Source organism: Mycobacterium arosiense ATCC BAA-1401 = DSM 45069, assembly GCF_002086125.1.
Taxonomy (GTDB): Bacteria; Actinomycetota; Actinomycetes; order Mycobacteriales; family Mycobacteriaceae; genus Mycobacterium; species Mycobacterium arosiense.
The window spans coordinates 1-43,835 of the sequence record NZ_MVHG01000037.1; the positions used below are offsets into that span (position 1 = coordinate 1).

Annotated in this window: 39 protein-coding genes and 2 tRNA genes; 26 read left to right on the forward strand and 15 right to left on the reverse strand. The window is 66.7% G+C overall.

Going from position 1 to position 43,835, the window contains the following annotated elements:
* Positions 1–318 (forward strand): transposase (locus BST14_RS15475; RefSeq protein ID WP_142279418.1); only part of this gene is annotated, 318 nt, incomplete at its 5' end.
* 13 nt (positions 319–331) lie between these two features.
* Here BST14_RS15475 and BST14_RS15480 read toward each other — a convergent pair.
* The 3 genes from BST14_RS15480 to BST14_RS15490 are packed head-to-tail and all read right to left on the reverse strand — an operon-like array spanning position 332 to position 3,129.
* The gene (locus BST14_RS15480; RefSeq protein ID WP_158085876.1) at positions 332–952 is read right to left on the reverse strand and encodes a TetR/AcrR family transcriptional regulator; all 621 of its coding nucleotides are present in this window, start codon (positions 950–952) and stop codon (positions 332–334) included.
* A gap of 13 nt (positions 953–965) precedes the next feature.
* A complete protein-coding gene (locus tag BST14_RS15485; protein ID WP_083065231.1) occupies positions 966–2,348 on the reverse strand; it encodes a glutamate--ammonia ligase in 1,383 nt (460 codons plus the stop codon).
* Positions 2,335–3,129, reverse strand: coding sequence for a creatininase family protein (locus tag BST14_RS15490; protein WP_083065232.1), 795 nt, complete (start codon positions 3,127–3,129; stop codon positions 2,335–2,337). Before BST14_RS15490 ends, BST14_RS15485 begins: the two co-directional genes overlap by 14 nt.
* Before the next feature lie 467 nt (positions 3,130–3,596).
* On the opposite strand from BST14_RS15490, the gene BST14_RS15495 reads away from it, so the two are divergent.
* Both BST14_RS15495 and BST14_RS15500 read left to right on the forward strand, forming a co-directional pair.
* Complete coding sequence (locus tag BST14_RS15495; RefSeq protein ID WP_142279420.1) at positions 3,597–4,763, forward strand: M24 family metallopeptidase; 1,167 nt, start codon at positions 3,597–3,599, stop codon at positions 4,761–4,763.
* Entirely contained in the window at positions 4,760–5,572 is an 813-nt protein-coding gene (locus BST14_RS15500) for a carbon-nitrogen hydrolase family protein (protein WP_083065234.1), read from the forward strand. The genes BST14_RS15495 and BST14_RS15500 overlap by 4 nt, the downstream gene beginning before the upstream one ends.
* On the opposite strand, the gene BST14_RS15505 is transcribed toward BST14_RS15500, so the two are convergent.
* From BST14_RS15505 to BST14_RS15525, 5 genes are all read right to left on the reverse strand, one after another.
* Positions 5,569–6,357 (reverse strand): LacI family DNA-binding transcriptional regulator, encoded by a 789-nt coding sequence (locus BST14_RS15505; protein ID WP_083065235.1) that lies wholly within the window; start codon positions 6,355–6,357, stop codon positions 5,569–5,571. The genes BST14_RS15500 and BST14_RS15505 overlap by 4 nt on opposite strands.
* Positions 6,291–6,569, reverse strand: a complete 279-nt coding sequence (locus tag BST14_RS31705) for a LacI family DNA-binding transcriptional regulator (RefSeq protein ID WP_083065236.1) — start codon at positions 6,567–6,569, stop codon at positions 6,291–6,293. The genes BST14_RS15505 and BST14_RS31705 overlap by 67 nt, the downstream gene beginning before the upstream one ends.
* A gap of 139 nt (positions 6,570–6,708) precedes the next feature.
* Positions 6,709–8,172: an amino acid permease gene (locus BST14_RS15515; RefSeq protein WP_245845417.1), complete on the reverse strand. Its 1,464-nt coding sequence runs from the start codon at positions 8,170–8,172 to the stop codon at positions 6,709–6,711.
* A gap of 114 nt (positions 8,173–8,286) precedes the next feature.
* Positions 8,287–9,306 carry an isopenicillin N synthase family dioxygenase gene (locus BST14_RS15520; RefSeq protein ID WP_083065237.1) on the reverse strand — a complete coding sequence of 340 codons (1,020 nt, stop codon included), beginning with the start codon at positions 9,304–9,306 and terminating at the stop codon, positions 8,287–8,289.
* A gap of 4 nt (positions 9,307–9,310) precedes the next feature.
* Positions 9,311–9,799: a hypothetical protein gene (locus tag BST14_RS15525; protein WP_142279421.1), complete on the reverse strand. Its 489-nt coding sequence runs from the start codon at positions 9,797–9,799 to the stop codon at positions 9,311–9,313.
* Positions 9,800–10,422: 623 nt separating this feature from the next.
* Between BST14_RS15525 and BST14_RS15530 the strand changes: the two genes are divergently transcribed.
* The 7 genes from BST14_RS15530 to BST14_RS15560 all read left to right on the forward strand — a co-directional run bounded on the left by BST14_RS15530 (position 10,423) and on the right by BST14_RS15560 (position 21,008).
* The gene (locus tag BST14_RS15530; RefSeq protein ID WP_169926095.1) at positions 10,423–10,575 is read left to right on the forward strand and encodes a lysophospholipid acyltransferase family protein; all 153 of its coding nucleotides are present in this window, start codon (positions 10,423–10,425) and stop codon (positions 10,573–10,575) included.
* Between the two features lie 29 nt (positions 10,576–10,604).
* Positions 10,605–12,665 (forward strand): bifunctional copper resistance protein CopD/cytochrome c oxidase assembly protein, encoded by a 2,061-nt coding sequence (locus tag BST14_RS15535; RefSeq protein WP_083065240.1) that lies wholly within the window; start codon positions 10,605–10,607, stop codon positions 12,663–12,665.
* A gap of 118 nt (positions 12,666–12,783) precedes the next feature.
* Positions 12,784–13,263 carry a single-stranded DNA-binding protein gene (locus BST14_RS15540; protein ID WP_083065241.1) on the forward strand — a complete coding sequence of 160 codons (480 nt, stop codon included), beginning with the start codon at positions 12,784–12,786 and terminating at the stop codon, positions 13,261–13,263.
* A 79-nt stretch (positions 13,264–13,342) separates the two neighbouring features.
* Positions 13,343–15,019, forward strand: a complete 1,677-nt coding sequence (gene ettA, locus BST14_RS15545; RefSeq protein ID WP_083065242.1) for an energy-dependent translational throttle protein EttA — start codon at positions 13,343–13,345, stop codon at positions 15,017–15,019.
* A gap of 78 nt (positions 15,020–15,097) precedes the next feature.
* On the forward strand, positions 15,098–19,939 hold the full coding sequence (locus BST14_RS15550) for an NAD-glutamate dehydrogenase (protein ID WP_083065243.1): 4,842 nt from the start codon (positions 15,098–15,100) through the stop codon (positions 19,937–19,939).
* Entirely contained in the window at positions 19,936–20,349 is a 414-nt protein-coding gene (locus tag BST14_RS15555) for an acyl-CoA thioesterase (protein ID WP_083065244.1), read from the forward strand. Before BST14_RS15550 ends, BST14_RS15555 begins: the two co-directional genes overlap by 4 nt.
* Entirely contained in the window at positions 20,337–21,008 is a 672-nt protein-coding gene (locus tag BST14_RS15560; RefSeq protein WP_083065245.1) for a DUF8185 domain-containing protein, read from the forward strand. The genes BST14_RS15555 and BST14_RS15560 overlap by 13 nt, the downstream gene beginning before the upstream one ends.
* A 72-nt stretch (positions 21,009–21,080) precedes the next feature.
* Here the strand turns inward: BST14_RS15560 and BST14_RS15565 are convergent, their stop codons facing one another.
* The 3 genes from BST14_RS15565 to BST14_RS15575 all read right to left on the reverse strand — a co-directional run bounded on the left by BST14_RS15565 (position 21,081) and on the right by BST14_RS15575 (position 24,186).
* Positions 21,081–22,097: an FAD/NAD(P)-binding protein gene (locus BST14_RS15565; RefSeq protein ID WP_083065263.1), complete on the reverse strand. Its 1,017-nt coding sequence runs from the start codon at positions 22,095–22,097 to the stop codon at positions 21,081–21,083.
* 88 nt (positions 22,098–22,185) lie between these two features.
* On the reverse strand, positions 22,186–23,751 hold the full coding sequence (locus BST14_RS15570; protein ID WP_083065246.1) for a glycoside hydrolase family 13 protein: 1,566 nt from the start codon (positions 23,749–23,751) through the stop codon (positions 22,186–22,188).
* Positions 23,752–23,790: 39 nt separating this feature from the next.
* Positions 23,791–24,186 (reverse strand): globin, encoded by a 396-nt coding sequence (locus tag BST14_RS15575; protein WP_083065247.1) that lies wholly within the window; start codon positions 24,184–24,186, stop codon positions 23,791–23,793.
* Positions 24,187–24,330: 144 nt separating this feature from the next.
* Here BST14_RS15575 and BST14_RS15580 point away from each other — a divergent pair, with 144 nt between their 5' ends.
* The 3 genes from BST14_RS15580 to BST14_RS15590 all read left to right on the forward strand — a co-directional run bounded on the left by BST14_RS15580 (position 24,331) and on the right by BST14_RS15590 (position 25,736).
* On the forward strand, positions 24,331–24,978 hold the full coding sequence (locus BST14_RS15580; RefSeq protein WP_083065248.1) for an HNH endonuclease: 648 nt from the start codon (positions 24,331–24,333) through the stop codon (positions 24,976–24,978).
* Positions 24,979–25,045: 67 nt separating this feature from the next.
* The gene (ctaJ, locus tag BST14_RS15585; RefSeq protein ID WP_083065249.1) at positions 25,046–25,282 is read left to right on the forward strand and encodes an aa3-type cytochrome oxidase subunit CtaJ; all 237 of its coding nucleotides are present in this window, start codon (positions 25,046–25,048) and stop codon (positions 25,280–25,282) included.
* Positions 25,269–25,736 (forward strand): DUF5130 domain-containing protein, encoded by a 468-nt coding sequence (locus BST14_RS15590; protein WP_083065250.1) that lies wholly within the window; start codon positions 25,269–25,271, stop codon positions 25,734–25,736. The genes ctaJ and BST14_RS15590 overlap by 14 nt, the downstream gene beginning before the upstream one ends.
* Positions 25,737–25,823: 87 nt before the next feature.
* Here the strand turns inward: BST14_RS15590 and pepN are convergent, their stop codons facing one another.
* Positions 25,824–28,409: an aminopeptidase N gene (pepN, locus tag BST14_RS15595; RefSeq protein ID WP_083065251.1), complete on the reverse strand. Its 2,586-nt coding sequence runs from the start codon at positions 28,407–28,409 to the stop codon at positions 25,824–25,826.
* 91 nt (positions 28,410–28,500) lie between these two features.
* Here pepN and BST14_RS15600 point away from each other — a divergent pair, with 91 nt between their 5' ends.
* The 4 genes from BST14_RS15600 to BST14_RS15615 all read left to right on the forward strand — a co-directional run bounded on the left by BST14_RS15600 (position 28,501) and on the right by BST14_RS15615 (position 30,922).
* Complete coding sequence (locus BST14_RS15600) at positions 28,501–29,124, forward strand: mycothiol-dependent nitroreductase Rv2466c family protein (protein WP_083065252.1); 624 nt, start codon at positions 28,501–28,503, stop codon at positions 29,122–29,124.
* Between the two features lie 49 nt (positions 29,125–29,173).
* A complete protein-coding gene (locus BST14_RS15605) occupies positions 29,174–29,653 on the forward strand; it encodes a ribose-5-phosphate isomerase (protein WP_083065253.1) in 480 nt (159 codons plus the stop codon).
* An 18-nt stretch (positions 29,654–29,671) separates the two neighbouring features.
* Positions 29,672–30,478 (forward strand): Fpg/Nei family DNA glycosylase, encoded by an 807-nt coding sequence (locus BST14_RS15610; protein WP_083065254.1) that lies wholly within the window; start codon positions 29,672–29,674, stop codon positions 30,476–30,478.
* Between the two features lie 138 nt (positions 30,479–30,616).
* Positions 30,617–30,922, forward strand: a complete 306-nt coding sequence (locus BST14_RS15615; RefSeq protein ID WP_083065264.1) for an Mtp family mycobacterial-type pilin — start codon at positions 30,617–30,619, stop codon at positions 30,920–30,922.
* A gap of 64 nt (positions 30,923–30,986) precedes the next feature.
* On the opposite strand, the gene BST14_RS15620 is transcribed toward BST14_RS15615, so the two are convergent.
* Together BST14_RS15620 and BST14_RS15625 are read right to left on the reverse strand one after the other, a co-directional pair.
* Positions 30,987–32,177: a serine hydrolase domain-containing protein gene (locus BST14_RS15620; protein ID WP_083065255.1), complete on the reverse strand. Its 1,191-nt coding sequence runs from the start codon at positions 32,175–32,177 to the stop codon at positions 30,987–30,989.
* A 33-nt stretch (positions 32,178–32,210) separates the two neighbouring features.
* A tRNA-Gly gene (locus BST14_RS15625) sits at positions 32,211–32,281 on the reverse strand.
* 149 nt (positions 32,282–32,430) lie between these two features.
* Between BST14_RS15625 and BST14_RS15630 the strand changes: the two genes are divergently transcribed.
* The 4 genes from BST14_RS15630 (at position 32,431) to clpP2 (ending at position 35,357) form a co-directional block, all read left to right on the forward strand.
* A tRNA-Pro gene (locus BST14_RS15630) sits at positions 32,431–32,507 on the forward strand.
* Between the two features lie 78 nt (positions 32,508–32,585).
* Positions 32,586–34,019, forward strand: coding sequence for a trigger factor (gene tig, locus BST14_RS15635; RefSeq protein ID WP_083065256.1), 1,434 nt, complete (start codon positions 32,586–32,588; stop codon positions 34,017–34,019).
* 115 nt (positions 34,020–34,134) lie between these two features.
* On the forward strand, positions 34,135–34,725 hold the full coding sequence (gene clpP1, locus BST14_RS15640) for an ATP-dependent CLP protease proteolytic subunit ClpP1 (RefSeq protein ID WP_083065257.1): 591 nt from the start codon (positions 34,135–34,137) through the stop codon (positions 34,723–34,725).
* Positions 34,722–35,357, forward strand: coding sequence for an ATP-dependent CLP protease proteolytic subunit ClpP2 (gene clpP2, locus BST14_RS15645; RefSeq protein ID WP_066860217.1), 636 nt, complete (start codon positions 34,722–34,724; stop codon positions 35,355–35,357). The genes clpP1 and clpP2 overlap by 4 nt, the downstream gene beginning before the upstream one ends.
* 60 nt (positions 35,358–35,417) lie before the next feature.
* On the opposite strand, the gene mmuM is transcribed toward clpP2, so the two are convergent.
* Positions 35,418–36,278, reverse strand: a complete 861-nt coding sequence (gene mmuM / locus BST14_RS15650; protein ID WP_083065258.1) for a homocysteine S-methyltransferase — start codon at positions 36,276–36,278, stop codon at positions 35,418–35,420.
* A gap of 380 nt (positions 36,279–36,658) precedes the next feature.
* Here mmuM and clpX point away from each other — a divergent pair, with 380 nt between their 5' ends.
* The 5 genes from clpX to BST14_RS15675 all read left to right on the forward strand — a co-directional run bounded on the left by clpX (position 36,659) and on the right by BST14_RS15675 (position 43,639).
* Positions 36,659–37,939 (forward strand): ATP-dependent Clp protease ATP-binding subunit ClpX, encoded by a 1,281-nt coding sequence (gene clpX / locus BST14_RS15655; RefSeq protein ID WP_064953001.1) that lies wholly within the window; start codon positions 36,659–36,661, stop codon positions 37,937–37,939.
* Between the two features lie 358 nt (positions 37,940–38,297).
* Positions 38,298–40,253, forward strand: coding sequence for a 2-oxoacid:acceptor oxidoreductase subunit alpha (locus BST14_RS15660; protein ID WP_142279424.1), 1,956 nt, complete (start codon positions 38,298–38,300; stop codon positions 40,251–40,253).
* Positions 40,254–40,343: 90 nt separating this feature from the next.
* The gene (locus tag BST14_RS15665) at positions 40,344–41,402 is read left to right on the forward strand and encodes a 2-oxoacid:ferredoxin oxidoreductase subunit beta (RefSeq protein ID WP_245845419.1); all 1,059 of its coding nucleotides are present in this window, start codon (positions 40,344–40,346) and stop codon (positions 41,400–41,402) included.
* A 1-nt stretch (position 41,403) separates the two neighbouring features.
* On the forward strand, positions 41,404–42,018 hold the full coding sequence (gene mobA, locus BST14_RS15670) for a molybdenum cofactor guanylyltransferase (protein ID WP_083065260.1): 615 nt from the start codon (positions 41,404–41,406) through the stop codon (positions 42,016–42,018).
* 1,111 nt (positions 42,019–43,129) lie between these two features.
* The gene (locus tag BST14_RS15675; RefSeq protein ID WP_083065261.1) at positions 43,130–43,639 is read left to right on the forward strand and encodes a transglycosylase family protein; all 510 of its coding nucleotides are present in this window, start codon (positions 43,130–43,132) and stop codon (positions 43,637–43,639) included.
* The last annotated feature ends 196 nt before the right edge of the window (positions 43,640–43,835 follow it).

Here is a 43,835-nt window from a genome sequence, read left to right on the forward strand (position 1 = left end):
GATCGCGTCCGCGGGGATCGGGCCTATTCCAGCCGCGCGACCCGCACTCGACTACGCCGACGTGGGATCGGCGCGGTGATTCCCGAACCGTCTGATCAGGTCGCCCACCGCAAGCGGCGAGGATCGCGCGGCGGACGACCACCGGCCTTCGACGCCGAGGACTACAAGGCCCGCAACGTCGTTGAACGCAACTTCAACGTCGTTAAGCAATGGCGTGGATTGGCCACCCGCTACGACAAACTCGCCGTCGTCTACCGCGGCGCAGCAGTCCTACGCGCCATCACCCTCTGGCTACCCCATTTGTCAGACACGCCCTAGCCGGCGTGGCGCGTCACGGTGCCGATGGCGCCGGCGCACACAGCCGCGGGATGGCGAACTCGAGCATCTCGATGGCCCGGGGCACGGGATTCTCGCCGGCCGCGAGTTCGTAAAGAACGGTGCCGTCGGCGACGGCGAGGACGGCACGGGCCACGTGCGGGCCGACGGACCGGCCGTTGCGGGCCAGCACCTGTGAAACCAGGCCGGCCAGGATTTCGTTGTAAGCGCCGACCAACGAGGTCAGCTCGGAGTGCTTCCCCGCCTGCAGGTAGCGCTCGTACACGCCCGAGATCGTTGCGCGGGTCAACGATCCGTCCTCGGCCGGGTGCACCGTCGCGACCTCGGTGATCAGACGAGCCGTTTCGCTGAGGTCGAGCTGGCAGGGCAGACGCCTGACGAAATCGTTGGCTTGTTCGATCCACCCGTTCAGCATGAATTTCAATCCGGCGGCCAGCAGGTCGTCACGCGACGCGTAGAAGGCCCGCACCGTCTGTTCCGGCAGGCCCCCTTCTTGGGCGACGGCCCGGCTGGTGACCGCGTCGAATCCGCGTCGCCGCAGCACGGCCACGGTGGACCGCAACACCGCCCGGCGGCGATGTTGGGAGCGCGTCGACAATCCGGAAGAGTGTGCCACGGTCCACCCCGTCTCAGAGCGAATACAGATAGCGGTCACGTTCCCAATCGGTGACCGTGCTGTGGTAGGAATCCCACTCCGCGTATTTCATGTCGACGTATTCGGAGACGAAGCGCTTGGGGAAGACGCGACCGGCGAGTTCGCTGCGGGCAAATGCCTCCGTGGCCTCAAGTAGGTTGCGCGGCAACCGGACCGCGTTGAGCGTGGGATTCGGCCGGGTGTCCGTCAACGCCACGTCCACCGGATCTCCGGGATCCCTCGCATGTTCCAGCCCGTCGAGGCCGGCCGCCAGCAGGAAGGCGGCCGCCAGGTAGGTGTTGGCCGCCGAGTCGACGGCGCGGTTTTCGATCGCTGGACGGTTTTTCGGTAGACGCAGCATGCACGACCGGTTCTGTACGCCGTATGCCGACCAGGCCGGTGCCCACGACGCCGTGCCGTCGGCCAGGCGGGGGTTCAGCCTCTTGTAGGAATTCACAGTGGGTGTCACGACCGCCGCGAGGGCATCCGCGTGGCACATCAGGCCCGCAATAAATCGGTATGTCGTTGGGCTCCAACCTAATCCACGCGGATCGGCGGCGTCGCACATCACATTTTTTCCCGTGCTGGACGACACGAGACTCATGTTGTAGTGGTGCCCCGATCCCCATGCCTCGGTGTATGGCTTGGGCATGAAGGTGGCGGCCAGCCCGTGCCGCTTGGCAATCTGCCGAATCATCAAGCGAAAGTAGGTGATCCGGTCGGCCATCTCGAGCGCGTCGTCGTAGGCGAAGTCGAACTCGTATTGGCCGTCACCACCTTCGTGGTCGAAGCTGAACACCCCGAAGTCGCTGTCTTGCAGGGCACTCACGAAGTCGTCGAGGAAGCCTGCGGCGTCCAGCGTGGCTTCGGCGTCGTAGGCGGGGCTGGGCTTCAATCCGCCGGTCCGGGCGAGCGGGTTCAGGTAACCGGTCCCGTCGCCGGGCCGCGCCGGGTCGAACACGAAGACTTCCGTCTCGACGCCCAGCTTGAAGTCGAAACCCAGATCTCGCGCTCGACCCAGTTGGGCTTTCAAGATATTGCGCGGACACTGGTCATGCGCCGTGGTGCCGCCCAGCATCAAATCGGCGGCCATCCACACGAACCGCTTGTCCCAGGAAAGCTGCCGCAGCGTCGCAAGGTCCGGCAGCGCCACGGACTCTTCTTCGTGCGGGTCCATTGCGCCGAAGCCGGTGATGCCTCGGGGAGTGAATCGCTCGGACCCGGCCAGCATCTCGGGGAGCCGCTCGATGGGCACCACCTTCGATTTGGGCCGGCCATGGACATCGATCCATGAGCTCAGGGCGTACTTCACCCCCTGGCGTCCCAGCGCCTCCGCGATCTCCCGGTGTGCGGGCTGCACGGCGTTAACCGTGTCCATCGGTTGCCTCCTCGAATCGAAGTGTGCACGGCGGGTGCGCCGGCCGTGGCAACGGCGGCTCTTCGGAGACTCCGGCCAGAACCTTGTGGACGACGACCTCCACGACAGCGTCGAAGAGACTGTTGCCCAGTGAGGCCGTGGCCCGCGATGGCTGACCGGTGACGCCGTTGCCCGACAGCACCTCGGCGGTGTAACGAAAGACCAACGCGCCGGTGCGGTCTGGGTCATCCGCATCGAGCATCGCCGGCCGGTCGACCAGGTCCGGGAACAAGTGCAACGCCAGCGAGGTTTCCGCACGATTGGCGTGGATGTCCGCACCATCGGCCATCACCTCGGCGGTGATCGCCGGGGTGGCATCCCACCAGTCGACCCACGTCGATCTGAGGTCGGGCCGCACGAATCGCAGCCGGTCGGTTGCCATCCCCAGCGCCGCAACGTTTCCCATGTGCGCGTTGACGAAGATCAGCTTCCGCAGACCGCTCAGCGCCGACCACTCGGCCATCCGGATCAGTAGCCTGGCCAGCTCCTCCGGAAACAGCGACAGGGTGCCGGGGAAGGCCGTGCCGTGGCCCAGGCTGCAGCCGATGCTTACCGGCGGCAACACGATCGTGGCAGCACAGCTGGCCGCGGCGGCATCACATATCGCCTGCGCGATCCGGGTATCGGTGTCGGTCGGCAGGTGCGGCCCGTGCTGTTCGGTCGCGCCCACCGGAACGAGGCCGACGCGGCCGTCCAGCTCGAGCCGTGCGATCCGCGTCGACGTGCATTCGCCCCATCTCATGAGACCGCAGACCGCCGGGGGTACCGACGAACGGGCGTTACCAGAGGCACTGGTGCCCTCCGATGATTCGGAGCGCAGGCTCCGCGATCCTTCCGGGCTTTTGTCCCCTGGTGTACCGCACGAGCGTGTGCGGGTGCCCCCTCGGTCCAGGCCTCTCGCGAGCGGAACCCTAGGCGCGGACCCCCGTCGGGGATCTGAGGTGGACGCTAGGCGGCACTCGTGTCGACGCCATTTCCGAGAAGTGTCCGCGATGTAACGGATGACTCCGGCGGAAGCCGAGTGCGGTGTGACCGCAGCAACACCAACGCATTTCGCAGATTTGCCCGCACGGCGACCACCGCCCGCGTTGCCGCGGTGGACATGCCGGAACGTTTCTGCAAGGATGGCGTCGAGCTCGCTATCTGTGACGAGTCTTGTTCAATCGCAAGTGTTCCCGCGATCCGCGGCCGCACCGGAAGGACACCACCATGTATGACTGGTCTGCCGTCGACGTCAATCGCTTGCGCAACGATCGCCGCGAAGCGGTCGCCGATCTGATGCGCCGACACGGGCTATCACACCTGCTGCTGACGGGGTTCGACCACATCCGCTACGCGACGGATTACCGCACGCAGATCATCGCCGAGGCGTTCGACTGGTTCGCCGCCGTCGTCGATCGCGACGGCGGGACCGAGATCTTTGCACCGTGGATCGACGAGACGCACGCCGCGCCCGTCGAAGACCTGCCCTGGATCCGCAAGATCCATCCGATGCCTTCGTGGTCGCCGATGGTCGGGCATCCCGAGACGTGGACTGCGGGTTTGACCGGAGCGTTGACGGGAGCCACAAAGGTGGGGATCGAATTGATCGATCCGGCTGTGCTGCAACGCCTCAAAGGCGCCCTTCCCGCGGCGGACTTCGTCCCGATCGGTCGCGAGCTCTACGACATTCGCATCCGTAAAACCCCGGAGGAGATCCGACTGCTCGAAGATGCCAGCATCGTCAATTCGCTGGGCGCAGAGGCCGGATTCAAGGCTGCCGAGGCCGGGATGACCGACCACGACGTGCTGGCGACGATCATGGCGAGCCTGCAAGCCAGCGGGCCGGAGTTCCTGAGTCATTCGTTGTGTAACCATGGCCGTGGCGACGGCGGGTGGTTCGCCGAGGGCACCGTGCTCGCCGAAGGCGATCCGTACTTCTTCGACATCGGCCTGTACGGCCGGTGCGGCTACGCCTCGGACATCGCGCGGACCGGCTTCGTGGGCGGCGACACGCGCGCCGAGATCAAAACGGCTTACGCCAAGCTACTCAAGGCGCACGAAATTGTCGCCGAGGCCGCCAAACCCGGTGTGCGCGTGTCACGCATCGATGAGGCGGTGAACAACTACTTGCGCTCCGAGGGCTTGCCCACCACGCCGTACGCGATCGGGCACGGGGTGGGCCTGCGCGCGTGTGAACTGCCGACGGTCTACCGCGGATCGCTGACCGATCGCGATCAAGTGCTGGTCGAGAACAGCGTTATCGCCCTGGAGCCGGAGACGGGCCTGGAGGTCGACGGGCGCTACATCCTGCTCAAGCTCGAAGACAACTACGTCGTCGAGCGCGGCGGCCTGCGAAGGCTCTCGCCGGCAGGCTACGGTCTCGACGGCCTGTGACGCGGGCCGGCCGCGACGGCTCGGGCCGGCTGCGCTTGCTGCTGGTACAGGAAAGCCCGGTCGCGCGTGACGTCGACGCAAATGTCCGGCGGATTCGGGCCTTGCTCAACAGGAATCCGGACAGCGACATTGCCGTATTCCCCGAATTGTTTGTCACGGGGTATCAAACCGATCGTCCCGCGGAGTTGGCGCTGGGCATCGACTCGACGTCGGTATCGGCGATCCGCCGAGCCTGTGCGGAATCCGAAACCGCGTTCGTCGGAGGTTATCTCGAGCGGGGCGCCGGCGGACGGGTTCACAACTCGATGCTGGTCGTCGGCGCCGGGGGAGAGATCGCGGGAAACTATCGAAAGACCCACCTTTTCGGTGTCGAGTCGAGCGCCTTCGATGCGGGTGGGGAGCTGGCGTGCATAGACGTAGCGTCGGCACGGCTGGCCCCGATGATCTGCTTCGACATGGAGATCGCCGAAGTGGCTCGTACCCTTGCCTTCCAACGCCCCGACGTCTTCATCGTGATCGCGGCGAACATGGCGCCGTTTTACGAGGATCATCTGGTGGCGTCGCGCGCACGCGCCCTCGACAATCGCATTCCGCTGGTATATGTGAACCGTACTGGCAGCGAATCGGGTTTCGATTTCACCGGTGGGTCACGAGTCGTCGACCCGAGCGGTCGTGTCGTGGCCGATCTGGGCTGCGGGCAACGGGTTCGCGCCGTCGACGTGACCCTGCGCCGCGACCCGCCCGCCCAGGTCGACTACCTGCGCCATCTCCGACCGGAGCTGTACCGGTCCCATAACCGGCCGTCCTAACGCTGCGAGCTTGCCCGCGGCAGCAGACGCCCCGGCACGATGCATTGCCGTGCCACGTCGCCACCGTTGATCCGTGCCACCAGCGAATCTATTGCCACCGCGCCCATTTCGGCGGGCATCAGGTCAACAGCGGTGATCGGCACCGGCAAGTGCTGGATCATCGTGCTGTCGCCCAGCGCGGCCACCAGAACGTCGTCGGGTATCGACAAGCCGAGTTCGCCGGCCGCCGCGGTGACGCCCAAAGCGAGCCGATCCAGCGTGGCCAGCATGGCGTCGGACCGGCCGCGACCCGACAGCAGCCGCTTCGCCGCAGCACGTCCGGACTCCTCGGTGCTGCCGCCGTCGACGTAGGAGATCCGGCTGGCACAGCGATGCGCTCGGCACCACCGGGTGTAGTGCTCAACGGTGTCACGTACATACGATGCTGTCGGATCGCCGGCCAGCAGTGCGGGTCTGCGCGCTCCGGAGGCGCGGAGGTGGTCCAGGACGGCGGGGATGACGGTGGGGTAGTCGTTGTCGACCCAGGGATGGTCTGCCGTCGTCCGGCCCACGGTGACCACCGGAAGGCCGGCGCGGGTGGCCCGCACCAGCAGGCTCTCGTCGTCGGCGGTGGGATCGACGACGATCGCGCCGTCGTAAGAAAGGTTGGGCGGCAACGATTCTGGTGACAACGCCAACGCGAACCCGTGCGTCGACGACCGAATGGCCGCGGCGGTCATCAGGTTGACGAAGAAGTCGATACTCCACAACGAGGCGGCCTCGGTTCCCGGTGCGCTGACCGACATGACCAGCAGCCCGGTGCGTGCACCGACCAGGCTGCGCGCGGCGGCACTGGGTCGGTAACCCAGTTGTCGGCCACCGCGCGCACCCGGCTGCGGGTCTTGGCCGTCAACCGGCCATTGCCCGATAGCGCATCGGAAACCGTTGTGACCGAGACGTTGGCGGCCCGCGCCACGTCTTTGATGGTCACCCTGCTGCGATCGGCTATCCGGGCCATGCACTGCCCGCGATGATAAGGCCCACCACACCCCGCCTCAGGAGAGACTGCCGAAACGATTCAGCCGTGAGGTTACACCAGGATTCGGGTGTCAGGGCCGCGCCGACCCGGCCGCCCGAGCCGTCAGGGCGGCCCGGGGTCACTCGGCGGCGGGGACCATCGCCCACTGCGTGCCGTGCACCTGCTGCGGCCCGCGGTGGACCGCGCTGTAAAGCACGGCACCGACGACGAGGGTGCCGGCGGTGAACACCAACGGGAAATATTGCAGATACCAGTGACCGCCCTGGGGGTCATAGATGGCTTGGCGCGGCCAGATGAGGTTGATGAACATCGCCGCCCCGTATCCCACCGCCAAGACGTTGACCCACAACCCGGCACGCCCCATGCTGAAGGCACGTTGCCCGTGATCATCGACGGCGCCGGCAATGAACACGGCCTCGCCACGCAGCCGGTTGAACAGCATTGCGCCGGTGACCATGAGGTAGGCCAGGTAAATGATGATGATGCACGTGGATTCCATTGCCACGAAAGCGGCTTGCGGCCCGAGGTTGAGCAGCAGTACCGCGATGGCGCCGAGCCCGATCGCGATGGCCGCGGCCGCGGGGGTTCCGGTCCGACGGGGTACGCGGGACAGCGCGGCATGGAACAGGGTGCGACGGTCGCGGGCCATCGAGAACAGCATGCGAGAGCCGGCCGTCTGAATCGCCAATGTTGCGACACAAATCGCAATCGCCACCATGATCAGCAGGATCTTTCCAGTCGCTCCGGACAATACGGTCGCCACCACGTATGCGGGTCCCTCGCCGGCGAGCCGGCCGTCGCTGAGGCTGGGCGCGGCCAGCACGGTCACGACGATGATTCCGAAGCCCAGGACGCCGGCCGCCGACAATGCGCGTAATATGGTGCGCGGCGCAATCCTTCGCGCATTGTGGGTCTCTTCGGACATCTCGCTGGCGCTGTCGAAGCCCACCAGCACATACGCGGCGGTGAACGAGGCGCACAGTAAAGCGCCGAAGTATCCGGCATGGTCGATGGTGCCGGTGCTCGCCAAAACCTCGCCCGAGCGGCGGCTATGCACGAGCAGCAGGATGATGATGGCGACGGCGCCGGTTATCTCCGACACGACGCCGCAGTTGTTGATGATGTACATCAGCTTGATGCCGATGACGTTGACGATGGTGGTCAGCGTCATCAATATGCCCGCCAACAGGATTGCGTTATGGGCACCGGAGCTGGATGTGGGTGACGGGTCGCCGCCTACCAGCTGGAAACCGGACCAGATCTCGGGTAACACCACTTGCAGGGCGACGGCGGCGCTGGTCATGACGACGATCTGGCCGATGATCATGATCCACCCGGCGAACCAGCCGAAGACGGGGTTGGCCAGCCGGCTAGCCCATTGATAGATCGCGCCCGAAAGCGGGTATCGGGCAGCGAGTTCGGCGAAGCACAGCGCGACCAGCAGCTGTCCGCCCAGCACCACCGGCCATGTCCACACGTAGGCGGGCCCGCCGAAACTGAAGCCCAGCCCGGCCAGCTGGAACACGGCGGTCAGCACGGAGATGAAGGAGAAGCCCGCCGCAAAGGACGCGAATCTTCCCATTTTCCGATGGAGCTGCTGTTGGTAGCCGAAGGAGGCCAGAGCGCGGCTCTCGCTGACGTCTTGTTCTTGTTCAATAAGGGTGTGTTCCATCATCTTTCCCTTCACGACTGGCCGTCAAGATTGTGGAGTGGGATGGCCGAATGACGATAAGGCCAGCGAGCCGGCCGGCAGGGCAAGCTCGCCCGCTTCGATGCGGTCTCGTAGGTAGACGAAACTCTGCGCGGTCTGCGCAAACAGGTGGTCGCCGGCTTTGAGCCGGCCGCGTGTCGGCTGGCCGGGGACGCAGAGTTTGGGCATCGGCTCGACGAGCGTGTCGTAGTCGACATTGAAAAACAGTGGGTAGGAGTATCTTTCGCTGACCACCTTGCGTACCCGGTGCGTGGTGGCGACGAACAGGCCGTTAGTCCAGAGCTCTAGCATGTCGCCGATATTGACCACGAAACATCCCGGCCTGGGGGGCACATCGATCCACTGCCCGGCGCCGTTGAGCACCTCGAGTCCCGGCTGGGTCGCCTTCAACAGGGTGATGCACTCGTAGTCCGTATGCGCCCCGATACCCGGGCTGTCGGTGGCCGTCTCGTCGACCGGATAATGGATCAACCGCAGCTGGCTCGGCGGATCGGTCAAAAACCGATCGAAATAGTCTTCGGGCTCCGACAAATACAGCGCAAACCCGCGCATGATCGCGCGGCCCGCGCCGAACACCGCCTCGTAATATTCGGTGACGGCCTCGGCAAAGCCCGGGAGCGCCGGCCATTGATTGGGGCCGCTCAGGGCGGTGCTGCCGGCGCGGTCGGGGCGGTGACGCGCGCAATCGTAGGCTTCCTTCATATCGGCGGTTCCACCGGCGAACACTTCGCCGCCCTGCGGCACGTAGCCGCGGTGGTTGGTCGAGTTGCCGATGTAGACCGACATTTTTGCGTCCATGGACTGGTCGAAGAAGCGCTGCGACGCGCTGTGCATGCGGTCAAAGACCTCATCCGGTACGCCGCTGCCGCTGACGTACATGAATCCCACCCGGTGGGCGGCCTCGCCGAGTTGTTGCGAGACTGCGGCTTTCACCGACGGATCCGCGGATGCCAACCCGGAGATGTCGATCTCGGGCACCGCATCGAACGACGTTGGAGCTGACATCTGGTTACACCTCACTCGTCTGAAGCAGGGCCGGGTCGCCGGTCAGCTCGCCGATCTGCCAGCGTCCGGCCAATAGGCAGGGGGAGGCAATGGGAGTGTCCGCGCTCATCCGCGCATGCGATGTGCCCACGTTGACCACGATCGAGAACTCAGCCGCATCGCTTCTGGTGGAGCTGCTTACGCACCAGCCCTTGTCATCGATCGTCCCGATCGCAACCTCACAGTCCGTGGGACCGCGGCCGGTTTGGCCGTCGGGGCCACGGCTCACCGCGTACCCGAAGACGCCGGCCGACCGCAGCAGCAGGGCAACCCGTCCGGTGTCGTTGTGGAGCAATGCGGTCGCCGAGTCTTCCGGCTCGTGGCGTTCGGCCCGGATCCACACCTCGCGATATGGCTCGAGAACGCCCTCCTCGACGAGAGTGTCGCCTTCCCACCTCAGTCGCCCGACGTCGGGGCGTCGGTTTGGCGACCAGTCGATCGTGTGGTGCCACATGAATTGCGTTCTGTCCAAGTAATGTTGGCAAAGGCGGCCGGCAAACGCGTCCATCCGCGGCGCGCATTCGCCACCCGGGGATGGGCTCACCGCCGGATCCACGGCGGGCCGGCGCAGGTCGACGAACCATTGCCGACCCTGTAACCAGGTCACCTGCGTGGTGGTGTCCGACCGCCCGTCTGGCCACTGGATCGAGCGGCGCGACCAGACTCCACACAGATCTTCGACCGTCGGAGCCGATGCACACATCCATTCACTCCTAATTTTCTATCGACTGACAGAAAGTTAGGGGCCATTTGAATCATGTTGATGAGCTCCGTGTTTCAAGCCTGTTTCGGGTCGCGCACACGTCGAGTGTCAAACACGCTGGGGCACAGCATCTTCGGGCTAGGTTGCGGTTGCCTGGGCGGGTTGCCGGTCTGGCTTCCTGTGCGGCGAACCGGTGCTTGTCGAGCCGTTTGCTGGGCGATGCGTGTGTGTGCGGGACAACGCGGTTTGCCTCGCAGCCGCCACTGGGCCGGGACGCATCCGCGCCGTCGCGGAGGTTGCCGACACGCGCCGCCGCGACGAACGGGCCGCGGCCGTCGCGGCATCGACGATGGTTTGCTGAAGCGCTCCAAGATTTGATCCCGCCCGCGCCCGACCTGGCCGGAAGGCGACGCGCCTTCCCGCACGAACTGCACGACTTCGACTACGCCGGACGGATCGCGCGCGATCAGTTCGTGGCCCGCGAGGTCAAGGCGCGTCAGCACCTTCTGGACAGCCAGACTCGGTAGCCGGTCGGGCCCGCCCATACCCTGAAGGTATGACCGTCGCCCCGCCGGCCGGCAAGGCCTCGACCGAGGCTTCCGCCCAGCGCCGCACGCCCGTGTGGCCGGTACTGGCCGGCGTCGCCGTGCTGGCGGGGTGTACCGCCGCCGGCATCGGAACCCTCTCGCTGGCCAGCGCGCTGACGGTGACGGGCCTGCCCGACCCGGGTCCGGTGACCACGTTGGGGCTGCCGTTCGTGCGGGCGGCGGGCGAGATCGGCGCGGTGCTCGCGGCCGGCTCGTTCCTGTTCGCCGCGTTCCTGGTGCCGCCGCAGCGCAGCGGCGTCCTGGACGCCGACGGCTACCGGGCGCTTCGGCTGGGGACGGTGGCTTCGGGGGTGTGGGCGGTGTGCGCCGCCCTGCTGGTCCCGTTGACCATCTCCGACGTGTCCGGCCATGCCGTCGCCGACATTCCCCCGGCGCGGATGTGGTCGTTGGCGGGCCTGATCACCAACGCCTCGGCCTGGCGCTGGACCGCGATCTTGGCCGCGGTGATCACGGTGGCGAGCCTATCGGTGCTGCGCTGGTCGTGGACACCGGTGCTGGTCGCCGCGTCGGTGACGACGCTGATTCCCCTTGGGCTGACCGGTCATTCGTCGGCCGGGGGTTCGCACGACCTGGCCACCAACGGCCTGCTGATCCACCTCATCGCAGCCAGCCTGTGGGCCGGTGGCATGCTCGCCTTGCTTGCCCACGCCCTCCGGGGCGGTGGTCACCTCGGGCTGGCCGCCCGGCGTTTCTCGATGATCGCGTTGTGGTGTTGGGTGGCGATGGCGGTGAGCGGGCTGGTCAACGCGCTGGTCCGCGTGCAGCCGTCCGACCTGCTGAGCACCGACTATGGGCGGGTGGTCACCGCGAAGTTCGTCGCGCTGTGCCTGCTGGGGGTGCTGGGCTGGCGCCAGCGACGCGTGAGTGTGGCTGCGCTGCAAGCGGATTCGGGCCCAGCCCGCGGGCGTGGTGCGCTGTTGCGGATGACGCTGATCGAGGCCGCCATTTTCGGCCTCACCTTCGGCATCGCCGTCGGGCTGGGCCGGACCCCGCCGCCGCCGCCCCCGGCCCGGTTGCCGTCGATCCCCGAAGCCGAGATCGGGTACGACTTCGACGGACCACCGACCGTGTCGCGCATCCTGTTCGACTGGCGCTTCGACCTGATCTTCGGTTCGGCGGCCATCGTCTTCGCCGCGCTGTATGTGGCCGCGTTAGTGCGGTTGCGCCGCCGCGGCGACCAGTGGCCGCCCGGCCGGACCTTTTCCTGGCTGCTGGGCTGCCTCGTGTTGCTGTTCACGACGTCGTCGGGTGTCGGCCGCTACATGCCGGCGATGTTCAGCATGCACATGGTGGTCCACATGTGCCTGTCGATGCTGATCCCGATCCTGCTGGTGCTCGGCGCGCCGGTCACCCTGGCGTTGCGGGCGCTGCCCGCGGTCGGCCGCGACGATCCGCCGGGCATGCGGGAATGGCTGTTGGCCGCGCTGCACAGCCGCTTCTCCCGGTTCCTCACCAACCCGGTGGTGGCCACCGTGCTGTTCGTCGCCGGGTTCTATGGCCTGTATCTGTCGAATCTCTTCGACGTCACCGCGAGCAGCCACGCCGGGCATCTGGCGATGAATCTGCACTTCCTGCTGAGCGGCTACCTGTTCTATTGGGTGGTGATCGGGGTCGACCCGACGCCGCGCCCGATCCCGCCGCTGGCCAAGGTGGCGGTGGTATTCGCCTCACTGCCGCTGCACGCCTTCTTCGGGGTGGTGCTGATGGGCACCAAGAAGGTGCTCGGTGCCGACTACTACCGTTCGCTCGATCTGAGCTGGCACACCGACCTGCTGGGGGATCAGCGCCTGGGCGGCGGCATCGCCTGGGCGGCGGGGGAGTTTCCCCTCGTAATCGTGATGCTCGCGCTGCTCATCCAGTGGGCGCGCAGCGATCGTCGCACCGCCAAGCGGTTGGACCGGGCCGCCGAACGTGACGACGACGCCGAGCTGGCGGCCTACAACGCCATGCTGGCGCAGCTGGCGCGGGGCGAGACGGCCGGGCGGACCGGCCCGACCGACCCCGACTGATCCACAGTCCCGGTTTCTTCCACAGCGACGGCCATCTCCGGTTGTTCCCCGCGGCGTTCGTCGGTGCCGCCGGGCCTACTGGCAGCCATAGCCAACGCAATCGAGAAGGGATCAGCCCATGTTCGAAACTTCGCTCACCGTCGTCGGTCACATCGTCAACAACCCCGAACGTCGACAGGTCGGCAACCAGGAGGTCATCAAGTTCCGCGTCGCCAGCAATTCCCGGCGGCGCACGGCGGACGGCGGCTGGGAGCCCGGCAATTCGCTGTTCATCAACGTCAACTGCTGGGGCAAGTTGGTCACCGGCGTGGGCGCCGCATTGGGCAAGGGCGCGCCGGTGATCGTGGTGGGCCACGTGTACACCAGCGAGTACGAGGACCGTGACGGCAACCGCCGGTCGTCGCTGGAGATGCGCGCCACCTCGGTCGGGCCCGACGTGTCCCGTGCGATCGTGCGCATCGAGCGCCCCGGCTACACCGGTCCGACGGCCACCGACGCCGCCACACCGCCCGCGGATGCCTCCGACGCCGCCGGTGAGGACGGCGACGCCGATGACGCCGAGTCCGCCGATACCGGCCCGCTGCCGCTGACCGCTTAGCGGCGGCGCTCCCGCCGCCGGGCGATGCCTAGGATGGTCCGCGAGATCACTTCGCAAACCAGAAAGGCACAACCGCGGCATGGCTGAGTTCATCTACACGATGAAAAAGGTCCGCAAGGCGCACGGCGACAAGGTGATCCTGGACGACGTCACACTGAGCTTCTATCCAGGCGCCAAGATCGGTGTCGTCGGACCCAACGGCGCCGGCAAGTCGAGCGTCTTGCGGATCATGGCGGGCCTGGACAAGCCGAACAACGGTGATGCCTTCCTGGCCAGCGACGCGACCGTCGGCATCCTGCTGCAGGAGCCACCGCTGAACGAGGAAAAGACCGTCCGCGGCAACGTCGAAGAAGGGTTGGGCGAGATCAAGGTCAAACTCGACCGCTTCAACGAGGTCGCCGAGTTGATGGCCACCGACTACTCCGATGAGTTGATGGAGGAGATGGGCCGGCTGCAGGAGGAGCTCGACCACGCCGACGCCTGGGACCTCGATTCCCAGCTCGAGCAGGCCATGGACGCGCTGCGCTGCCCGCCGCCGGACGCCCCGGTGACCAACCTGTCCGGCGGTGAGCGGCGCCGCGTCGCGCTGTGCAAGCTGCTGCTGTCCAAGCCCGACCTGCTGCTCCTCGACGAGCCGACCAACCACCTCGACGCCGAAAGTGTGCAGTGGCTCGAGCAGCACCTCGCGTCCTACGCGGGTGCGATTCTGGCGGTCACCCACGACCGGTACTTCCTGGACAACGTCGCCGAATGGATCCTCGAACTCGACCGCGGCCGCGCCTACCCGTACGAGGGCAACTACTCCACCTACCTGGAGAAGAAGGCCGACCGGATCGCCGTCCAGGGCCGCAAGGACGCCAAGCTGCAGAAGCGGTTGGCCGAGGAGCTGGCGTGGGTGCGCTCCGGGGCCAAGGCGCGTCAGGCCAAGAGCAAGGCCCGGCTGCAGCGCTACGAGGAGATGGCCGCCGAGGCCGAGAAGACGCGCAAGCTCGACTTCGAGGAGATCCAGATCCCGGTCGGTCCGCGGCTGGGCAACGTGGTGGTCGAGGTCGAGCACCTCGACAAGGGCTATGACGGCCGCACCCTGATCAAGGACCTGTCCTTCACGCTGCCGCGCAACGGCATCGTCGGCGTCATCGGCCCCAATGGGGTCGGTAAGACCACGCTGTTCAAGACCATCGTCGGCCTCGAGCAACCGGACAGCGGCACGGTCAAGGTCGGCGAGACCGTCAAGCTCAGCTACGTCGACCAGACCCGCGCCGGAATCGATCCGAAGAAGAACGTGTGGGAAGTCGTCTCCGACGGGCTCGACCACATCGTGGTCGGCCAGACCGAGGTGCCGTCGCGGGCCTACGTGTCGGCGTTCGGATTCAAGGGACCGGATCAGCAGAAGCCGGCCGGCGTGCTCTCCGGTGGCGAGCGCAACCGGCTCAACCTCGCGCTGACGCTCAAGCAGGGCGGCAACCTGATCCTGCTCGACGAGCCCACCAACGACCTCGACGTCGAAACCCTGAGTTCGCTGGAGAACGCCCTCGAGCAGTTCCCAGGCTGCGCGGTGGTGATTTCGCACGACCGGTGGTTCCTGGACCGCACCTGCACGCACATCCTGGCCTGGGAGGGTGACGGCGACAACGAGGCCAAGTGGTTCTGGTTCGAGGGCAACTTCGGGGCATACGAGGAGAACAAAATCGAACGGCTCGGTGCCGAAGCGGCACGGCCGCACAGGGTGACCCACCGCAAGCTGACGCGCGACTAGTGTCAGCTCTGCCCCGTACCGCCTCCGAATGGGGCGACCGAGCGCACTGACCACCGTCGCCAGTTGGGAGCTATCGCCATGACGATCGATCCCGGAGCTAGACAGGATCTCGATCCTTGGACGACCTTCACCCAGCAGCGGGACATTCCCGAGTGGATCTCGAGGGCCTACATCGAGAGCTATCGCGGTCCGCATAGCGACGAGTCGGGCGGCGCGGGAACCAGGCCCATCGAACTGACCGTTCCGGCGGCGGTCGTGACCCCGGCCATGCTGAGCGCCCACTATCGCCTCGGCCTGCACCGGCCCGCCGGCGAAAGCCGCGTCGCGGTCTATCCGGCCGAAGACCCCGCCGGGTTCGGGCCCGCGCTGCAGGTGGTCACCGACCACGGCGGCATGCTGATGGATTCGGTCACCGTGCTGCTGCACCGGCTCGGCGTGCCGTACACGGCGATCATGACGCCGGTGTTCGACGTGCGGCGCAGTCCCGAGGGCGACCTGCTGCGCGTGCAGGCGAAACCCGAAGGCGCATCGCCGTACGACGGTGAGGCGTGGATCCACGTGCAGCTGCTGCCTTCGGTCGACAGCAAGGGGCTCACCGAGGTCGAGCGGCTGCTGCCCAAGGTGCTCGCCGACGTGCAACAGGTCGCCAGCGACGCCACGGCCCTGATCGCCGCCTTGACCGACCTGGCCGCGCAGGTCGAGGCCAACGCCGACGACCACTTCTCGGCGCCCGACCGCGACGACGTCGCGGCACTGCTGCGCTGGCTGGGCAACGGCAACTTCTTGCTGCTGGGCTATCAGCGCTGCCACGCGCACGACGGCCGGGTCTCCGGCGACGGCACACCCGGTCTCGGCGTCCTGCGGACCCGCACCGGCTCGCGCCCCCGGCTGACCGACGAGCACAGGCTGCTGGTCCTGGCGCAATCCGTGGTGGGCAGCTACCTGCGCTACGGCGCCTACCCGTATGCCATCGCGGTCCGCGAATGCGTCGACGGCGCGGTGATCGAGCATCGCTTCGTCGGGCTGTTCACGGTGACCGCCATGAACGCCGACGTCCTGGAGATCCCGACGATTTCGCGCCGGGTCCGGGAGGCGCTGGCGATGGCCGACAACGACCCGATCCACCCGGGCCAGCTGCTGCTCGACGTCATCCAGACCGTCCCGCGCTCGGAGCTGTTCACGCTGAGCGCCGAACGGCTTCTGGCGATGGCCAAAGCGGTGGTGGACCTGGGCCCGCAACGAAACGCGTTGCTGTTCCTGCGTGCCGACCGCCTGCAGTACTTCGTGTCCTGCCTGGTGTATCTGCCGCGTGACCGCTACACCACGGCGGTGCGCCTGCAGATCGAGGACATCCTGGTGCACGAATTCGGCGGCACCCGGCTGGAATTCACCGCCCGGGTCAGCGAATCGCCCTGGGCCCTCATGCATTTCATGGTCCGGCTGCCGTCCGAAGGCCCCAACGCCGCTCCGGTCGACGTCTCCGAGGACAACCGGATCCGCATCCAGGCGCTGCTGAGCGAAGCCGCGCGGACCTGGGCCGACCGGCTCATCACCGCCGCCGCCGAAGGTTCGGTAGGTCATGCCGACGCCGAGTATTACGCGGCCGCCTTCTCCGAGGTCTACAAGCAGGCCGTCACCCCGGCCGACGCCATCGATCACATCGCCATCATCAATGCGCTGCAAGACAACTCGGTCAAGCTGGTGTTCACCGACAACGAGGACGGGTCCGCCCAGCTGACCTGGTTCCTGGGCGGACGCACCGCATCGCTGAGCCAGCTGCTGCCGATGCTGCAGAGCATGGGTGTGGTGGTCCTCGAGGAGCGACCGTTCACGGTCGAGCGGTCCGATGGCCTGCCGGTGTGGATCTATCAGTTCAAGATCTCACCGCACCCGACCGTCCAGCTGGCCACGACGCAAGCCGAGCGCGACGCGATGGCCGAGCGGTTCGCCGACGCGGTCACCGCTATCTGGCAGGGCCGCCTCGAGATCGACCGGTTCAACGAGCTGGTGATGCGGGCGGGCCTTCGCTGGCAGCAGGTCGTGTTGCTGCGGGCCTACGCAAAGTATCTGCGGCAGGCCAACTTTCCCTACAGCCAGTCCTATATCGAGTCGGTGCTCAACGAGCACCCCTCGACCGCGCGATCGCTGGTCGCGCTCTTCGAGGCGCTGTTCGACCCCCGCCCCGATCCATCGTCGAGCCGTGATGCGCAGGCGGCCGCCGCGGCGGTCGCCGCCGACATCGACGCGCTGGTGAGCCTGGACACCGACCGCATCCTGCGTGCCTTCGCATCGCTGGTGCAGGCCACGCTGCGCACGAATTACTTTGTGACACGCGAGGGTTCGGCCCGGGCGCGCAACGTGTTGGCGATCAAGCTGGACGCCCAGCTCGTCGACGAGCTACCGCTGCCGCGCCCGAAATACGAGATTTTCGTCTACTCGCCCCGGGTCGAGGGCGTGCACCTACGGTTCGGCCCGGTGGCCCGGGGCGGCCTGCGTTGGTCGGACCGTCGAGACGACTTCCGCACCGAAATTTTAGGCCTGGTCAAGGCGCAAGCCGTCAAGAACGCCGTCATCGTGCCCGTCGGCGCCAAGGGCGGGTTCGTCCTCAAGCGGCCACCGCTGCCCACCGGCGACGCCGCGACCGACCGCGACGCCAGCCGCGCCGAGGGCGTCGCCTGCTATCAGCTGTTCATCTCCGGCCTGCTGGACGTCACCGACAACGTCGACCACGCGACCGGAAAGGTCAACCCGCCACCGGAAGTCATCCGGCGCGACGGCGATGACGCCTACCTGGTGGTCGCGGCCGATAAGGGCACCGCCACCTTCTCCGACATCGCCAACGATGTGGCGAAGTCCTACGGGTTCTGGCTGGGGGACGCGTTCGCGTCCGGCGGATCGGTCGGTTACGACCACAAGGCGATGGGCATCACCGCCAAGGGCGCGTGGGAGGCCGTCAAGCGGCACTTCCGGGAGATGGACATCGACACGCAGGCCGAGGATTTCACCGTGGTGGGGATCGGTGACATGAGCGGCGACGTCTTCGGCAACGGCATGCTGCTGAGCAAGCACATCAGGCTGCTCGCCGCCTTCGACCACCGGCACATCTTCTTGGATCCCGATCCCGATGCCGCGGCTTCCTGGGAGGAACGCCAGCGCATGTTTAACCTGCCGCGCTCCAGCTGGGAGGATTACGACGCGTCGTTGATCAGCGCGGGCGGCGGCGTGTACAGCCGTGAGCACAAGGCGATCCCGGTCAGCCCGCAGGTTCGCGATGCGCTGGGCATCGACGGCGACGTCACCGAAATGACGCCACCCAGTCTGATCAAGGCGATTCTGCAGGCGCCGGTGGATCTGCTGTTCAACGGCGGCATCGGCACCTACATCAAGGCGGAGTCCGAGTCCGACGCCGATGTCGGTGACCGCGCCAACGATCCCGTGCGGGTGAACGCAAACCAGGTGCGCGCCAGAGTGATCGGCGAGGGCGGCAACCTCGGGGTGACGGCGTTGGGTCGCGTGGAGTTCGACCTGGCGGGTGGCCGGATCAACACCGATGCCATGGATAACTCGGCCGGCGTGGATTGCTCGGATCACGAGGTCAACATCAAGATCCTGATCGATGCCTTGGTGACCGCGGGCAAGGTCCAGCCGGAGGAGCGCAAGCCGCTGCTCGAATCGATGACGGACGAGGTCGCGCAGCTGGTGCTCACCGACAACGAAGAGCAGAACGACCTGATCGGTACCAGCCGCGCCAACGCGGCCAGCCTGCTTCCGGTGCACGCCAGGCAAATTCAGTACCTGGTGGATGAGCGCGGCGTCGACCGCGACCTGGAAGCGCTGCCCACGGAGAAGGAGATCGGGCGCCGCTCCGAGGCCGGGATCGGGCTCACCTCGCCGGAACTGTGCACCTTGATGGCGCACGTGAAACTGGGCCTCAAGGACGAGATGCTCCGAACCGAGCTGCCCGAACAGGACGTGTTCGCGTCGCGGCTGCCGCTGTACTTCCCAAAGCCGTTGCGGGACCGGTTTGCTCAGGAGATCCGCACGCACCAGCTGCGCCGCGAGATCGTCACCACCATGCTGATCAACGATCTGGTGGACGCGGCCGGGATCAGCTACGCGTTCCGGATCACCGAAGACGTCGGCGTGGGGTCGGTCGACGCGGTGCGCACCTACGTCGCCACCGACGCGATCTTCGGGGTGGGGGACATCTGGCGACGCATCCGCGCCGCGAATCTGCCGGTCGCACTGTCGGATCGGCTCACGCTGGACACCCGGCGGCTGATCGACCGCGCCGCGCGGTGGCTGCTCAACTACCGTCCGCAGCCGCTGGCGGTCGGGGCCGAGATCAACCGGTTCGCCGCCAAGGTCCAGGCGCTGACGCCGCGCATGTCGGAGTGGCTGCGCGGCGATGACAAGGCGATCGTGGAGTCCGAAGCCGCCGAATTCGCCTCCCAGGGCGCACCGGAGGACCTGGCCTACCTGGTGGCCGCCGGCCTCTACCGCTTCAGCCTGCTCGACATCATCGACATCGGAGACATCAACGACATCGACGCCGCCGAGGTCGCTGACACCTATTTCGCGCTCATGGATCGCCTCGGCACCGACGGGCTGTTGACGGCGGTATCCGAACTGCCCCGGCGAGACCGCTGGCATTCGTTGGCGCGGTTGGCGATTCGTGACGACATCTATGCTTCGTTGCGGTCGCTGTGCTTCGATGTGCTCGCGGTGGGGGAGCCGGACGAAAGTGGAGAAGAGAAGATCGCCGAGTGGGAACACCTGAGCGCGTCCAGGGTGGAGCGGGCCCGCCGAACACTCATCGAGATCCAAGAGAGCGGAGACAAGGATCTCGCGACGCTGTCCGTCGCCGCGCGACAAATTCGTCGCATGACCCGCACCAGTGGAAGAGGATCATCGAGTTGAGCGTCGGCTTCGTCGCGCCCGTGCCAGTGCGCTGGTCGGACATCGACATGTATCAGCACATCAACCACGCGACCATGGTCACCATTCTCGAGGAGGCGCGCGTCCAGTTCCTGCGCGAAGCGTTCGAGGTCGACATCATGACCATCGGTTTGCTCATCGCCGAGGTCAAGGTGACCTACAAGGGCCAGCTGCGGCTGATCGATTCACCGCTGCAGGTGACGATGTGGACCAAGCGGCTACGGGCGGTCGACTTCACGCTGGGCTATGAGGTGCGTTCGGTCTCCGCGGCTCCGGAGTCCAAGCCCGCCGTCGTCGCAGAGTCCCAACTGGCCGCCGTCCACATCGAGGAGGAGCGCCTGGTGCGACTCTCGCCACAACATCGGGAGTATCTACAACGGTGGATCAGGTAGCCGACCGCGGACTTTGGCTGGGTGCCGACGCCAGGGCCGCACACCGCGCGGATCTGGCCGCGTTCGTCGAACGCGCCCTGCGACTCGATGACGCCGCGATCATCCGATTCAGGACCCGGTCGCAGGGGCTGCTGACGGCCTGGGTCGCAACCGGTTTCGACGTGCTGGCCAGCCGGGTGGTGGTCGGCGAGGTGCGGCCCGGCGATTTGTCGGTGGGCGCCGACGCTCTGGCCCGTGGCCTGTCCGCGATGGATGAATCGGGGTACATCAATCCCGGCTTCGCCATGGATTCGGCGTGGCGGGGGGCGTTGCCGCCGGAATCCGGCTTCACCCACCTCGAGGACATCCCGGCCCGGGTGATGCTCGACCTCGCGCAACGAGGCGCTCAACTGGCCAAGGAGCACAGCAGTTCTCACGGCCCACCCGTTTCCTTGCTCGACCAGGAGGTCATTCAGGTCAGCTCGGCCGACGGTCAGGTCGGGCTGCCGATGCGCTGCGTGTTCGCGTTGACCGCGATGGGTTTCCTGCCGCAGTCACCCGCTGCGGTCGCCGCCGACGAATTGATCCGGGTGCGGATACTGCCGACGTGGTTGCGGCTCGACGCCCGGTTCGGTTCGGTGTATCGCCGCCGCGGCGATCCCGCGCTGCTGCTGGGCTGACGCGGCCGGCTGTCGACGATTTCCCGATCAGGCTGAGTGTAAAGCCGTCGCGGGCAGGACCGCTCCCGAAGATCAGGGGCCGTAGCGCAGCCACAGTGGCAGGACGGCGTCGAGATGGTCCATGAATTTCTTCAGACCCACCCGAAACTGCCCGTACCCGTAGGGGTCTTCGGCGTACTGGGGAAACGCGATGCCCACCCCGAACAGGCCGGGGGCAAGGATCCCGTTGGTCCGGTTGTAATCCAGCTGGCCCCATTGCGGGGTTTCGGGCAACTTCCTGCGCTCGAAACCCACGGTGTAGACGACGCGGTCGCACTGCGCCAATTTCTCGGCGAAAGCCGGGCTCGACACCTTGCACCTCTCCAGGCGGTCCGGAAGCACCCCGTCGATGTTCTCCCGTGCCCAAACGGCCGCCCGGCCCTTCAGCCCCGTGTCGTCGAACAAGATCCAATCATCAAAGTAGACAGCATATCTCAGTGGGCTTCGATAAAAATTGATGACCCGCTTGACGGGACGGCGCAGCAGGTTCGGCAGCACGATCATCGCCGTGTGCGACGAGCCGAACACGGCGACGGTCGAGCCCTCGAGTGGCTCCCGGGCGAGCTTCTCAGGGTCCAGGGCAACCTGGACTTCGATCTCCTCGAGATCGCCGTGGCAAAGTTTTTTGGGATCCGCGCCCACGGCCAGGATCACGTTCCTGGAGAAGATCTCCCGTTGTTCCGTGTGGACCCGCCACTGGCGGTCCTGCAAAAACAACGCGGTAGCGGTCGTCGCCAGGTCGTTGACCTGTTCACGCAGCTGCTCGGTGACCCACACCAACGGTTCGGCGACCAGACCGAGCGCACAGGTCTCTTGGGGATCGACCTCCTTGAGTGGCATGGGCGGCGCTTCGGAGAACCGAAACGCCTTGGAGCCGTTGAAGTATTCGAGAAAGAGCCCGACGTGGGTGTTGCTCGACACCGACCGCCACTTCTGGCCGATGTCTCCGGCGGCGAAGGCCGGATCGACCCAGGCGATCCGTTCGGCCGCGATCCCATGATCCAGCAGCCTTCCCACCGCGGCGATGCCCGCCGGACCGGCGCCGATCACTGTCCACTCGTAGGAAGCCATCCACCACATATAGAGCAGTCAGCCGGGAAATGCTCACCGTTGCTCCGCCGGCGCGACCCAAGGTTGGCTACGCCAGCCAGGCCGCGGAATCCGGCGGGAGCCTGCCCTTGCGCAGCGGCGCGCTCGCCAGGATCAGCTCGCCCGCCGGCAGCGGCACGGGCGACTCGCCGCTGTTGAGCACGCAGACCAGCCCGCCGGGGCGCCGGAAGATCACCGCATCGCCGGGCGCATCGAGCCATTCGACGCCGACACCGTCGAATTCCACGCGGCGCTTTCGCAATTGGATTGCGCGCTGGAAAAACGACAGCGTGGAGTTGGGATCGCCGCTCTGCGTCTCGACGGTCAGCGCCGACCAGTTCTTCGGCATCGGCAACCACGTCTCGGACGAGGACGAGAACCCGAACGGCGGCTCCTGACCCGACCAGGGGATGGGCACCCGGCATCTGTCCCGGCCACGCTCGGTGTGTCCGGAGCGCTCCCACGTCGGGTCCTGCAGCAGCTCGTCGGGCAGCTCGACATCGGGCAGCCCCAGTTCCTCGCCGTTGTAGATGAACACCGCGCCCGGCAGGGCGAGCATCACCAAGGCCATCGCGCGGGCGCGGCGCAACCCGACCTCGCCGTCGCCGTAGCGGGTGACCTCCCGGCCGACGTCGTGGTTGGACAGCGTCCAGGTTGGGACGGCGTCTTGCAGGGCGGTGGCGGCCAGCGAGTTCTGGATCGCGTCGCGAATCTCGGCGGCGTCGAAGTCGATCTTGGCCAGCCGGAAATTGAAGCCCAGGTGCAGTTCGTCGGGACGCAGATACTCGGCCCAGCGGACGTTGTCGGTGACCCAGACCTCACCGACCGTCACCGCCCCGGGATAGTCGTCGACCACCCTGCGGATGTCGCGGTGGATGTCATGCACGCTCGGGTGGTTGAAGCGCGGATCGTCGTCACTGTGGCTGAGCACCTTGGATTCGACGTCGGGGGAGTCGGGCAGGCCGGCAGGCTTGGCCATGCCGTGCGCCACGTCGATGCGGAAGCCGTCCACGCCGCGTTCCAGCCAGAACCGCAACGTCTTCTCGAAGTCGTCGAAGACGTCCGGGTGCTCCCAGTTCAGGTCGGGCTGTTCGGTGTCGAAGAGGTGCAGGTACCACTGGCCGGGGTTGCCGTCGGGCTCGACCACGCGCGTCCACGCCGATCCGCCGAACACCGAGGTCCAGTTATTCGGCGGCAGGTCGCCCACCTCGCCGCGGCCGTCGCGAAAGAAGTAGCGCTCCCGCGCGTCGGTGCCGGGCCCCGCGGCCAGGGCCGCCTGAAACCAGGGATGCGCCGAACTGGTGTGGTTGGGCACCACGTCCATGGTGATCTTCATGCCCCGCTGGTGAGCTGCGCCGATCAGCCGCTCGATGGCGGCCATCCCGCCGAACAGCGGGTCGATGTCGCGCGGATCGGCCACGTCATAGCCGTGGTCGGCCATCGGGGACACGGTGACCGGGTTCAGCCAGATCGCATCCACACCCAGTCGCTCCAGGTGGTTCAGGTGGGCCGTCACCCCGTCCAGATCGCCGACGCCGTCGCCGTCACTGTCGGCGAAAGACCTCGGGTACACCTGATAGAACACCGCGCTTGACCACCACGGCTTGGATTCCATTCCACCCCGCTTCGTTTCGTGGGCCGACAAGGTTCGCCCTTACAGGGGCGAGTTGACGAGTGAGTGGGCAGCCATTTCCAGATAGTCGAGCAGCTCGCGACGGTGTTCGTCGTCGAGTGTCCGCGAATCGATGGAGGCGACTGCGGTGTGCATGCACCGCAGCCACGCGTCACGCGCCAGGGGAGTGATCCGGAACGGCACGTGACGCATCCGCAGCCGGGGGTGTCCGCGCCGGTCGGAATAGGTGCGCGGGCCGCCCCAGTACTGCTCGAGGAACATCCGCAACCGTTCTTCGGCGCCCTCGAGGTCGTCCAGCGGATACAGCTCGCGCAGGATCTCGTCCTCCGGCACCTGAGCGTAAAAGCGGGACACGATCGCGTGGAAAGTCTCGGCGCCGCCGACCGCGTCGTAGAACGATTCTGCTACCTGATCCATCGCCGTCCATTGTGGTGCATCGCCGCGGTGTAGAGCCGAGGCAGCCCGACACCATGCCTGCTGTTCACCGGTTGGACACGGCGCTTCACCTGCAATAGGGGTGCGATTGGCGGCGAATCATGGTGGACTGTTCGCGGAGGATCTATGGCGCAGGGCAAGAGACGCCGCAGCCACCGCAGTCCGGTAGCCGCGGCAGGGTTAACCGACCCCCCGATCGCGTCGTCGCTGCATAGTGTTGAAATCCATCCACCCGGCCGCTCGGAGAGCGCGTCCATCTGGAGTCGCCGGCGGGTGCTGCTGCTGAATTCCACCTATGAGCCCTTGACCGCGCTGCCGATGCGCCGCGCGATCGTCATGGTGGTGTGCGGCAAGGCCGACGTGGTCCACCACGATCCGGCCGGCCCGGTCGTCCACTCGGCGAGCAGCTCGATCGTGGTGCCCTCGGTGATCCAGCTGCGGTCCTACGTCCGCGTGCCCTATCGGGCGCGCGTCCCGATGACCCGCGCCGCGCTGATGCACCGCGACAGGTTCTGCTGCGCCTACTGCGGGGCGAAGGCGGACACGGTCGACCACGTGCTGCCGCGCAGCCGCGGCGGTGACCATTCCTGGGAGAATTGCGTCGCCTGCTGCTCGACGTGCAATCACCGCAAGGGCGACAAGCTGCTTTCCGAGCTCGGCTGGACGCTGCGCCGGCCGCCGCTGCCGCCCACGGGGCAGCACTGGCGGCTGCTGTCGACGGTCAAGGAACTGGACCCGGCCTGGGCCCGCTATCTCGGCGAAGGCGCGGCCTGACCACCAAATCGGTGTCCGGTCGCGCCGGCAGATCGTTTCGTGGGATACGGTTTGCGTCGTGAGTCAGATGCATCTCCACCTGATCATCGTCGGAATACCGCTGTTGCTGGTGGCGGCGCTGTCGGTGCCTATCTGGTCCCGCAAGGGTCCGCACCCGGCGTCCTACAAGCTGGGCGAGAAATGGACGCATCCGCCGATCCTGTGGGCTGCCACCGACGAAGACGTCGGGCACCCGCATGGCGGACACGGTGGGCACGGCACGTCGGAATTCTCAGTTGGGGGTGGCGCCAGTGGCACGTGGTGAGGTAGCGACGCGAGAACCCGCCGAGCTGCCTTCCGGCTGGGTGATCACCACCAGCGGACGGATCTCCGGTGTCACCGAGCCCGGCGAACTGTCGGTGCAGTTCCCGTTCTCGACCAAAGACCTCGTCGCCGTGGATGACGCGCTGAAATTCGGCTCCCGGGCGTCCAAGACGCGGTTCGCGATCTATCTGGGCGACCTGGGCAGCGACACCGCCGCGCGGGCCCGCGAGATCCTGGCCCACGTGCCGACGCCGGACAATGCGGTGCTGCTGGCCGTCTCGCCCGACCAGAAGGCCATCGAGGTGGTCTACGGCACGCAGGTTCGTGGCCGCGGCGCCGAATCGGCCGCACCGCTGGGGGTGGCGGCCGCGTCCTCGGCGTTCGAGCGGGGCGACCTGGTCGACGGCCTTATTAGCGCGATCCGCGTGCTCAGCGCCGGGATCTCACCCGCCTAACTGGGTTCGCCCGGAACTAGCGAACGTGCGCAGAATGCCGGGCTTGCCGGCGTGTCGCCGTGCAAACACGCACGCTCGCGCGTCGCGTTAGCCGGCAGCGTCGAACTTCCGGGCTTTCAGCGAACGCTTCACCCCGGCCTGTCCTTCCAGCACCAGGCGCCGCAACGCCGCCGGCACCTCGGGGTCGGACAGGAACCTGTCCGCGGCGGCGATGCCGTCGTCGCTGATGTCCCAGTGCGGGTACAGGCCGACCACCACCGTCTGGGCCACCTCGCTGGACCGGCGCGCCCACACGCCTGAGATGGCGTCGAAATAGCGCGCGGTGAACGGCTTGAGCAATTCGGCCTGGCCCGCGGGGGCGATGCCCGCGATGATCGAGCGCGCGGTGATGTTCGCCAGGGTGTCGTCCTCGACCACCCTCGTCCAGGCGTCCTCCTTGACCCGCAGCTGAGGACGGGCCGTCGCGGCCTGGGCCCCGTGCCGCTTGCCGGCGGCGGTCGGGTCGCGTTCGATCTCGGCGTCGATGAACGGAGTGGCGGGCCCGTCGGCGTCGACCTTGCCGGCGGTGGCCAGCGCGGTCACGATCCGCCACCGCAGGTCCGTGTCGACCTCGAGGCCGGCCAGGCCCGACTCGGCGGGGTCGCGGTCGAGCAGGTCCGCCAGCGTCGCAACATGGCCGGCCGACAGCACCGACGAGCACAACGTGTTGACGAAGGCGAGCTGGTGGTCCGAGCCTGGCTGCGCGGCCCGCGCCAGCTCCAGCAGCCGGTCGGCGAATTGCGGCCAGCCCTGCTCGCGTGCCCAGCCCTGCTCGGCATAGGACGTCAGCGCCGTCTGCGCCTGCAGCAAAAGCCGCTGGGCCACCCCGACCTCGGATTCGGCCTGCACGCCGCCGGTGACCAGGGCCACGAAGTCGCGGGCCCGCAGTTCCGCCTCACGCGTCATCTCCCAGGCCGCCGACCACACCAGCGAGCGCGGCAGCGGCTCGACGATGTCGGCGATGCGCCCCAACGCGGTACGCAGCGACTCGGCGTCCAGCCGCAGGGAGCAATACGTCAGGTCATCGTCGTTGACCAGGACCAGCTGCCCCCGCGAAACACCAACCAGCGCAGGGACTTCGGTGACCGGCCCCTCGACGTCGAGTTCCTCGCGGTGAACCCGCACCAGCTTTCCGGTTCCGTCGTCGTCATAGATCCCGACCGCCAGCCGGTGCACCCGGGTCTCGCCGGCGCCCGGGGCCGCGCCGCTCTGGGTCACCGCGAACCGGGTGAACGCGCCGTTGGCGTCGACGTCGAACTCCGGCCGAAGTGTGTTCAGCCCGGTCGTTTTCAGCCACTGCCGACCCCAGTCGGACAGGTCACGTCCCGACGCCTGCTCGAGCGCGGCGACCAGATCATCGAACGTGGCGTTGCCAAAGGCGTGGGCACCGAAGTAATCCCGCAGCCCGGCCAGGAACTGTTCCAACCCGACGTAGGCGACGAGCTGCTTGAGCACCGATGCGCCCTTGGCGTAGGTGATGCCGTCGAAGTTGACCTCGACCGCTTCCAGGTCGGGGATGTCGGCGGCGATCGGATGCGTCGAGGGCAACTGGTCCTGCCGATACGCCCACGACTTCTCGACCGTGGCGAACGTCGTCCAGGCCTCGGTGAATTCGGTTGCCTGGCTTTGGCACAGCACCGATGCGAAGGTCGCGAACGATTCGTTCAGCCACAGGTCGTCCCACCACGCCATGGTGACCAGGTCCCCGAACCACATGTGCGCCATCTCGTGCAGCACGGTCTCGGCGCGCCGCTCATAGGAAGCCCGGGTGACCTTGCTGCGGAAGACGTAGTCCTCCAAGAAAGTCACCGCGCCCGCGTTTTCCATTGCGCCGGCGTTGAATTCGGGAACGAACAGCTGATCGTACTTCCCGAACGCGTAGGGCAGGCCAAAGTGCTTGTGGTAGAAGCCGAATCCCTGTTTGGTCTGGGTGAACAGCCGCTCGGCGTCCATATATCGGGCCAGCGAGGATCGGCAGTAGATGCCCAGCGGGATCTCGCCGTGCTCGTCAATGTAGGTGTCATTCCACTCGGCGTACGGGCCGGCGATCAACGCGACCAGATAGGTGCTCATCCGCGGCGTGGTGGCGAAGGTGTGCAGGCCGTCGTTCACCGACACCGGCGCGCCGTTAGAGATCACCTTCCAATGCGTGGGCGCGGCGACCCGCACGTCGAAGGTCGCCTTCATGTCGGGCTGGTCGAAGCACGCGAACATGCGCTTGGCGTCGGCGGTTTCGAATTGCGAGTACAGGTAGGTCTCGTCGTCGACCGGGTCGACGAATCGATGCAGACCCTCGCCGGTGTTGGAATAGCGGCAGTTCGCGTCGACCACGACGACGTTGCGGTCGGTCAACCCGCGCAGCGGGATGCCGGTCGACTCGTCGTACTCGGAGACATCCAGTTCGCGCCCGTTGAGGGTGGCGCTGCGGATGGTATCGGCGGCGATGTCGATGAACGAGTCGGCGCCGGCGAGCGCGTCGAACACCACGGTGGTGGTCGAGCGGAAGGTCCGTTCGCCGGGTGGGCCACCGGGACCGGAGCCGTCGGTGAGGTCGAGGTCGATCTGATAGCTGGCGACGGTGATCAGCGAAGCGCGTTCGACGGCTTGCTCGCGGGTGAGATTCGGAAGTGCCACGTGTCCAACTTACGGGTCGGGCAACTTGGGAACAGGATGCAGCGGCCTACGGTTGTGCGGATCGGACTTTCAACCTACGAGAGGATCAGCCATGCCTGACACCGCCGCCACGAAGAACAAAGCCGACTTCTGGTTCGATCCACTGTGTCCGTGGGCGTGGATCACCTCGCGCTGGATCCTCGAGGTGGAAAAGGTTCGCGACATCGAGGTGAACTTTCACGTGATGAGCCTGGCGGTGCTCAACGAAAACCGCGAGGGCCTGCCTGACGAATACCGCGAACGCCTGTCGAAGGCCTTCGGTCCGGTGCGGGTGGCGATCGCCGCCGAGCAGGCGCACGGCGCCGAGGTGCTCGCGCCGCTGTACACCGCGATGGGCACCCAGATCCACAACAAGGGCAACAAGGACCTCGACGACGTCATCAAGCAGTCGCTGGCGGAGGTGGGCTTGCCGTCGGAGTTGGCGGACACCGCGAACAGCGACGCCTATGACGAGGCGCTGCGCAAGAGTCACCACGCCGGCATGGACGCGGTGGGCGACGACGTCGGCACACCGACCATTCACGTCAACGATGTGGCGTTCTTCGGGCCGGTGCTTTCCAAGATCCCGCGCGGCGAGGAAGCGGGCAAGCTGTGGGACGCCTCGGTGGCCTTCGCGTCGTACCCGCACTTCTTCGAGCTCAAGCGCAGCCGCACCGAGAAGCCCGAATTCGACTGAACCGGTCGGGCGGCCGGCCGCGGCGCGCGGCTGTGTAAGGATTGCGGGCATGCGCGTCTACCTCGGCTCTGACCATGCCGGATTCGAGCTCAAGCAGCAGATCATCGAGCACCTGACCAAATCCGGACACGAGCCGATCGATTGCGGCGCCTTCAGCTACGACGCCGACGACGACTACCCGGCGTTCTGCATCGCCGCCGCGACGCGCACGGTGGCCGACCCGGGCAGCCTGGGCATCGTGCTGGGCGGGTCGGGCAACGGCGAGCAGATCGCGGCGAACAAGGTGCCCGGCGCCCGGTGCGCGCTGGCCTGGAGCGTGGAAACGGCGGCGTTGGCCCGCGAACACAACAACGCCCAACTGATCGGCATCGGCGGTCGCATGCACAGCGTCGCCGAGGCGCTGGCCATCGTCGACGCCTTCGTGACCACCCCCTGGTCGAAAGCGCAACGCCACCAACGGCGTATCGACATACTCGCCGAATACGAACGCACCCACCAGGCGCCGCCGATACCCGGCGCGGCGAGCTGACACCGGAAAGGTCTGCGCGTGCCCGAAGGGCATACCCTGCACCGGCTGGCCCGGCTGCACCAACGCCGTTACGGGGGCGCACCCGTCGCCGTTTCAAGCCCGCAGGGCCGCTTCGCTGATTCGGCCGCGGTGGTCGACGGCCGGGTGCTGCAGCGCACCAGCGCGTGGGGCAAGCACCTGTTTCATCATTACGTCGGCGGTCCGATCGTGCACGTGCATCTCGGGTTGTACGGCGCCTTCACCGAATGGGAACGTTCCGCCGACGGCGTGTTGCCCGAGGCGGTCGGGCAGGTGCGGATGCGCATGATCGGCGCCGGCTACGGCACCGACCTGCGCGGCCCGACGGTGTGCGAGGTCATCGACGAGGGCCAGGTCAGCGACGTTTTGGCCAGGCTGGGCCCCGACCCGTTGCGCAGCGACGCCGATGCGTCGTGGGCGTGGAAGCGAATTGCCAAGTCGCGCAGGCCCATTGGCGCGCTGCTGATGGACCAGACCGTGATGGCCGGGGTGGGCAACGTCTACCGCAGCGAATTGCTGTTCCGGCACCGGATCGACCCGTTCCGGCCCGGTCGCGACGTCGGCGAGGACGAGTTCAATGAGGCCTGGACCGATCTGGTCGCGTTGATGAAGGTCGGATTGAGCCGCGGCAAGATCATCGTGGTGCGGCCCGAACACGATCACGGCGCGCCGTCGTACCGGCCCGATCGCCCCCGCACCTACGTCTACCGCCGTGCCGGCGAACCCTGCCGGGTGTCCGGCGATCCGATCCGCACGGCGGTGCTGGAGGGCCGAAACGTCTTCTGGTGCCCGACCTGCCAGAAATGAGTCAGGGCCGGGACACACCGCAGCTTACCGGCGCCGGTGGCGCATTGGCAGGAAACCTTCAGTCAGAAACACTGGCGCCGATTGTTTAGCCGAACCATCGACACGGGTAAGAACGAACGTGTGAAAACTATTCCACGTTTGGCCGCAACAGCTCTCGCAATCGGCGGGCTGGGTTTGGCGGGCTTGGGCGTCGCCACCGAGGCGCAGGCCCACCCCGGACCCTTCCCGCAATGGTGTCCGGGCGAGTTCTGGGACCCTGGCTGGGGCAACAACTGGGACTGGAACAACTGCCATGACTGGCACGGAGGACCTCCTGGCGGGCCGGGCTGGGGTCCGGGTGGTCCGCCACCGCACCCGGGCGGCCCGTGGGGCCCGGGTGGACCGCCGCCGCCTCCGGGTTGGGGCCCGGGTGGACCGCCACCGCCTCCCGGCTGGCACCCCTGACCCGATAAGTTACGCAACCAGATGCGCCCTGCCGCTACCGGCGGGGCGCATTTGCGTTTCAGCGTCAGATGACTCCCAGCACGGAGTAGACCTCGTTGGACAAGACCAGGCTGCGCGGGTCTGCGTTGGCCTTGGTCGGGTCGAAGCGATTGGCCACATACGCATAACCGATGCGGTGCTCCAGGTCGACGAACCCGAACGAGCCGCCCAGGCCGCCGTGGCCGAAGATGCGGGGGTTCGGCCCGTTGACGCAGCGCTGGTTCAGCATGTAGCCCAGGCCCCAGCCGTGGTCGGCCACCCGCGGCCCCAGCACCAGATCGGTCTCCAGGCCGCCCTGGCAGACCCGCACCAGGTCCATGTGCTCGCGGCTGAGCAGCTTCTCCTGGGCGAGTGCGTTGTAAAACGTCGCCAGTCCCAGCGCCGAGACCTGCCCGTTGGTGCCCGGAAACTCGAGTTCGCGCCACAGGTTCAGGTCGTGCGAGCCGAGTTCGTCGTCGGGGGCGAAACCCATCGAGATCGATAGCCCCGCTTTGGGATGCTCGGCCAGGCTGGTCGGATAGCCGGGGGCCTTCGCCTCGGCCAGCAGGTCGCGGGCATGCGGCTTATTGACCCGCTCGGCGCACCGGTGTTGCTCGCTCAGCGGCAGCCCGATATGCACGTCGGCGCCGAACGGTTCGGCGATCTCGGTGCGCAGGTACTGGCCGATGGTCCGGCCCGTCACTCGGCGAAACACCTCGCCCGTGATGAAACCAAAGGTGGTCATGTGGTAGCCCTGGGCGGTGCCCGGCTCCCACCACGGCTCGGCGGCGGCCAGCTGTTCGCAGACGTAGTCCCAGTCGGCCACCTGCTCCCACCGCATCCGGGTGCGCGGGCCGATCACACCGGATCGGTGGCTCATCACCATCGCCAGCGTGATGTCTTGTTTGCCCGCCTGGGCGAACTCCGGCCAGTAGTGGGCGACGGGAGCCCGCAGGTCCAGTTCGCCGCGGTCGGCGAGTTGGTGCACGCAGGTGGCCGACAACCCTTTCGTGCCGGACAACACGGTGGTCAGCGTGTTCTGCTGCCAGGGCCGGGTGCGGGCCGCGTCGGCCCAGCCTCCCCACAGATTGACGACCAGAGACCCGTCCACCCACACCGCGACGGCCGCGCCGACTTCATCGCCCAGCGTGAAATTGCGCTCGAACGCGTGACGAACCCCGACGAAGTCCGACGCGCATGAGCCGTGGATCGACGCGTCGATCGTCAGGTCGCTCATGGCGCCTCTCTATCGAGCAGATAGTTAGCCCCGAGCGGGCGACGGGAATCGAACCCGCGTAGCTAGTTTGGAAGACTAGGGCTCTACCATTGAGCTACGCCCGCATGTGTTTAGTCGAGCGTGACTGTAGCTGGCGACGAAGATCAAATCTAATCGATTCGGTTCTGTGATCGCTCCGTGAGGTCTGCAACGTCGCTGCGAAGCCCGTGGCCAACCCGGTTTTTCAGGGGCCTTAGGATCATCGAGGTCAGCGCGGGGTGTAGCGCAGCTTGGTAGCGCATCCGCTTTGGGAGCGGAAGGCCGCAGGTTCAAATCCTGTCACCCCGACCAGCACCGGCGGCCGCGTGCCGTGGGCGCGGCCCACGGCGACCGAGAACTAGCCAAGAACGAGGACTGAGGAGCACACCCGTGAAGAGCACCGTCGAGCAGTTGAGCCCCACCCGGGTGCGCATCAACGTGGAGGTCCCCTTCTCAGAACTCGAGCCCGACTTCCAGCGCGCCTACAAGGAGCTGGCCCGCCAGGTGCGACTGCCCGGATTCCGGCCGGGTAAGGCGCCGGCGAGGTTGCTGGAGGCCCGCTTCGGTCGCGAGGCGATGCTGGATCAGGTCGTCAGCGAGGCGCTGCCGGCGCGCTACGGGCAGGCCGTCGCCGAGTCGGAGGTGCACCCGCTGGGTCAGCCAGAGATCGAGGTCACCAAGAAGGAGTACGGCGAGGAGCTGGCGTTCACCGCCGAGGTCGACGTGCGCCCCGAGCTCACCCTGCCGGACCCCGGTGCGCTCAAGGTCTCGGTGGACCCGATCGAGGTCAGCGACGAGGACGTGGACGCCGAACTGCAGTCTCTGCGTGCCCGATTCGGCACGCTGACCGGGGTGGACCGCCCGGCCGCCGACGGTGACTTCGTTTCGATCGACCTGTCGGCCACCATCGACGGCGAAGAGGTTCCGGGTGCCGCCGCGCAGGGCCTGTCCCACGAGGTGGGCTCGGGCCGGCTGATCGCGGGCCTCGACGAAGCCCTGGTCGGGTTGTCCGTCGACGAATCCAAGGAATTCACTGCGCAGCTGGCGACCGGCGAGCATGCGGGCAAGGACGCGCAGGTCACCGTCACGGTCAAGTCGATCAAGGAACGCGAGCTGCCCGAGGCCGACGACGAGTTCGCCCAACTGGCCAGCGAGTTCGACACGATCGAGGAGCTCAAAGCCAACCTGCGCGAGCAGGTCGGCCGGACCAAGCGCGCCCAGCAGGCGGAAAACATCCGGGAAGCCGCGCTCGACGCGCTGCTCGAGCAGGTCGAGGTGCCCCTGCCGGAAGCGATCGTCAACGCCCAGGTCGACAGCGCCCTGCACAACGCCTTGCACAGCCTCAACCACGACGAATCCAAGCTCGAGGAAGTGTTGGCCCAGCAGGGCAAGTCTCGTGAAGAGTTCGAGACCGAGACGCGCACCGCCACGGAGACCGACGTGAAGCGGCAGCTGCTACTGGACGCCCTGGCCGACCAGCTGGAAGTCCAGGTCGGCCAGGACGACCTGACCGAGCGGCTGGTGGCGACGTCGCGCCAATACGGCATCGAGCCCCAGCAGCTGTTGGCCTACCTTCAGGAGAACAACCAGCTGCCGGCAATGTTCGCCGATGTGCGCCGGGCGCTCGCGATCGCCGAGGTGATCCGGGCGGCGACCGTCACCGACACCGCCGGAAACGCCATCGACACCAGTGAATTCTTCGGCAAGCGTTCGGAGGCCGACGATGCCGAGCCGACGGGCGAGGCTGAGGAGGCCGACGATGCCGAGCCGACGGGCGAGGCTGAGGAGGCCGAGGCGAGGGGCGGGGCCGACGCCGGGGAATGACCGCGCCGTGACGCTCTGAGCGAACGCGGGGTGCGTGCCGCGAAACGGCGGCGTTGGTTGGTTAGTGTCGTGAATACAGGTCTGAAAGAAAGCAGGTAACCCAGTCGTGACTGACATGCGTTCGCCCTCGCAGGGTCTCACCCTCACGGACTCGGTCTATGAGCGCTTGCTCTCTGAGCGCATCATCTTTTTGGGCTCGGAGGTCAACGACGAGGTGGCCAACCGGCTGTGCGCGCAGATTCTGCTGCTCGCCGCCGAGGACTCCGACAAGGACATCTCGCTCTACATCAACTCCCCGGGCGGATCGATCAGCGCCGGGATGGCGATCTACGACACCATGGTGCTGGCGCCGTGCGACATCGCCACCTACGCGATGGGCATGGCCGCCTCGATGGGCGAGTTCCTGCTGGCCGCCGGCACCAAGGGCAAGCGTTACGCGTTGCCCCACGCCCGCATCCTGATGCACCAGCCGCTGGGTGGCGTGACCGGTAGCGCGGCCGACATCGCCATCCAGGCCGAGCAGTTCCACGTCATCAAGAAGGAGATGTTCCGGCTCAACGCGGAATTCACCGGCCAGTCGATCGAGCGCATCGAGGCCGATTCCGATCGCGACCGCTGGTTCACCGCGCAGGAAGCCCTCGAATACGGCTTCGTCGACCACATCATCACCCGCGCCGCCCACATCACCAATGGAGAAGCCCAGTGAACCCCGAAACCCAGCCCCAGGCGCGCTACATCCTGCCGTCGTTCATCGAGCACTCCAGCTTTGGGATCAAGGAGTCCAATCCCTACAACAAGCTGTTCGAGGAGCGCATCATCTTCCTCGGCGTTCAGGTCGACGACGCGTCGGCGAACGACATCATGGCCCAGCTGCTGGTGCTCGAGTCGCTGGACCCCGACCGTGACATCACCATGTACATCAACTCGCCCGGTGGCGGATTCACCTCGCTGATGGCGATTTACGACACCATGCAGTACGTCCGCGCCGACATCCAGACGGTGTGCCTGGGCCAGGCCGCCTCGGCCGCGGCGGTCCTGCTGGCCGCGGGGACGCCGGGCAAGCGGATGGCGCTGCCCAACGCCCGGGTGCTGATCCACCAGCCGTCGCTGCAGGGCGTGATCCAGGGCCAGTTCTCCGACCTGGAGATCCAGGCCGCCGAGATCGAGCGGATGCGCACGCTGATGGAGACCACCCTGGCCCGTCACACCGGTAAGGACGCCGCGACGGTCCGCAAGGACACCGACCGCGACAAGATCCTGACCGCCGAAGAGGCCAAGGACTACGGCATCATCGACACCGTGCTGGAGTACCGGAAGCTCTCGGCGCAAACCGCCTAGCGGCACGTCTTCGCGAGCGTATTCACACTGCGAAAATCCGGCCCGAAAATCGCAGCCCGCTTACGCTCGCGGCGATAAGGTCGCCAGCCTCTCGATGTCGGCGGGCCCGACCCGGCAGCACCCGCCGACGATGCGGGCGCCGGCCGCGATCCACTGCCGGGCCAACTCGGGGGAGAATCGCGACGGGCCGGTCCACCTGCGCCGCAAGGCATCCCAGCGTTCACCGCTGTTCGGGTAGACGATGACGGGTTTCCCGATGGGCGCCGCGCGCGCGATCGCGGGCAACACGTCCTCGGGGGAGCAGCAATTCACCCCGACCGCGACGATCTCGTCGATGCCGGCCGCCACCCCGAACGCCTCGCCGAGCGGTTGCCCGGCGCGGGTGCGGTCCCCGTCGATGGTGTAGCTCAGCCAGGCCGGCACGCCGACCGCGCGCACCAACTCGACCAGCGCCTGCGCCTCGTCGACGTCGGGCACCGTCTCGCACGCGAGCACGTCGGCGCCGGCGGCGGCCAGAATCTCCAGCCGGGGCCGATGCCAGCGTTTCAACGCCGCAACTGACAGGCCGTAGCGCCCGCGGTATTCGGACCCGTCGGCCAGCGCGGCGCCGTACGGGCCGATCGAGGCGGCGACCAGCAGGCCGTCGGCACCGGCGTCGTCCCGCGCCGCCCGGGCGAGCGCGACGCTGCGGCGCAACATTTCGGTGGTCTTGCCGCGATCGAACCCGCGGGCGGAAAAGCCCTCGAACGACGCCTGGTAGCTGGCCGTCGTCGTGATCATCGCGCCGGCGCGAAAGTAGGCGGCGTGCACGGCGACGATGTCGTGTGGGGCGTCCGCGAGCAGCCGGGCCGACCACAGGGAATCGGAAAGGTCGTGGCCGCGAGCTTCGAGCTCGGTGGCCAACCCACCGTCGAGTAGCACGGATCCGCTGGGCCAGTCAAAGCCCGCAGCCAAACCCACCCCGTCCACTGTAGGGTGCTTTCCTAGGGGTCCGCCCGGGCCTCGCGCGATTGTGGGCGTGGGGTTGGCACCTCCAGCGGTGGCAGGATCGAGGAGCACCCAGCCTCGGTCGCATCACGACCGCGACACGCCAGGGACACGCAAAGCGCGTCTTTCGCGAGTGACGGGCACCGTGTGGCTATATGTTTCATCCATACGGAACAGGCATGAACTCCCGCAAATACCATGGGCGCGATTCGGGGCTTATGGTCGCGGCGGGCCCGATCGAGCGGGTAGCGTCGGTGAATACATGCGGGGACAGGCAACAGCAACGGCGAACAGGAAGTAGGCGCTGACGCACCATGGCACGGATCGGAGACGGCGGTGACCTGCTGAAGTGCTCGTTCTGCGGGAAGAGCCAGAAGCAGGTCAAGAAACTCATCGCGGGCCCCGGTGTGTACATCTGCGATGAATGCATCGACCTCTGTAACGAGATCATCGAAGAGGAGCTCGCCGACGCCGACGACGTGAAGCTCGATGAACTCCCCAAACCGATCGAGATCCGGGAGTTCCTTGAGGGGTACGTAATCGGGCAGGACACCGCCAAGCGGACCCTGGCCGTCGCGGTCTACAACCACTACAAGCGGATTCAGGCAGGTGAAAAGGGCCGGGATTCGCGGCACGAGCCGGTCGAGCTGACCAAGTCCAACATCTTGATGCTCGGGCCGACCGGTTGTGGAAAGACCTACCTGGCCCAGACGCTCGCCAAGATGCTCAATGTCCCGTTCGCCATCGCGGATGCCACCGCTCTGACCGAAGCCGGATACGTCGGTGAGGACGTCGAGAACATCTTGCTCAAGCTGATCCAAGCCGCCGACTACGACGTCAAGCGCGCCGAGACCGGCATCATCTATATAGATGAGGTCGACAAGATCGCCCGCAAGAGCGAAAATCCGTCGATCACCCGCGACGTTTCGGGAGAGGGCGTCCAACAGGCCCTGCTGAAGATCCTGGAAGGCACCCAGGCGTCGGTTCCCCCGCAGGGCGGCCGCAAGCACCCGCACCAAGAGTTCATCCAGATCGACACCACCAACGTGCTGTTCATCGTCGCCGGGGCCTTCGCGGGCCTGGAGAAGATCATCTACGAGCGCGTCGGCAAGCGCGGCCTAGGCTTCGGCGCCGAGGTGCGCTCCAAGGCCGAGATCGACACCACCGATCATTTCGCCGAAGTGATGCCCGAAGATCTGATCAAGTTCGGCCTGATCCCCGAGTTCATCGGCCGGCTGCCGGTGGTCGCCTCGGTCACCAACCTGGACCGCGAGTCGCTGGTCAAGATCCTCTCCGAGCCGAAGAACGCGTTGGTCAAGCAGTACACCCGGCTCTTCGAAATGGACAACGTTGAGCTCGAGTTCACCGACGACGCCCTGGAAGCGATCGCCGACCAGGCGATCCACCGCGGCACCGGGGCTCGCGGCCTGCGGGCCATCATGGAAGAGGTCCTGCTGCCGGTGATGTACGACATCCCGAGCCGCGACGACGTCGCCAAGGTCGTGGTGACCAAGGAGACCGTCCAGGACAACGTGCTGCCGACCATCGTGCCGCGCAAGCCCTCCCGCTCGGAGCGTCGGGACAAGAGCGCTTAATCAGGCATCGGAGCGCAGCACCCCCAGCGGCGCGGTGCCCCGGCGTCTCGGGTAGGAAACGGCCGCGACCAAATCGGCGCTGCAGCTCCTCGACTCGGTAACGACAATCGATTAATACGCAAGACGTGACCAATACCACAGTTTGCCGTGCTACTCATCAGTAGATGACGGTGACGTCGTCTTTTGGCCGCGAACGCGGGCCAGACGGCGGCGCGGAGACGGGCATGACGACCGAAAATCAGTGCCATAATTGATACTTCCAGTGACATAAAACCGACACGGCCGGAAAGTCGCTTTCACGGGCGTAGTCTGGTTTGCGCGCGGTTTCCGTGCGGTGATCAAAGTGGAGGGCAACGAGGTGGATCCGAACGGCAGCGGAGCCGGATCAGACTCACAGAACGGGGCTTCCCCCAACGGATCCGCCCGTCAGCGCCTCGAGCAAGTCGTCATTCGTTTCGCCGGCGACTCCGGCGACGGCATGCAGCTCACCGGAGACCGGTTCACCTCAGAGGCAGCGCTTTTCGGCAATGACCTGGCGACCCAGCCGAACTATCCCGCCGAGATCCGCGCCCCCGCAGGCACGCTGCCCGGCGTCTCGTCCTTCCAGATCCAGATCGCCGACTACGACATCCTGACCGCCGGTGACCGGCCCGACGTCCTCGTCGCGATGAATCCCGCTGCGCTTAAGGCCAATATCGGTGACTTGCCCCGCGGCGGCATGGTGATCGCCAATTCCGACGAGTTCACCAAGCGCAACCTGACCAAGGTCGGCTACGTCACCAATCCGCTCGAGTCTGACGAGTTGTCGGACTACGTGGTGCACTCCGTCGCGATGACCACGCTGACGCTCGGGGCCGTCGAGACGATCGGCGCCACCAAGAAGGACGGCCAGCGCGCCAAGAACATGTTCGCGCTGGGCCTGTTGTCGTGGATGTACGGGCGGCCGATCGAGACCAGCGAGAAGTTCATCCGGGAGAAGTTCGCCCGCAAGCCCGAGGTCGCCGAGACCAACGTGCTGGCGCTGAAGGCGGGCTGGAACTACGGCGAGACGACCGAGGCCTTCGGCACCACCTACGAGGTGTCTCGGGCAACCCTGCCCTCGGGCGAATACCGCCAGATCTCCGGCAACACCGCCCTGGCGTACGGCATCGTGGCGGCCGGACGGCTGGCCGACATTCCGGTCGTGCTCGGCAGCTATCCGATCACCCCGGCGTCCGACATCCTGCACGAGCTGTCCAAGCACAAGAATTTCAACGTCATCACCTTCCAGGCGGAGGACGAGATCGGTGGCATCTGCGCCGCCATCGGCGCCTCCTACGGCGGCGCGCTGGGCGTCACCACCACCTCCGGCCCGGGCATCTCGCTGAAGTCCGAGGCGCTCGGGCTGGCCGTGATGACCGAGCTGCCGCTGCTCGTTGTCGACGTGCAGCGCGGCGGTCCCTCGACCGGTTTGCCCACCAAGACCGAACAGGCCGACCTGCTGCAGGCGTTGTTCGGTCGCAACGGCGAGTCACCTGTCGCGGTGCTGGCCCCGCGCTCACCCTCGGACTGCTTCGAAACCGCGCTGGAGGCGGCGCGCATCGCGATCTCGTATCACACGCCGGTGATCGTGTTGTCCGACGGCGCCATCGCCAACGGGTCGGAGCCGTGGCGCATTCCGGACGTCGGCACGCTGCCGCGCCTCACGCACACGTTCGCCAAGCCCGACGAGCCGTTCCAGCCCTACGCGCGTGACCCGGAGACGTTGGCGCGGCAATTCGCGGTTCCCGGCACCCCGGGTCTCGAGCACCGCATCGGCGGCCTGGAAGCGGCCAACGGCTCGGGCAACATCTCCTACGAGCCGGTCAATCACGACCTCATGGTCCGGTTGCGCCAGGCAAAGATCGACGGGATCTCCGTCCCCGATCTAGAGGTCGACGACCCGACCGGCGACGCCGATCTGCTACTGATCGGGTGGGGCAGCTCCTACGGTCCGATCGGTGAAGCCTGCCGGCGCGCGCGGCGTAAGGGCATCAAGGTGGCCCACGCCCACCTGCGCTACCTGAACCCCTTCCCCGCCAACCTCGGTGAGGTGCTGCGGCGCTACCCGCAGGTGGTCGCGCCGGAAATGAACTTGGGCCAACTGGCGTTCCTGCTGCGGGGCAAGTACCTGGTGGACGTGCAATCGGTCAGCAAGGTGCAAGGTGTCGCGTTCCTGGCCGATGAGATCGGCCGCGTCATCCGCGCCGCGCTGGGCGGGACGTTGGCCGAAGTCGAAAACGACAAGACGATGGTCGCCAGAATGGCGGCGGCAACGGTTGGGGCCGGCGCGTGATGGTGCCGGCGCCACCGCAGAGCGAAGCGATGAGGAGGAGCGACGCTCGTGACTGATCTGATCGGCAATTTGGCGGGCAAAGACCTCGGTATGACCGCGAAGTTGACCAAAAACGACGGGGTCCCCACGCTGACCGCGCAGGACCAGCCGCAGAAGTCCAAGGACTTCACCAGTGACCAAGAGGTCCGTTGGTGCCCGGGCTGCGGGGATTACGTCATCCTGAACACCATCCGCAACTTCCTGCCCGAGCTCGGGTTGCGCCGCGAGAACATCGTGTTCATCAGCGGCATCGGCTGCTCGAGCCGGTTCCCGTACTACCTCGAGACCTACGGCTTCCACTCGATCCATGGCCGCGCACCGGCCATCGCGACCGGCTTGGCGCTGGCGCGTGAGGACCTGTCGGTGTGGGTGGTCACCGGTGACGGCGACGCCTTGTCCATCGGCGGTAACCACCTGATCCACGCGCTGCGCCGCAACGTCAACATCACCATCCTGCTGTTCAACAACCGGATTTACGGCTTGACCAAGGGGCAGTACTCGCCGACGTCAGAGGTCGGCAAGGTCACGAAGTCCACCCCGATGGGATCGCTGGATCACCCGTTCAACCCGGTCTCGTTGGCCCTGGGCGCCGAGGCGACCTTCGTCGGCCGCGCGCTGGATTCCGACCGCAAGGGGCTGACGGAGGTGTTGCGCGCCGCCGCCGGGCACCGCGGCGCCGCCGTCGTCGAGATCCTGCAGGACTGCCCGATCTTCAACGACGGCTCGTTCGACGCGTTGCGCAAGGAAGGTGCCGAGGAGCGGGTCATCACAGTCCGCCACGGCGAGCCAATTGTGTTCGGCGCCAACGGCGAATACTGCGTGGTGAAGTCGGGCTTCGGGCTGGAGGTGGCCAAGACCGCCGACGTGGCGGTCGACGAGATCGTGGTGCACGACGCGCACAGCGACAACTCGGCCTATGCCTTCGCCCTGTCGCGGTTGTCGGACCAGAACCTCGATCACACCGTGCTGGGCATTTTCCGCGACGTCAGCCGGCCCACCTACGACGACGCGGCACGCACACAGGTGCAGACGGCCCAGTCGGCGAAGGCATTCGACTCCGCCGCGCTGCAATCGCTGCTGCGCGGACGCGACACCTGGACCGTCGACTGACGTGGGCGAACAAGTGCCCGACACAAAAAAGGCCGGGTCGTTAGCGGGGATCGTGCTGGCCGGCGGCGAATCGCGGCGCATGGGCCGCGACAAAGCCACCTTGCCCGGCCCGGGCGGTGCCGCCACGCTTCTGGAATACGTCGCCGGGGTCGTCGCGCAGCGCTGCGAGCCGGTGTTCGTGATGGCCGCGCCGGGACAACCGTTGCCCGCGGTGCAGGCGCAGGTCATCCGCGACGAGGTGCGCGGCCAGGGGCCGCTGCCGGCGACCGGCCGCGGGCTGCGGGCGGCCGCCGAGGCCGGCGCCCGCTATGCCTTCGTCTGCGCCGTCGACATGCCGCTGCTGTCCGCGGATTTGATCGATGAACTGGTGCAGTTGGCCGCCGAGACCAACGCCGAAATCGTGCTGCCGTGGGACGGTCGCAGCCACTACCTCGCCTCGGTGTACCGCACCGATCTGGCCGAGCGGATCAGCGGCCTGGTGGCCGGCGGCGCCCGCTCCATGCGTGCCCTGATTGACGCCTCCGACGCCCAGCAGATAGTGCTGCCGGAATCGCGCTTCTTAGCCAACGTCAACACAGAGAGCGAACTCCTCGCTTTGGCTCAGGCTCGCGGCTGAGCCGAGCGCGGCGCTGGTCGGCCGAGGATCCTGCCTCTTTCGACAAATTCGACGCGGGCAATGATCGCCCCGGTCATAAAGCGACGTTTGATTTTTCCCAAATTCTGAAATGACAATCGCGCATTGTCGTGTGGCGGGACCCGGCGATCGGACACCACGCCAATGCCGCCGCATTGCGGGCCCCGTGATCTGTTGGGGCGGCAGCGATTTGAGGACATCCTGCGAGCGCATGACGGCGGTAAACCATGCGGCACCGGGCCATTCGCTATAGCTGAGACGGGTATTTCTGGCAAATTCGCGATGTTCAATTCCCGCCGCTTTTCCTGTCGATGGCGCCCGCGCGGTGGGCGAAGCACCGGCTCGGTGCCGATACCGCTGGCACTCGCCCTGATCTATGCCGAGAGTTGTTGCAGCTGCGCCTCATTAGTTGAAACACTTTGCCGGGCAAGCCAATTAGGCAAGATCATTCACATTGGTAGTCCAACATGACCGTGGTGGTCGGCATGTTATCGGGTCATCTTGATGCGCAAGTGGATTCAACCGTTCAGGTATCTCGATCGAACGGCTCGGCGTGGGAACGTTGCAGCTGGCGCAACTTGCGGTACTCTGCGCGGCTTGCCGCGCAGGCTACGGAAATGCTTGAAAGCGCTGGGAGAATCGGCGGAGCACGGCAAATAAACGTGCGCCAGCTCACAAAACACAGGTGATTCGGCTCACGGTTGGTTTTCCGGTGCCGCCGGAGTGGCGATCGACAAAAGTCACCTACGACCTGCGTAAATGACCTCAGAACCGCGGCGTTATCGCCCCGTTACCGCAACGAGATATCCGATTGCCGAAGATGACGATTGCGCCGAGGTCTTCTACGGTCCCTGTTAGCCCACAACGGGTTACGGAAAAGTAATCAAATAATCGAATCCACGGACCCGCGTGTGAGCGGCGCTACGGACGGCGAAAGCCCGACCGTGGTCGGTGGGGTAACACCCGCCGGGCAGGCTTGGCCCGCCGCTGCCGTGCCTGACAAAGACGGCACGTCTCAAAGCAGGCATCAACCAACAGCTTCAGCCCACCTCCGTGGGCTTGCTTTGGCGCGCGCACCGCGAAAGGAAGAGACTTGAAGAACGTCCGAAAGACGCTCATTCTTGCCGCGGTCACGGGCACGCTCGTGACCATCCCATCCGCTACAGCTCATGCGGACACGGAAGCGGTCGGCTTCGACCCGAATGCGCCGGTCGCCGGCCCGGCTCCGGACGCTCCGCCGCCGGCTCCGGACGCTCCGCCGCCGCCGGCTCCGGACGCTCCGCCGCCGCCGGCTCCCGATGCTCCACCGCCGGCTCCGGACGTCCCGCCGCCGCCCGGCCCGGACGTCCCGCCGCCGCCTGCCCACCGCGCATACAGCGTGAACTGGGACGCCATCGCGCAGTGCGAGTCGGGTGGTAACTGGGGCATCAGCACCGGTAACGGCTTCTCCGGTGGCCTGCAGTTCACCCCGAGCACCTGGCGCGCCAACGGTGGCAGTGGCTCACCGGCCGGCGCGAGCCGCGAGGAGCAGATCCGGGTCGCCGAGAACGTGCTGCACTCGCAGGGCATCGGCGCCTGGCCGGTCTGCGGACGCCGCGGCTGAGCAGGAGCCCTTAGCGACGGCTGTCGTACACATAAGGCTGTCGTACATATAAGAAGTGGCGGGGCGCGTGGCCGGCCCGTGTTTGCTGCAGGGGGTGGGGCCCCCCGGGGGGGGGTGGGGGGGGGGGGGGGGGGGCCCGGGGGGGGGGGGGGGGGTTTTGGGGGATGGGGGGGCGGGGGTGGTGGGGGGGATGACC

Excerpts from the sequence above, each read along its gene's own strand:
- BST14_RS15485 (WP_083065231.1), bottom strand. The coding sequence starts at position 2,348 with ATGGACACGGTTAACGCCGTGCAGCCCGCACACCGGGAGATCGCGGAG.
- BST14_RS15490 (WP_083065232.1), bottom strand. The coding sequence starts at position 3,129 with ATGAGATGGGGCGAATGCACGTCGACGCGGATCGCACGGCTCGAGCTG.
- BST14_RS15495 (WP_142279420.1), top strand. The coding sequence starts at position 3,597 with ATGTATGACTGGTCTGCCGTCGACGTCAATCGCTTGCGCAACGATCGC.
- BST14_RS15505 (WP_083065235.1), bottom strand. The coding sequence starts at position 6,357 with ATGTCGGTCAGCGCACCGGGAACCGAGGCCGCCTCGTTGTGGAGTATC.
- BST14_RS31705 (WP_083065236.1), bottom strand. The coding sequence starts at position 6,569 with ATGGCCCGGATAGCCGATCGCAGCAGGGTGACCATCAAAGACGTGGCG.
- BST14_RS15515 (WP_245845417.1), bottom strand. The coding sequence starts at position 8,172 with ATGGGAAGATTCGCGTCCTTTGCGGCGGGCTTCTCCTTCATCTCCGTG.
- BST14_RS15520 (WP_083065237.1), bottom strand. The coding sequence starts at position 9,306 with ATGTCAGCTCCAACGTCGTTCGATGCGGTGCCCGAGATCGACATCTCC.
- BST14_RS15525 (WP_142279421.1), bottom strand. The coding sequence starts at position 9,799 with ATGTGGCACCACACGATCGACTGGTCGCCAAACCGACGCCCCGACGTC.
- BST14_RS15535 (WP_083065240.1), top strand. The coding sequence starts at position 10,605 with ATGACCGTCGCCCCGCCGGCCGGCAAGGCCTCGACCGAGGCTTCCGCC.
- BST14_RS15540 (WP_083065241.1), top strand. The coding sequence starts at position 12,784 with ATGTTCGAAACTTCGCTCACCGTCGTCGGTCACATCGTCAACAACCCC.
- ettA (WP_083065242.1), top strand. The coding sequence starts at position 13,343 with ATGGCTGAGTTCATCTACACGATGAAAAAGGTCCGCAAGGCGCACGGC.
- BST14_RS15550 (WP_083065243.1), top strand. The coding sequence starts at position 15,098 with ATGACGATCGATCCCGGAGCTAGACAGGATCTCGATCCTTGGACGACC.
- BST14_RS15570 (WP_083065246.1), bottom strand. The coding sequence starts at position 23,751 with ATGGAATCCAAGCCGTGGTGGTCAAGCGCGGTGTTCTATCAGGTGTAC.
- BST14_RS15575 (WP_083065247.1), bottom strand. The coding sequence starts at position 24,186 with ATGGATCAGGTAGCAGAATCGTTCTACGACGCGGTCGGCGGCGCCGAG.
- BST14_RS15580 (WP_083065248.1), top strand. The coding sequence starts at position 24,331 with ATGGCGCAGGGCAAGAGACGCCGCAGCCACCGCAGTCCGGTAGCCGCG.
- ctaJ (WP_083065249.1), top strand. The coding sequence starts at position 25,046 with ATGCATCTCCACCTGATCATCGTCGGAATACCGCTGTTGCTGGTGGCG.
- BST14_RS15600 (WP_083065252.1), top strand. The coding sequence starts at position 28,501 with ATGCCTGACACCGCCGCCACGAAGAACAAAGCCGACTTCTGGTTCGAT.
- BST14_RS15605 (WP_083065253.1), top strand. The coding sequence starts at position 29,174 with ATGCGCGTCTACCTCGGCTCTGACCATGCCGGATTCGAGCTCAAGCAG.
- BST14_RS15620 (WP_083065255.1), bottom strand. The coding sequence starts at position 32,177 with ATGAGCGACCTGACGATCGACGCGTCGATCCACGGCTCATGCGCGTCG.
- clpP1 (WP_083065257.1), top strand. The coding sequence starts at position 34,135 with ATGCGTTCGCCCTCGCAGGGTCTCACCCTCACGGACTCGGTCTATGAG.
- clpX (WP_064953001.1), top strand. The coding sequence starts at position 36,659 with ATGGCACGGATCGGAGACGGCGGTGACCTGCTGAAGTGCTCGTTCTGC.
- BST14_RS15665 (WP_245845419.1), top strand. The coding sequence starts at position 40,344 with ATGACCGCGAAGTTGACCAAAAACGACGGGGTCCCCACGCTGACCGCG.